Raw genomic sequence first — 43188 nt, 5'->3', positions numbered from 1 at the left:
TGCCGATGCGGCGCCGCCTGCGAACGGGACAACACCTCCAACGCCTCACGCTGACCAGCCGACATCTGCAACGGGGACGCGGGTGAGCTCATAAACGCCAGTCTACCAACGCACCACCCAGTTATTTGCGAGACGCACCACTAGCTGCGGCGACAACGGCCTCTCGAGGGGCCGTTGGCGCCGCCTTTGTCGGAGCCCAGTCGGGAAACCCGGTTGCGCTGGGCCCCGGGGTGACGGTTCATTGGTCGGATGGCAGATGTGCGTGTGGTCCCGGCCGATGATGCCCAGCGATACCTCGACACCGACGAGCTCGTGTGGTTTGCCGAGCCCTCGGCAGAACCAGCCGCTCGGGCGCTGTCCGGGCTGCGGGAGGACCAGCGGTTCGGGGCCGAGGTCGCGGGTGGCGACCCGGCCTACTACGCCGGCGTCTACGGCGTCTACGCGCTGACCGTCACGGTGCCCGGGCCGCACGAGAGCCTGCGGCAGGTGCCCGTCAGCGGGCTCACCTTCGTGGGCGTGCACCCCGACGAACGACGCCGGGGGGTCCTGACGGCGATGTTGCAGGACCACTTCGGGCGGGTCCGTGAGGGCGACTGGTCGGGCCTGTCGGCGCTGCACGCGAGCGAGCCGTCGATCTACGGCCGACACGGCTACGGCGTCGCCTCGTGGGAGACGCGGTTGACGCTGGCGCGGGGAGCGACGCTCACCGCACCCGGGCTGGAGGAGGAGGTCCAGCAGCTCCGGACCCGGCTCGCCACGACCGGACACGCTGGTGTCGCCGCGCGGATGCGGGCGGCGGCGCTGCACGCCGGGCGGACCCGGCTCGGCTCCGTGGTGCGCGAAGAGATGACCTACGAGATGTTCGGGCGGGACACCCCGCAGACGACACGCGACAAGGAACCACAGCGCGCACTGTTCGCCGTGCGGGACGGCGTCGACGTCGGCTACGCGTGGTTCCGCCGCGCGGAGAAGTGGGAGGAAGGGCGACCCGAGGGCACCGTCAAGGTCGGCGAGCTCGTGGGTGACCCGGCGGCGGAGCTCGCGCTCGTCCGCCGCCTGGTCGACCTCGACCTCACCAGCTCGGTCGTCCTGCACGGCCGCGGCGTCGACGACCCCGTCGTCCACTGGGCCGGTGGTCCGCGCACCATCCACGGGCCGACGGCGGACAGCCTCTGGCTCCGGCTGGTCGACCTGCCCCGAGCGCTCGAGGAACGGGGCTATGCCGAGTCCGTCGACCTGGTCCTGGACGTCGAGGACGCCGCGTGCGAGTGGAACCACGGCCGGTGGCGGCTCACGGTCGGCGACGACGGCACCGCCCGGGTCGCGCGGACCGACGACGAACCGGACCTGCGGCTGACCACCCAGGTGCTCGCCTCGGTCTACCTCGGTTCACAGAGCCTCGTCGTCCGGCACACCGCGGGACTCGTGGAGGAGCTGCGCGACGGCGCGGTGCGCCGGCTGGACAAGGCGCTGCGGATGCCGCAGCCGGCGGCTGGAGCAGTGGGCTTCTGACCCCACTTTCGGGGGTGGTCGGGTGGTCAGCCCGTCGGGGCCGCGCCCGCGTGGTGGTCTGCGATCAGCCGCCGGTACCAGTGGTAGCTCGCCTTGGGGGTGCGCACCTGCGAGTCGAAGTCGACGTGCACGATGCCGAACCGCATCCGGTATCCCTCGGCCCACTCGAAGTTGTCGAGCAGCGACCAGCAGTAGTAGCCACGCACGTCGACTCCCTCGTCGATGGCCTGTGCGACGGCGCCGAGGTGGTCGGACAGGTAGCGCACCCGGAGCCGATCGTCGACGGTGCCGTCGTCCGCCACGGTGTCCAGCCCCGCCGTGCCGTTCTCGGTGATGTAGATCGGCGGCAGGCCGGGGTAGGTGTCGTGGAGCCAGACGAGCAGCCGGCGCAGCCCGTCCGCCTCCACCGGCCAGCCCATCACGGTCGTCGGCTCGTCGTCGCGCACGACCTGGGCGTAGCCGAGGTCGTCGGCCGTCCGGCGGGCGGGGTCCGGCTCGTCGTGGGGAGCCTGCTCGACGTTCAGGGGGAAGTAGTAGTTGATGCCCAGGAAGTCGATCGGGGCGCCGATGGTGGCCAGGTCTCCCTCCCGGATGAAGGACAGGTCGCTGACTCCCTCGTATGCCGTGCGCGCCAGCTCCGGGTAGCGCCCGGCAAGGACGGGGTCGCTGAACAGCAGGTTGGAGGCCAGGAGCGCGCGGTCGGCGGCGGCGCGATCCTCGGGGCGGTCCGACGCAGGGGCGACCGGCTCCAGGTTGAGGGTGATCCCGACCCGGTGGTCGGCGGCGGCGCGGTCGCGGAACTGCTGGACCACCAGGCCGTGCCCCAGCAGCAGGTGGTGCGCCGCGGCCAGGGCCCCGTCGCCTTCCCTCGCTCCGGGAGCGTGCCGCCCGGTCGCGTAGCCGAGCATCGACGAGCAGTAGGGCTCGTTGAGGGTGATCCAGCGCGTCACCCGGTCGCCGAGGTGGTCGGTGACCAGCGCGGCATACTCCGCGAAGCGCTCCGCGGTGTCCCGCAGCCGCCAGCCGCCGGCGTCCTCGAGGGCCTGCGGCAGGTCCCAGTGGTACAGAGTCGCGGTCGGTGTGATGCCACGCTCCAGCAGGGCGTCGGTCAGCCGGTCATAGAAGGCCAGACCGGCTGCGTTGGCGGGTCCCTTGCCATCCGGCTGGATCCGCGGCCACGCCACCGAGAACCGGTAGCTGTCCACGCCGAGGTCCGCCATCAGGGCGACGTCCTCGGGATAGCGGTGGTAGTGCTCGCACGCCACGTCGCCCGTGTCCCCGCCCACGACCTTGCCCGGCGTGTGGCTGAAGGTGTCCCAGATCGAGGGACTGCGTCCGTCCTCGTCGACCGCGCCCTCGATCTGGTAGGACGCCATCGCGACGCCGAACTCGAATCCCGGTGGTAGTGCGATGTCTTGGCTGCTCATCTGAATTTCCTCAGCTGGTGCGGATGGTGGGTGTGGTCTCGGCCTCGGGCGCAGGCGTGCGGATCAGCTCGAGGACCCGGACGCCGTAGGGTGGCAGGGTCACCTCGTCGACCCCGACGGCCTGCCCGATCTCGCACAGCTGGTGGCCCTGCTCGACCTCGGGTCGGACGGTGAGCTGGTGGGGTGCCTCGCTGACCAGCCAGGCAAAGCGCCGCCCGTCCTCGTGAGTCAGTCCGTCGACGAGGACGGCGGGATCGTCCACGCCCACCGGCGGGCTGAGGTCGGCGGCAGAGGCCAAAGCCCGGTAGAGCCGCCAGGTGTCCTCGGGGTTGACCCGCGCGGTCGCGGCAGCGAGGTATTCGATCGGATAGGTGCACAGGACCACCTGACCCGCGCCGATCTCGTGGCGCAGCAGGGCGGCCCGGCCGTGGGAGTCGCGGGCCAGCACTTCCGCCCCAGCGGGCTCGACCGGCAGGTGGGCCCGGCCGTGCGCGCCGCCGCCCGCTCTGAACCGCAGGGTGGCGCCGGCCGGCAGGTGCCCCCACGGGCGCTCCATCACCAGCTCGACGGTCTCGTCCTCGATCGGGTCGTTCAGCCCGTAGGTCAGCAGGGTCCGGACGCCGAAGAGCCGCTCGGTGGTCGGCCACCACGGCCCGCGCTGGAACGGGCTGTCTCCCGTGCCGTAGGACACGAACACCGTCGCACCCGACCTGGCCAGCTCATCGAGCCGGTGCCACGCCGGGGCGGTCAGCGCCTTGCACGAGGGGACGAGGTAGAGGTTGTATCCACCCGCGATGCCGTCCGTCTCGCGCTCGAAGCCGGGTCGCAGGTCTGCCTCACGCGCCGCGATGTGGGCCTGTTCCGTGGCTGAGAACACGTGCTGGCGTTCGTGCTCGTCGTGGGTGAACGGCGCGCCGATCTCGAGGTAGCTCGGCACGACCAGCGCCGTCTGCGTGGGCCACCGCTCGCAGCGGGTCGGCTCGACGGCGTCGAGAACCGTCCGGAAGGCGGCGAGCTCCCGCAGGGGCGGCTTGGGCTCGCCCGTGTTCGTGGTGATGCCGAAGTGCATCTCGAACGCGTGGTGCCGATAGGGGTCCTGGTCGACCAGGTGGTCGTAGTCGGTGTTGTTCCAGGCGATCCAGCCGGTGGCGCCACCGAGCAGGGAAAGGTGCAGGACCTGCCGGTAGTAGTGCGCCGCGTGCTCCTGTGAGACGAAGTCGCTGCTGAGCCCGAACTCCTCGAGCACGACCGGCCGGTCCGCCACCGCCGACAGCTCGCACGTCAGCGCAGCCTTGAGGTGCTGGCGCACCACGTCGTCCTCCATCGGGTAGACGTGCGGCCCGACGAAGTCGCTCATGGCGCCGAGGTCGCGCACCGAGAAGCCGTTGTCCCGGCCGGTGACCTCGATCCCCCAGGCGCCGTCACCGATGGAGACCGGCTGGGTTCCTCCCCCTGCGCGAATCGCCTGCACCATCAGCTCGGCCCAGCTCGAGACCGCTTCGCGCTCGGCCGGCTCGCCGTAGATGGGCATCTCGTTGGAGACGAGCCAGCCCGCGACCGCGGGATGGGCGGCGAATCGGGAGGTGAGCTCCCGCGCATACCAGGCTTGCCGGGCCACCATCCAGGTGTCGCGGTAGAGATCGCGACCCTGCCGCCACACCGGGTCCCAGTTCTCCCCCGACATGTGCCCGACGATGAAGGTCGGGATCGTCGTCATGCCGACCTCGCCATGGGCTTCGAGGAAGTCGGCGAACCGCTCGCACAGGGTCTCGTCGAGGCGGTGCGGCTCCGGGTGGAAGTCGGGCCAGTAGAAGAACGACCGCGTGAGACCGAGGCCGTGCTCGCGCAGCACGCGCAGCTCGGCCCTGACCACGGCACCGTCGTAGTTGCGCCACATCAGCGGCCCCCCGGTGCGGGACCAGAAGTTCACGCCCAGCCAGGTGACCGGCCGGCCGGCGACGGAGACACTGCTCCCCGGCCGCTGCATGCCGCGGCCCTGGGTGGCGGCCACTACTTGACCGCGCCGGAGGTGAGGCCCGCGACCAGGTACTTCTGCAGCAGCAGGAAGCCGATGACGACCGGCACGCTGACCACGAGTGACGCGGCCATGACCTGGTTCCAGTAGACGTTGATCTGGGTGGAGTAGGACTGCAGCCCGATGGACAGCGTCTTGGTGCTGTCGTTGGTCATCTGCGAGGCGAAGAGGATCTCGCCCCAGGAGGTCATGAACGAGTAGACCGCCACGGCGATGACGCCGGGCCGGGCCGCCGGCAGCACGATCCGGAACAGCGCCCCCATCGCACTGGTCCCGTCGACCCGCGCGGCCTCGTCGAGATCACGCGGGATCCCGTCCAGGTAGCTGGCCAGCATCCAGATCGAGAACGGCAGGGAGAAGGTCATGTAGGTGATCGTCAGGCCCACGCGGGTCTGGTAGAGCAGGGTGAACCCGAGCGTCTTGTCGATGTTGACGAAGATCAGGAACAGCGGCAGCAGGAACAGGATGCCCGGGAACATTTGTGTGGACAGCACGGTGCCGGTGAACAACCGGCGGCCGCGGAACCGGTAGCGCGACACGGCATACGCGGCAAAGATCGCGATGACGACGCTGAGGACCGTGGAGACAGTGCACACGATCAGGCTGTTGACGAAGTACCTCGCCAGCGGCACCGTGCTCCAGATGTCCACGAAGGGCCGCAGCGTCGGGTGCGTCGGCCACCAGTGGAACGCACCCTGGACGTCACCGAGCGGTTTGAGCGCCGAGGTGACCATCACATAGAGCGGGACCAGGGTGAAGGCGCCGAGGAAGATGATGGTGACCCACCGGAAGACCTTGAAGGAGCGTTGTTCATGCACGGCGCGACCTCCGGCTGGTGACGAGGAGGTAGATCCCCGTGACGACGAGGAGCAGCAGCAACAACAGCACCGACATGGCGGCGCCCAGGCCGAAGTTCCAGTTGACGAACGAGTTGCTGAAGATGTGGATCGAGATGATGTCGGCGGACGGGGGCGGGGTCGGTCCGAACAGGACGAACGGGGTGTTGAAGTCGTTGAAGGTCCACAGGAAGAGCATCAGGACGAGCACGACGTTGACCGGCTTCAGCACCCCGAGGGTGATGTACCGGACCTGCTTCCAGGTGCCGGCTCCGTCCACGGCTGCGGCCTGGTAGAGCTCGTCGGGAACACTCTGCATCCCGGCCATGAGCATGAGGAAGGCGAAGGTCCAGGCGCGCCAGATGTTGACGACCGCCATCGACGTGAAGGCGTTGTTACCGATCAACCAGAAGGTCGGGGTGTCGATGACGTGCAGGTTGTCGAGCAGCACGTGGTTCACCAGGCCGTTGTCGCGCTGGAGCATGAAGCTCCAGGTGATGATGCCGGCGTAGATCGGCAGGGAGTAGGGCACGAGAAACAGCGTCCGGAGCGTGCCCTGTCCCCGGAACCTGCGCTGCAGCGCCAGGGCTCCAGCCATGCCGAAGGCCCACGCGACGGCGACGACGATCACCGTGTAGAGACAGGTGATGAGGAAGGAGTGCACCAGGCTCTTGCCGATGGAGCCCGAGAAGTCGAGCGCGATGCCGTAGTTGCCGAACCCGACGAAGGGCGCCGCCGACCAGTTCGCGATGAAGAACTGGGTCAGCTCCACGAAGCTCATCCAGACCCCCACGAGCATGGGGATGATGTGGATGATCAGCTCCAACAGCACCGCCGGCACGACCAGCAGGAACGGCGTGGCGCGCCCCCAGGACAGGGAGCGACGCCGCGCCGGTCTGCCGGTGCCGGGCTTCTGGGAAGCCTCGGCACGCGTGGTGAGGGTCATCTGCGGGTTCTCGTCAGCTCGCCGAGGCCATCTTGTCCTGGGCCTGCTGCAGCGCGGCCTTGATGTCCGCGTCGGTGACGGTCTTGCCGGTGGCGGCCTGGGCCAGCAGCCCGTTGACCGCGTTGCCGACGTTGGTCTCGAACGCCGACTCCGCGGGGACCAGCGGCAGCGGCTCGGACTTGTTGGCCAGCACCTCGGCGAAGGCCTTGGCCTCGTCCTTCTTGCTGGTGAAGTTGACCGTGCCGTTCTTGACCACCGGCAGCGCCGTGTAGGGCTTGTCGAGGATGGCCTGCTCCTCCGGACTCGTCATGAACTTCACGAACTTCAGCGCGGCATCCTTGTTCTTGGTGTTCTTGAAGATCGACAGGTTGATGCCGGCCACGAAGCTCGCGACGTCCTTGCCGCCCGGGGGCAGCGGGTTCGGGGCGGGGATCGAGACGACGCCGTACTCGCTCGGCTTCATCCCGCCGTTGGCCTGGAGGACGTTGTCGGCGTTGTTCTGGCTCATCAGCATCGCGGCCTTGCCCTTGGCGAAGTCCGTCGGCGCCTCCGGCCCGTTCTTGTACTGCACGCTGCTCGGGTTGACGACCTTCTGGCTCATCAGGTCGACATACTGCTTCACCCCCGCGACCATCCCGGGGGTCGTGAACGTCGGCTTGCCGCTGTCGTCGAACGGCTGACCACCGTTCTGCCGGCCGAAGATGAAGGCGAAGTGGACGCTCTCGGTGTAGCTGCCGCCCTCCATCGCCATGCCGTAGACGCCCTTGCTCGGGTTGGTGAGCTTCTTGGCGTCGGTCATCAGCTCCTGCCACGTCGTGGGCGGCTGGAGCCCGGCGTCGGCGAACATCTTCTTGTTGTAGTAGAGGCCGTAGACCAGACCGTAGAGCGGCACCGAGGTCGGGTCCTTGCCCGGCGCACCGCTGGTCGCGAACGAGGCCTCGACGAACTTGTCCTTGCCGCCGATCGCGTCCAACGCCTTGCTGTCGAACGGCATGAAGGCACCGGTCGCCTGCAACGAGGCCGCCCACGTGTTGCCGATGTTGAGCACGTCCGGGCCCTGGCCGCTCGTGGTGGCCGCCAGGATCTTGTTGAGCAGGTCCGGCCAGCCGATGACCTGGAGGTCGACGTGGACCCCGGTCTGCTTCTCGAACTTCTTCAGCTCCGGGCCGAGCACCTCCTTGTCGTTCTGGATGCTCGTGCCCTGGTTGCTGGCCCAGTAGGTGATGGTGGTGCTGCCACCGGCGGTGGATCCGCTGCCACCTCCGCTCGAGGCGTTTTCTGTCGACCCGCCGCAGGCGGCCGTGGTGGCGACCGCCAGCAGGACGACGGTTGAGGCAATGGTTCGAGACTTCACGGGGACTCCCTGTGCTTCTGCGGGACCGGTCGCGTGTCCGTGTCCGGGATGATCTCTCCATTGGAGCACTTACCCGGTTCAGTTGTCAGTAGCCCGGGAGACTTCCGTTACCAAATCTTGACCTTTGTCGGCAGCCGACCCGGCCGGCCCTCAGGCGGTGGCTGGAGCCGGTCCGGTGCTCTCCCGGGCGCGCAGCGTGGACGGCGGCACCTGGATCAAACCGTCCCGACCGACGTGGATGTGGTCGAGCAGCACGGTCGCCGCGAGGGCGCCGAAGCCGGGGGTGTCGCGCTCGAGGGCGGTCAGTGGGGGGTGCACCACCGTCGTGAGGTTGGTGTCGTCCCAGCTGATGACCGACAGGTCCCGTGGGATGCGCACGCGTCGCTGGGACGCTGCCGCCAGACCGCCGAGGGCCATGACGTCGCTGCCGTAGATGATCGCGGTGGGCGGCTGCGGAGAGTCGAGCAGTTCGCCGGTGATCTCTCCCGCCTGGGGCCCCATGTAGGACGAGGTGACGGTCGTGACCTCGAGCCCGAGGGCTGTGGCTGCCCGGCGCACCCCGCGCCGTCGCCCCCGTTCGTGGGCGAACTCCAAGGGGCCGCTGATGTGCGCGATGTGCCGATGCCCCAGCTCCGCGAGATGCATGACCGCAGAACGGGAATCAGCCGCCTGGTCGGTCCACAGGCACGGGATGGAAGTGCCCTTGATCGGGCCTCCGCAGAGCACCGCCGGCACCCCGATCCGCTCCACCGCGGCGATCCGGGAGTCGTGGTAGCGCTCGTCCAGGAGGATCACCCCGTCGATGCGTCGCTCACCCCACCACCGCTCGTAGGTGCGCAGTTCCTCCTCCGGCCGGTCGCCGACCACGCGCAGCAACAGGCTGCTGCCCCGCTCCGACAGGACCCGCTCCAGACCGGCGAGGAAGCGCATGAAGAACGTCTCGACGGTGAGCAGCTCGGCGGGCCGCGAGAGCACCAGGCCGACGACCCCGGTCTGGTTGGCCGACAGTGCGCGCGCGCTGCTGCTGGGGTGCCAGCCGAGCTCGGCCGCCAGCCGGGTCACCCGATCCCGGGTCTCGGCGGCGACACCGGGCTGACCGTTGAGCGCATACGACACGGCGGCCTTGGAGATGCCGAGCCGACGCGCGAGATCGCTCATCGTCACCCGCTGCCCGCCGTTGCCCGGACTCGGTCCGGTTCTCCCCGCCTGCACGTCCATGGCCGTAGAATCTCACTGAACCAGTTCAGTAGTCCAGTCCGGCTGCGGCCGGGATCAGGCGTTGACGACCAGTCCCAGCTCGCTGGCGTGGGCCAGACCGGCGTGCCGGGGCACGACCCGCACCGTGTAGCCGAAGGGACCGGTGCGGCTCAGCGCCAGATCGCCCTCGAACCGGTGCCGTCCCGCCTCGTAGGCCTCGCGGTGCGCCAGCGGGACGCACTCGACGTCGCTCAGCTGGTCGAGCTCGTTGGCCCGCCCGTGCACGAACTGCACCTCGACGTCGTCCGGGGAGAGGTCACCGAGCGAGACGTAGGCCAGCACGTGCAGCCGGTCGCCGATCTGGGGCGAGTCGGACAGGCCCTGCGACTCGACGTGGTCCACGTGCACGGCGGACCAGCCGTCACGCACCCGCGTGGTGTAGGCGGCGAGCTCCTTGGCGCCCGTCCAGCCCGGCCGCTCCATCGCCCAGCCGGCCCTGGCCGCGGGCACGTAGAGACGCTCGGTGTATTCGCGCACCATCCGTGAGGCCAGGACCTTGGGCCCCAGCGTGTTGAGGGTGTGCCTGATCATGGACAGCCAGCGCGCCGGCAGCTTGCCGTCGGCGACGTCGTAGAAGCGGGGCACGACCTGTCCTTCGATCAGGTCGTAGAGGGCCGCGGCCTCGATGTCGTCGCGCCGGTCGGCGTCCTCGACGCCGTCCGCTGTGGGGATCGCCCAGCCGTTCTCGCCGTCGTACCACTCGTCCCACCAGCCATCCAGGATGGACAGGTTGAGCGCGCCGTTGAGGGCCGCCTTCATCCCCGAGGTGCCGCACGCCTCGAACGGCCGCAGGGGGTTGTTCAGCCACACGTCGCACCCCGGGTAGAGGTACTGCGCCATGGCGATGTCGTAGTTGGGCAGGAAGACGATGCGGTGCCTGATCTCGGGGTCGTCGGCGAACTGCACCATCTGCTGGATCAGCTTCTTGCCGGTCTCGTCCGCCGGGTGCGCCTTGCCGGCGATCACGAGCTGGATCGGCCGCTCCGGGTCGAGCAGCAGCTTCTTCAGCCGGTCCGGGTCGCGCAGCATCAGCGTGAGCCGCTTGTACGTCGGCACCCGACGGGCGAACCCGATGGTGAGCACGTCCGGGTCGAGCACCTCGTCCACCCAGCTGAGCTCAGCGGCCGTCGAGCCACGCTTGAGCCACGAGGACCGCACCCGCCTCCGGGCCTCGGTCACGAGCTGGTTGCGCAGCTCGCGTTTGGTCGCCCAGAGGTCTTCGGCGGGGATCCGGTCGATCGACTCCCACGCGTCGTCGCGCTCCAGGTCGGTGGAGCCGAGGTGACGCTCGGCCAGGTCGTAGACCAGCCGGTCGACCCACGTCGGCGCGTGCACCCCGTTGGTGATGCTGGTGATCGGCACCTCGACGTCGTCGAAGCCGGGCCACAGGCCGTCGAACATCTCCCGGCTGACGACCCCGTGCAGCTTCGACACGCCGTTTGCCCGCTGGGCCAGCCGCAACCCCATGACGGCCATGTTGAACACGTCGAGCTGGCCACCGGGGTAGGTCTCGGCGCCGAGCGCCACGAGCTGGTCCACCGGGACGCCCGGCAGCGCGTTGTGGCCGCCGAAGTAGAGCTCGATCTGGTCCTTCCCGAACCGGTCGATGCCGGCCGGCACGGGGGTGTGGGTGGTGAAGACCGTGGCCGCCCGCACCGCCTGCACGGCCTCGTCGAAGGTGAGCCCGTGGCCGGTGACGAGCTCACTGATCCGCTCGATGCCGAGGAAGCCCGCGTGGCCCTCGTTGGTGTGGTAGACGTCCGGGTCCGGCGCACCGGTCAACCGCGACCACAGCCGCAGGGCCCGCACGCCGCCGATGCCGAGCAGCAGCTCCTGCTGGAGGCGCTGCTCCCCGCCACCGCCGTAGAGGCGGTGGGTGAGGTCTCGGGCCGCGTCGTCGTTCTGCGGCACGTCCGAGTCGAGCAGCAGCAGCGGGACCCGACCGACCTCCGCCTTCCACACGTGGGCGTGCAGCACCCGTCCGGCAGGCAGCTCCACCGTGACCGCGCAGGGGCTGCCGTCCTGCTCGCGCAGCAACGACAGGGGCAGGTCGTCGGGGTCCAGCACGGGATAGGTCTCCTGCTGCCACCCGGCCGCGTCCAGGGACTGCTTGAAGTAGCCGGTCTTGTAGAACAGGCCCACGCCGACGATCGGCACGCCGAGGTCGGACGCGGTCTTCAGGTGGTCACCGGCGAGGATGCCGAGGCCACCGGAGTACTGCGGCAGGGCCGCGGTGATGCCGTACTCCGGGCTGAAGTAGGCGATGCTGCGCGGGTGCGCGTCCGCGCCGCCCTCCTGCTGCTGCGACCACTGCTGGTACCACCGGGGACGTTCGAGGTACCGACGCAGCCCGGCCGCGGCCTGGTCCACCCGATCCACGAAGGCGTCGTCGGCGGCGAGTCCCTGCAGCTCGTCGGCCGAGAGCGCCGACAACAAACCGGAGGGCTCGCGGCGCACTGCCTCCCAGCGCTGCGGGTCGATGCTCTGGAAGAGGTCGCGGGTCTGGGGGTGCCACGACCACCGCAGGTTCATCGCCAGGTCACCGAGAGCGGAGATGCGCTCGGGCAGGACGGTGCGCACGTTGAAACGTCGGATTGCCTTCACGGGCCAAGAGCATAGGCGGCGAGGTGCCCGGCCGGGCAGCCAGCCACGGACCCGTCCGCGATCTGGAAGGCACCGTCTCACGGCCGGGCCGAGCCTGCGCCCCGCACGCTCCCCCACCCTCGTGGGCGCGGGCCGCTCGCGTTTGGCCGCGGAACGAGTAGCGTCTGCTTCGTGACAGCCCGCGCCACGACTGCCAGCCCTCTGACCGCCGCTGCCCAGATCCCCGTGGGCCGCATTCCCGTGCAGGACGTCCGACCCTGCGTCGACTGCGGCGACAGACCCGCCAAGTCGGTGGTCGGCGAGCAGTTCGACGTCACCGCCACCGTCTTCCGGGAGGGCCACGACGCGGTGAACGCCACCGTGGTGCTCACCGGTCCGGACGGCAGCGAGCAGCACGTGCCGATGACCCTCGTCTCCGCCGGCCTCGACCACTGGTCCGCGGTCGTCGGCGCCGACCGGGTCGGGATGTGGTCCTACCGGGTGGAGGGCTGGTCGGACCCCTATCGCACCTGGGAGCACGACGCCTCCATCAAGGTCGCAGCCGAGGTCGACACCGAGCTCATGCTCGAGGAGGGCGCCCGGGTCCTCGAGCGGGCCGTCACGGAGGTCACCCGCACGCCCGAGCAGGCCCAGCCGCTGCGCGACGCCGTGGTCGCGCTGCGCGACGTGAGCAGGCCTGCCATGGTCCGGCTCGAGGCCGGCACCTCGCCCCAGGTGGAGCGCGAGATCGCGGCGCGCCCCTTGCGTGACCTGGTCAGCCCCAGCAAGGAGCACCCCTGGCTCGTGGAGCGGGAACGAGCGTTGTATGGCGCGTGGTACGAGATCTTCCCCCGCTCCGAGGGCGCGTGGCAGGACGAGGAGACGGGGCGGTGGACGTCCGGGACGCTCGAGACCGCGGCGCAGCGGCTGCCCGCCATCGCCGACATGGGCTTCGACGTGGTCTACCTCACACCGGTCCACCCGATCGGGATGGTGGGCCGCAAGGGTCCCAACAACACCCTGTCCGCGGACGAGCACGATCCCGGCTCCCCCTATGCCATCGGTTCGGCCGAGGGTGGGCACGACGCCATCCACGCCGACCTGGGCGACTTCGACGACTTCGACGACTTCGTGGGCAGGGCCGAGAGCCTGGGGCTGGAGGTCGCGCTCGACCTGGCCCTGCAGTGCGCACCGGACCACCCATGGGTCACGTCCCACCCGGAGTGGTTCACCACGCGGGCCGACGGCACCATCGCCTACGCGGAGAACCCGCCCAAGAAGTACCAGGACATCTACCCGCTGAACTTCGACAACGACCCGGAGGGCATCTACGCCGAGGTGCGCCGGGTGGTCCAGGTCTGGATCGACCACGGCGTCAAGATCTTCCGGGTCGACAACCCCCACACCAAACCGTTGGAGTTCTGGCAGTGGCTGATCAGCGATGTCGCCGTCGACACACCGGACGTCATCTGGCTGGCCGAGGCGTTCACCCGCCCGGCGATGATGCACGCGCTGGCCAAGGTGGGTTTCCAGCAGTCCTACACCTACTACGCCTGGCGCAACACGACGTGGGAGCTGGAGGAATACGTCCGGGAGCTCGCGGGTGAGTCCGCGACCTACATGCGCCCGTCCTTCTGGCCGACGACCCACGACATCCTCACGCCCTACATGCAGTACGGCGGCCCAACCGCCTGGAAGGTGCGCGCCGCGCTCGCCGCAACCATGGTGCCGACCTACGGGATCTATGCCGGCTACGAGCACGTCGAGCACGTGGCCCGGCCGGGCGCCGAGGAGCAGATCGACAACGAGAAGTACGAGTACAAGGACCGCAAGTGGTTCGAGCGCGAGCCGGGCGGCGCCCGCGCCGGCCAGACGCTGGCGCCCTATCTCAAGCGGCTCAACGAGATCCGCGCCGCGCACCCGTCCCTGCACTGGTTGCGCAACATCTCCTTCCACCACGTCGACGACGAGAACCTCCTCGCCTTCTCCAAGCGAAGGACCGTCGACGGCCGCGACGACGTGGTCATCGTCGTCGCCAACGTCGACCCCCATGCGACCCGCGAGTCATGGCTGCACCTCGACATGCACGCCCTGAGCATGGAGCACGACGAGTCCTTCCTCGCCCACGACCTGGTCACCGGGGACTCCTGGCACTGGGGGGAGCACAACTTCGTCAGACTCGGCCCGGACGGCGAACCGGCGCACATCATCCACGTGAGGAGGTTCTGATGCAGGGTCTCAACCTGGCCCAGCCGGGCCTCAAGCACGACCCCGACTGGTTCCGCAAGGCTGTCTTCTACGAGGTCCTCGTCCGCGCCTTCGACGACTCCAACGGTTCGGGCGCCGGCGACTTCAGCGGCCTGGTGGGCAGGCTGGACTACCTGCAGTGGCTCGGCATCGACGCCCTCTGGCTGCCCCCGTTCTACGCCTCGCCGTTGCGCGACGGTGGTTACGACATCGCCGACTACACGGCCGTGCTGCCCGAGTTCGGCACCCTGCCGGAGTTCACCGAGCTGGTCTCGCAGGCGCACGCGCGCGGAATCCGGATCGTCACCGACCTGGTCATGAACCACACCTCCGACCAGCACCCGTGGTTTCAGGCCTCGCGCGCCGACCCGGAGGGTCCCTTCGGCGACTTCTACGTCTGGTCCGACACCGACGACAAGTACTCCGACGCCCGGATCATCTTCGTGGACACCGAGGTCTCCAACTGGACCTTCGACCCGGTCCGCAGACAGTTCTTCTGGCACCGGTTCTTCTCCCACCAGCCCGACCTCAACTTCGAGAACCCCGCAGTCCAGGAGGCGATGTTCGACGTCGTGCGTTTCTGGATGGACATGGGGATCGACGGGTTCCGCCTCGACGCCGTCCCCTACCTGTTCGAGGAGGAGGGCACCAACTGCGAGAACCTCCCGCGGACGCACGAGTTCCTCGCGTCGCTGCGGGCCATGGTCGACGAGGAGTACCCCGGCCGGATCCTGTTGGCCGAGGCCAACCAGCTCCCCTCCGAGGTGGTCGACTACTTCGGCACACCGGAAGCACCGGAGTGCCAGATGTGCTTCCACTTCCCCGTCATGCCTCGGCTCTACTACTCGCTGCGCGAGGAGAAGGCCGCGCCGATCATTGACGTGCTGGCACAGACACCACCCATCCCACCGGGCACGCAGTGGGGGACCTTCCTGCGCAACCACGACGAGCTCACCCTCGAGATGGTCTCGCCGGAGGAGCGCGTCGCCATGTACGGCTGGTACGCGCCCGACCCGCGGATGCGCGCCAACGTCGGCATCCGCCGCCGACTCGCGCCGTTGCTCGACAACAGCCGGGCCGAGATCGAGCTGATCAACGCCCTCCTGCTGTCCCTGCCCGGTTCGCCCTGCCTCTACTACGGCGACGAGATCGGCATGGGCGACAACATCTGGCTCACCGACCGCGACGCCGTCCGCACCCCGATGCAGTGGACGCCCGACCGCAACGCCGGCTTCTCCTCCGTGGACCCGGGCAAGCTCTACCTCCCGGTCATCTCGAGCCTGATCTACCACTACAACAATGTCAACGTCGAGGCCAACATGGCCTCTGGCGCCTCACTGTTGCACTGGATGCGCGGCATGCTGCAGGTCAGGTCGCGGCACCCGGTCTTCGGGATGGGGGTCTTCGAGTCATGCACCGCAGACAACGAGGCGGTGCTGGCGTTCACCCGCGCGATGGACCCCCAGGAGAGCTCGGAGGTCGAGGGCTTCGCCAGCGTGCTGTGCGTCAACAACATGTCCAGCCGGCCGCAGGCCACGACGATCCGTCTCCCGGACGTGTTCAAGGGCCGCCAGCTGGTCGACCTCTTCGGCGGCACCGGCTTTCCCCCCGTCTCCGACGACGGTTCGGTCATGCTGACCCTCGGGTCACGCGACTTCTTCTGGCTGGGCCTGCAGGCTCCGGGAGGCCTCGTCCATGGCTGAGGTCCACCACCACGCGACGCTGACGCCGACCAAGCTCGAGCTCCTGCCGGACTGGATGGCACGTCAACGCTGGTATGCCGCGAAGGGTCACCAGCCACGGTTGCGCTCGCTCTGGTCGTGGCGGCTCGACGACCCGAGCGGTGCGGTCGGCATCGAGATCCTCGTGGTGGCTGACGACTCGGGCACCCGTCCGGTCGTCTACCAGGTGCCGTTGACCTATCGCGGTGCGCCCCTGGAGGGTGCCGACCATGCCCTGGTCGGCACGCTGCAACACAGCGTCCTCGGACGACGCTGGGTCTATGACGCGCCGCACGACCCCGTGTTCACCACCCAGCTGCTCGAGCTCGTGCTGGGACGAGTGACCGCCCAGGCCGGCAGCGTCTCGGACACGCCCGAGCCTGCCGTGGTCGCCCGCTGTGCCGCCGTGGCCCCGGACCTTCGGGTCCTGGACTACCGCGTGCTCTCGGGCGAGCAGTCGAACACCTCGGTCATCTACGACGCCGTCGACACTGCCGGGGCGCCACGACCGGTGATCGGCAAGCTGTTTCGCGTGCTGCACTGCGGCGAGAACCCCGACGTCGTCCTGCAGACGGCTCTGGCCGAGGCAGGGTGCGACCGTGTGCCGACCCCCGTCGGCGACGTGAGCGCCGCATGGCCCGACGAGTCCGTCGCAGGAGGCACCGCGCGTGGGCACGTCGCCTTCGTGCAGGAGTTCCTCCCAGGGGTGCAGGACGCCTGGCGTGAGGCGCTGGCGGCGGCACACGAGGACCGCGACTTCAGCGCCGGCGCCCGGGCGCTCGGACGCGCCACGGCCGAGGTGCACCAGGTCCTCGCCACCGTGCTGCCCACCGAGGCGCCGACTCCCCAGCAGAAGTCGGAGCTGGTGGAACGCATGCGTGCCCGGCTGCGTGACGCGATCGCGAGTGTGCCGTCGCTGGCGGGTGCGGCGGACGCCGTCGACGACCTCTACGTCGCCGCTGAGCGTGCGGACTGGCCCGTCCTGCAACGGATCCACGGCGACTACCACCTGGGGCAGGTGCTCGACGCCCCGGGGCGGGGATGGGTGCTGCTCGACTTCGAGGGCGAGCCGATGCGCCCCCTCGCCGAGCGCTCCGAGCCGGACGTGGCACTGCGCGACGTAGCGGGCATGCTGCGGTCGCTCGACTACGCTGCCGGGTCGGTCGCCAAGGACAACGGTCTCGACCGGGCCCGTTGGGCCACGGCGGCACGAACGGCGTTCCTCGAGGGTTACGGCGAGTCGGCAGGACGTGATCCGCGCGCCGACGCCCCTGTGCTGGACGCCCTCGAGCTCGACAAGGCGCTCTACGAGGTGGTCTACGAGGCCCACAACCGACCGAGCTGGATCTCCATCCCCACGACCGCGATCGCCCGCCTCGTCGCGGGCTCGAGGAGCTGACCCGTGTCCGAGACACCGCCCCCCACTGCCCTGGCCGTCGACCGCCACGAGCTTGCCGCCGTGATCAGCGGTCAGCACCGCGACCCGCACTCGGTCCTCGGCGCGCACGGGCGCGACGGCGCGGTCACCATCAGGGCGCTGCGGCCTCTGGCCCAGAGCGTGACCGCGGTGCTCCCCGACGGGACGCGCGTCCCGCTCGCCCACGAGTTCGAGGGCATCTGGGCGGGCGCCGTTGCCCTGGACGAGGTGCCCGACTACCGGTTGCTCGTGGCCTACGGCGACGGCTACGAGCACCACCAGGACGACCCCTACCGCTTCCTACCCACCCTCGGCGACGTCGACCTGCACCTGATCGGTGAGGGCCGGCACGAACAGCTGTGGACCGTGCTCGGTGCCCACGTCCACCGGTATGACGGGCCGCTGGGCGAGGTGCGCGGCACCTCCTTCGCCGTGTGGGCACCCCACGCCCGGGCGGTGCGCGTCATCGGCGAGTTCAACCAGTGGAACGGGCTGACCCACCCGATGCGCTCACTGGGACCGACCGGGGTGTGGGAGCTGTTCGTCCCCGGCGTCCAGGAGGGGCAGCGCTACAAGTACGAGATCCTCAGCGCCCGCGGGGTGTGGCACGCGAAGGCAGACCCACTGGCACGCGCCTCGGAGGCACCGCCTGCGACGGCCTCGGTGGTGACCAGCTCGTCATACGCGTGGCAGGACGACCCCTGGCTGGAGCAGCGTCGCCGGGAGGACGCGCACACCGGGCCGATGAGCGTCTACGAGGTGCATCTCGGTTCGTGGCGGCAGGGTGAGTCCTACCGCGAGATCGCCGACCATTTGAGCGCCTACGTCAAGGACCTGGGCTTCACGCACGTCGAGCTGCTGCCGGTGATGGAGCACCCCTACGGGCCCTCCTGGGGCTACCAGGTCACCGGCTACTACTCCCCCACGGCGCGCTACGGCACGCCCGACGACTTCCGCTACTTCGTGGACACCATGCACCGGGCCGGGATCGGCGTCATCCTCGACTGGGTGCCCGCGCACTTCCCGCGCGACGCGTTCGCGCTGGCCCGCTTCGACGGGCAGGCCCTCTACGAGCACCCGGACCCGCGCCGCGGCGACCAGCCCGACTGGGGCACCCACATCTTCAACTTCGGGCAGCCGCAGGTGCGCAACTTCCTCGTGGCCAACGCGCTCTACTGGCTGGAGGAGTTCCACGTCGACGGTCTGCGGGTGGACGCCGTCGCCTCGATGATCTACCTCGACTACTCACGCAAGCCCGGCGAGTGGGTGCCCAACGTCCGGGGCGGCCGCGAGCACCTCGAGGCGGTGGCGCTGCTGCAGGAGACGAATGCCACGGCGTACAAGCGCACCCCGGGCATCGTCACCATCGCGGAGGAGTCGACCTCCTGGGCCGGTGTCACTGCTCCGACGGACCGAGGCGGGCTGGGCTTCGGGCTGAAGTGGAACATGGGCTGGATGCACGACTCGCTCGACTACATGGCCGAGAAACCGATCAACCGGCAGTACCACCACACCATGCTCACGTTCCCGCTGATGTACGCTTGGAGCGAGAACTACGTCCTCCCGATCAGCCATGACGAGGTCGTCCACGGCAAGGGTTCGCTGCTGCGCAAGATGCCGGGAGACCGGTGGCAGCAGCTGGCCAACCTGCGGGCCTACCTCGCCTACATGTGGACCCAGCCCGGCAAGCAGCTGCTCTTCATGGGCTGCGAGTTCGGCCAGGAGTCGGAGTGGGCCGAGTCGCGCAGCCTCGACTGGTGGTTGCTCCAGCAGCCCGCGCACTCGGGTGTGCACTCGCTCGTGCGCGACCTCAACGCGGTCTACAGATCGCGACCGGCACTGTGGGAGCTCGACGCGGACCCGGCCGGCTTCCGCTGGCTGGACGCCGATGACCACCGCGGAAACACCTTGTCCTACCTACGATTCGGTCGACCGGACGAGTTAGGGGAGCGCCCCGTCGTGGCCTGCCTGATGAACTTCAGTGGTCAGCCTCGTGGAGAGATGCGCGTCGGCCTGCCGCGCGGCGGCCGCTGGAACGAAGTGGTCAACACCGACGCCGAGGCCTACGGGGGATCCGGGGTCGGCAACCTCGGCTCGGTCATGGCGGAGGAGACGCCCTGGCACGACCAGCCGTTCTCCGCCGTCGTCACGCTCCCGCCCCTCGGCGGCCTCTGGCTCGAGCCGGCCGCCGAGGAGGCCGAACTCGACTGACCACGGCCTGAGCCAGCCCGCCAGCCCGCACCCTGATGGAGGAACCGCGATGAACGACTCCCGCGCCGGCACGCCGGCCCAGCCCGCAGACCTGGTCGACGTCGCGCACCTGGTCACCGCCTACTACACGCAGGTGCCCGACCCGGGCCAGGTGGAGCAACGCGTGGCGTTCGGGACCTCGGGGCACCGCGGCAGCAGCCTGGACACCGCGTTCAACGAGACGCACATCCTCGCGACCACCCAGGCCATCTGCGACTACCGGCGTGAGAAGGGCTATGACGGACCGCTGTTCGTCGGACGCGACACCCACGGCCTCAGCGAGCCGGCGTGGGCGTCGGCGCTGGAGGTCCTCGCCGCCAACGACGTCACGGTGCTGGTCGACGACCGGGACGGCTACACACCGACTCCCGCGGTGTCGCACGCGATCCTGCGGGCCAACCGCGGCAAGGGTGGCGGGAGCTCAGGGCTTGCGGACGGCATCGTCGTGACCCCGTCGCACAACCCGCCACGAGACGGCGGCTTCAAGTACAACCCGCCCAGCGGTGGTCCGGCGGACACCGACGCGACCCGCACCATCGCCGACCGGGCCAACGCGCTCATCGAGGCCGGGCTGGAAGGGGTGCAGCGCATCCCCTTCGCCCGCGCGCGGGCTGCCGCCACGGCATACGACTTCATGGGGACCTATGTCGACGACCTGCCGAACGTGGTCGACCTCGAGCAGATCCGGTCGGCCGGTGTCCGCATCGGCGCCGACCCCCTCGGTGGCGCGAGCGTCGCCTACTGGGGCGAGATCGCGGAGCGGCACGGACTCGACCTCACCGTGGTCAATCCCCTCGTCGACCCCACGTGGCGCTTCATGACCCTCGACTGGGACGGCAAGATCCGGATGGACTGCTCGTCGCCGTCGGCCATGGCCTCGCTGATCGAGCGCAAGGACGACTTCGACATCTCGACCGGCAACGACGCCGACTCCGACCGCCACGGCATCGTCACCCCCGACGCCGGCCTGATGAACCCCAACCACTACCTGGCCGTGGCGATCCGCTACCTCTACGGCGGTGCTCGCCCGGGCTGGGCGCCCGACGCGGCAGTCGGCAAGACGCTCGTGTCGTCCTCGATGATCGACCGGGTCGTCGCCGACCTGGGTCGAACCCTGACCGAGGTGCCGGTCGGCTTCAAGTGGTTCGTGCCGGGGCTGCTCGACGGCTCGATCGCGTTCGGTGGCGAGGAGTCCGCCGGCGCCTCGTTCCTGCGCCGCGACGGCAGCGTGTGGACCACCGACAAGGACGGCATCATCCTCGCGCTGCTCGCCTCCGAGATCCAGGCCGTGACGGGCGAGTCACCCAGCCAGCACTACGCCGGGCTGGTCGAGAAGTTCGGTGACCCGGCCTACGCACGGGTCGACGCGCCAGCCTCCCGCGACCAGAAGGCAAAGCTGGCGGCGCTCTCCCCCGATGACGTGACCGCGGACTCCCTGGCGGGGGAACCGATCACCGGCAAGCTCACCAAGGCACCGGGCAACGACGCGAAGATCGGCGGGCTCAAGGTCACCACGGAGAGCGCCTGGTTTGCCGCCCGCCCGTCGGGCACGGAGGACGTCTACAAGATCTACGCGGAGTCCTTCCGCGGGCCCGAGCACCTCGAGCAGGTGCAGGCCGAGGCCCGCGAGGTGGTCGAGGCCGCCCTCACCTCCTGACGCGTCCTCCCGCTCAGGCCGCCAGCCGCGCGCTCTCGTCCTTGACCCACAGGCCGACCAACCCACGGAAGTGGCCGAGGAACCGGTCGAGTTCGTGCGGCGGGTAGGTGGACCGCACGGTGTCCACCAGCAGGGTGTCGAACTCCGGTGACTGCACCCACTCCAGGACCATCTCGTCGAGGTGCGGGAACGCCTGGGCGCAGAACTCCTCGTAGCGCGCCTTGTCGAAGTGCTGGTCGGCCAGCTTCTGGTAGCCCGCGAGCTTGTCGCGGTAGCCCAGCGCCTCCTGGTCGGCGACCGCGAACCACGGGTCGGGGTCGACCTGCGTCCTGGCCTTGCGACCGGTGGCGAGGCAGAAGGTGCTCCACTTCAGCAGCGCCTTCATCGCCCAGGGAAAGTAGTAGTGCAACGAGGTGACGGCCACGTCCGGGCAGGCATTGGCGTAGTCGATCGGGTAGACCACCCCGTCCTTGACGAGCATCTCGCAGGAGTTGAACTCCCACCGGAAGAAGGCGTTGACGGTCTGCGCGATGGTGACCGCCTCGGCACCGACCTGCGGCGTGAGGAAGTCGTAGGCGACGGCATACCGGTCGTGCATGGGCAGGTCCGGGCGGAACTTCATGATCATGCTCTCAGGACCGATGGTCAGGGCCCGGGCGAACACCTCGTAGCCGTCGACTGCGGCCTGCAGGTGCATGAGCATCTCGCCCGAATCGTCATACGCGCGGTGCAGATCGGCCTGGTTCTTGATCATGGAGACCCCGCGCCACGCACCTCCGTCGAACGGCTTCATGAACATCGGGTAGCCGATGCCGTTCGCGATCGCGTCCAGGTCGAACGGCTGGTTGTACTTGGACGACGTGTAGGCCCAGCGGACGTTGTCGACCGGGTTCTTGTAGGGGACGAGCACGGTGTCGGGCACGTTCATCCCGAGGCGCATGAGCGCGCAGTAGGCCGAGTGCTTCTCCATCGACTGGAAGGTGAAGGGGCTGTTGAGCAGGTAGACGTCGTCCATCAACGCGACCTTCTTCAGCCATTCGCGCGGGTGGTAGTACCAGTGCGCGAGGCGGTCGATGACCAGGTCGTCGTGGGGCTTGTCGCGGAGGTTGAACGGCTCGATGGTCAGCCGTTCGGTGGTGAACGAGTGCCGGGCCCCCGAGGAGTCGCTGATCACCCCCAGCCGCCGCACGAGGGCCTCGAACGCCCTTGGCCAGTCCTCCTCGGCGCCGAGGAGGAGACCGATCTGGTGCGTGCGCGAGGAGGCCATGCTCATTCCTAACAGAATCGGGGCAGGTGGTGGGCGAGTTGACGTTGCCACCACGGCCAGTCGTGCGCCACGTCCTCTCCCCAGACGTCCAGCTGGTGGGTGATCTGCTTCTCCGCCAGCAGGGCCGCAAAGCTGCGGGTGGACGGCAGCGCCCCGGTCGGGTGCGTCTCGAAGGCCCCCTGCCCGACGACCAGCAGGACCGACAGCCGGGCGCGCAGCCAGTCGAGCTGGTCACCGTGCAGACCGCCGACGTAGTCGGTGGGGTTGGCGAAGTAGGTCTCGTCACCACGCTCGCCCCAGGCGTGCCAGCTGCCGACGTCGTAGTTGCCGGACAGCCCGATGACCAGCGGAGCCACGTCGGCGCGTTGGAAGGCGAAGTGCACCGCGTGGTAGGCGCCCATCGAGACCCCGAGGGCGATCATCTCGTGGCGGCCGCCGGTCTGCTCCTCGATCCACGGAAGGACCGCCCGGTCCAGCCAGCCCTGGTAGGTCCGGTGTCGGCGCGCGCGCTCCTCGATCGACACGGACCGGTCCGACCAGGACCAGGCGTCGATGGAGTCCACGCAGAAGAAGCTCACCCGGCCGTCCTGGACCAGCCCGGACACGGCTTCCACCATGCCGTTGCTCGCGAAGTCCTCGGCACGACCCGCCTCACTGGGAAAGACCAGGACGGGGCGCCCATAGTGCCCGTAGCGGAGCACGCCGAGCCGGTGATCGGTCCCCGGCACCTCCAGGTCGACCCGTTGCCCGTCCATGCGGTCATCCTTGCGCACGAGCGACGTGCGGCGCCACACCGGCGCGACCTCGGCCGGGACGGTCGGCGATCCTCAGAAGAGGGCGTTGGTGAGGGCCGAGCGGGCCTTCCTGACCCGCTCGTCGGTGCTCCCCACGACCTCGAAGAGCCCCAGCAGGTGCTCGCGGGCGGCGTTGCGCTCCTCGTCGCTGGTCGCCCGCACCAGGTCGATCAGCCGCACGAAGGCGTCCTCGACGTGTCCGCCGAGCACGTCGAGGTCGGCCACCATGGTCTGGGCCGCCACGTCGGTGGGTGCGTCGGCAGCCTTGGCCCGCGCGGCGGCCAGGTCGACGCCGGCGGTGCGCTGCATCAGCGTGACCTGACCCAGCCCGAGCTTGGCGTCGGCGTCGGTGGGGTCCGCCTCGACGGCGCGGGTGAAGGCGTCCGCGGCCGCCTGCAGGTCACCGCGCTCGATCGCGTCGTAGGCCTCCTGGTGCAGCGGCGGCAGCTCCGCCTCGACGTCGCCGTCGGACCCATCGGCCGGTCCCTCGTCGGCGTCGGCGTCGTGGTCCCCGGGCACGCGGCCGGCCACCCCGTTGCTGACCGCGATCTTGACGACCTCCTCGAGCAGCTGCGTGGCCGCCTCGTCGGACGGGATGGGGGGCAGCGGCATCGGCTGCCCCTGCAGGAACGCCACGGTGGTCATCGGGGTGCCCGCCGGCAGCTGGGCGCTCTGGCCGAGCTGCTGGAAGGCCTGGGCGATCTCGGGCGCCTGGTCGATGTCGACGACGCCGAGCTGGACCCGCCCGGCCTGGGCGCGAACCGCCTTGGCCAGCTGGTCCACGGGGCCGCGGGACGCCGGTTGCGAGGCGGCCCAGAGGGTGATGACGACCGGGTACCGGGAGGAGGCGTTGACGAGGGTGCCGAAGCCCTGGGCGTCGATGTCGACGACGAGGCCGTCGGTCGAGCCGCCAGCACCTGTCGCCCCGCCTCCCGGCGCGCCTTGGCCCGCGGGGGGCTGGGCGAGGGCGGACAGGTCGACGGCGCCCCGGAGGGCCGCGGCATTGAACGGCTGCGAAGTCATGTCGTCATTGTCCCTGATCCACGCGCGAGGACGTCAGTGGCCCTTGCCGCCCACGAGATGTTCCGAGGCCCCGACCAGGGTGGCCCGGCCGGTCCCTTCCGGCACCTCGAACACCAGGAACTCGATCGTGGTCACCCGTGCCGAGATCTCGATCTTCTGCTGGTCGGGGGCGAACACCTGGAAGGCCTTGGTGGGCTTGACCGTCTGGCCCGGCTTGATGTGGAAGTTGTCGTGCCGTTCCAGTGCGGCGAAGACGAGCGCACCACCGCCCTGCTGCTGCACGGTGACGACGGAACCAGGCAGGACGCGGTGTGACTGGCCGAAGTCGGCCTGCGTCCGCACGGCGTCGGCCTGCTGCGCCGCCCCGGCCCGCACGGACGCGGCGAAGTGGTCGGCGGCGAACGGGCGGTGGTCGACCTTCTTGCGCGGATAGCTCAGGTAGCGGGAGTAGTCGGAGAGCAGGGCCTCCGGCTTGACGGCCAGCTGCCGAAGTGCCGACCGCGCGGCCTTGCCGGGGTGACGGCCGGTCGCCACGACCGAACCGTTCTCCCGGGGGTCGAACGTCGCGATCGAGGTGCCCGGCAGCATGAGCGCCGACTCCTGGATGCGGAACGGGGCGCTTGCCCGGTCGGCACGCATCAGGTGCAGCACCGGCGTCTCCCGGTCAGGCGGCTCGGTCTGGACGACCAGGTATGCCGGGTGGCCGGCTCCGCGGCTGATCGCCAGCACGTTGGGGCGCACCGGGGCGAAGACCGGGTTGTCGGGAGAACCTCTGCGAACCTTCGCGACGCGCGCGTCCCCCGTGGCCGCGCGCAACCCCGCGCCCGTCCAGGCGGACCGGCGTGCCTGCTGCGCCGCCTTGCCGCTCCTGCTCACCGACTGGTTCTGGGCGGTCAGGGCCCGGGCCGCTTGCTGCTCGGCACGCTCCGGGCTGATGACGCCCTCGGGCGCAGGAGGGGTGGGACTGGAGGTGGACGTCGGCAAGTCGCTGGGCGTGGACGAGGACGGCCCGCTGGTCGCCTCGCCGCTCGCACTCGGGGCGACCATGCTGGTCGCCCCGCCGCTCGGCGAGGCGGAGCCACCGGCGTCCGCGTCGGAGCCGCTGCACCCGGCGACGGCCAAGAGGGCAGCGGTCGTGAGGACGACGGCAAAACGGGCTCTCATGCCTGCACGATAAGCAGAGTGCCGCCGATCGGAGAATTCCCGGCTCCGTCGAGCAGCTCGTGGGACGCGCTCAGAACCGTGCCGGCTCGCGGTAGACGCCCCACACGTCACGCAATGTGTTGCAGATCTCGCCCATGGTCGCCTCGACGCGGACGGCGTCGAGCATGGCCGGGATCATGTTGTCCTCCGTGGCCGCGACGTCGACCATGTGCTCCAGCGCCGCGCGCACCGCTGCGTCGTCGCGACCCGCCTTGCGCTCACCGAGCACGCGTACCTGGTCGCGCTCCACCTCGTGGCTGACCCGCAGGATCTCCAGCTCGCTGCTGATCGACTCGGTGTGGCAGTTGACGCCGACGACCTTCTTGTCACCCTTCTCGAGCGCGACCTGGTACTGGAAGGCAGCCTCGGCGATCTCGGACATGAACCAGCCGTCCTCGATGCCCCTCAGGATCCCGGAGGTCATCGGACCGATCTGGTGCTCTCGCTCCCCGTCCTCGTCTGCCGCCCGGTCCTTCTCGCCCATCGACCGGATCTTCTCGAAGATCGCCTCGGCCTCCGCCTCGATCTTGTCGGTGAGGGCCTCGACATACCAGGAACCGCCGAGCGGATCGGCGACGTTGACCACGCCGGTCTCCTCCATGATCACCTGCTGGGTGCGCAGGGCGACCTCGGCGGACTGCTCCGTCGGCAGAGCGAGCGTCTCGTCAAGAGCGTTGGTGTGCAACGAGTTCGTGCCACCGAGCACCGCGGCGAGCGCCTCGACGGAGGTGCGCACCACGTTGTTCATCGGTTGCTGTGCGGTCAGCGACACACCGGCGGTCTGGGTGTGGAAGCGCAGCCACTGCGCCTTGTCGGTCTTGGCGCCGTAGACGTCGCGCATCCATCGCGCCCAGATGCGCCGGGCGGCACGGAACTTCGCGATCTCCTCGAAGAAGTCGAGGTGGCTGTCGAAGAAGAAGGACAGTCCGGGGGCGAACGCGTCGACGTCGAGGCCGCGGGACAGCCCGAGCTCGACGTAGCCGAAGCCGTCGGCGAGGGTGAACGCCAGCTCCTGCGCGGCCGTCGACCCTGCCTCGCGGATGTGGTAGCCGGATACCGAGAGCGGTTTGTAGGCGGGGATGTTCGCCGAGCAGTACTCCATCAGGTCACCGATGAGACGCAGGTGCGGCTCGGGCGCGAACAGCCACTCCTTCTGCGCGATGTACTCCTTGAAGATGTCGGTCTGCAGCGTGCCGTTGAGGATGCCGGTGTCGACCCCCTGGCGCTCCGCCGCGACGAGGTACATGCAGAACACGGGCACCGCAGGGCCGCTGATCGTCATCGAGGTCGTCACGTCACCGAGCGGGATGTCCTTGAACAACCGCTCCATGTCGACCGCCGAGTCGATGGCGACGCCGCAGTGCCCGACCTCGCCGAGACTGAGCGGCTCGTCGGAGTCGCGACCCATCAGGGTCGGCATGTCGAACGCCACCGACAGGCCACCGCCACCGCTGCGCAGGATCATCTTGTAGCGCTCGTTGGTCTGCTCGGCGTTGCCGAACCCCGCGAACTGCCGGATCGTCCACGCGCGCCCGCGGTAGCCGGTCGGGTAGAGGCCACGGGTGAAGGGGTACTCCCCCGGCCAGCCGATCCGCTCCATCCGCTCGTCGGCCGCCTCGGCAGCGGCGTCCGGCCCGTAGACCGGGTCGACCTCGACGCCGGACAGCGTGGTGAAGTCGGCGTCGCGCACGCGCCCCTTGGCCAGCGCATCGTCATACCGCTCCTGCCACCGCGACCGGCCGCTGGTGGGGACGGAGGGCTCGGGTTGCTGCGCAGTGGTGGTCATACCCCCAATTTACTAGGACGTCCTAGTAATGTCACATCCCCGGCTCAGGCGTCGAAGTCGCCGCTCCCTCTGGCGCTTCTCCGCCATCGCTCCGGGCCTCGCTTCGCTCGGGTCCTCACTCAGGCGTCGAAGTCGCCGGCACCGAGGCGGACCTTGCGCAACAACGCGAAAAGCTGGGCCAGCTCGGCCGTGCTGAGCGTGCCGAGGTTGAAGTCCGACACCACCAGGTCGCGGGTCGCCGCCTCCATCACGTCCTCGCCGGCCGGAGTGATCCGGGCGAGCGCACCACGACCGTCCCTCGGGTTGGGCACCCGGTCGACGAAGCCCTGCGCCGCCAGCCGCTGCACGATGTTGGTCGCACTCGTGGGGTGCACCATGAGCCGCTCCCCCACCTTGCTCATCGGCAGCTCCCCTCGGCTGCTGAACGCCAGCAGCACCAACGCCTCGTAGCGCGCGAAGGTGAGCCCGTGCGGTGCGAGCCGGGAGTCGAAGTCGCCGAGCAGGATCTGCTGCACGCGCATGATCGAGGTGGCCGCCGCCATCTCCGCCGGTGCCGCCTGCGCACCCCACCGGGCCCGCCAGAGGTCGCGGGCACGCAGGATCGGGTCGAAAGGCAACCGGAATCGGGCGGGCACGGGGCCAACCTAGTCTGGATGCCATGGAACACCTCGACATCCCCGGCGCCGGGCGGGTCAGCCGCATCGGCCTGGGCACGTGGCAGTTCGGCACCAAGGAGTGGTGCTACGGGGAGGAGTACGCCGACCACACCGCCGGCCAGATCGTCCGGCGGGCACGTGAGCTCGGGGTCACCCTCTTCGACACCGCCGAGCTCTACGGGTTCGGCCGCAGCGAGCGGATCCTGGGTGAGGCGCTCGGGCCGGGTCGTGACGAGGTCGTCGTGGCCAGCAAGCTGTTCCCCCTCCTGCCGGTTCCCCCGATGGTGCGCCGTCGCGAACGGGCCAGCGCGCGGCGACTTCAGCTGGATCGGATCCCCCTCTACCAGATCCACCAGGCACACCCGCTGGTCCCGGACGCGGTGACCATGCGTGGCATGCGGGACCTGTTGCGGGAGAGGCGGATCGGCGCGGTCGGCGTCTCGAACTACTCCCTCGCCCGCTGGCACAGGGCCGACGCCGCACTCGGGCGTCCGGTGGTCAGCAACCAGGTCCAGTTCTCGCTCGCCCACGCGGGGCCGCTCGCCGACCTCGTGCCCTTCGCGGAGCAGGAGGAGCGGGTGGTCATCGCCTACAGCCCGCTCGCGCAGGGCCTGTTCGGGGGCCGCTATGACGCGACGCACCGGCCGTCGGGGATCCGGTCCCACAACCCCGTCTTCAGCGAGGAGAACCTCACCCGGGCCGCCCTGCTGCTGGACCAGGTGCGGGACGTGGCCGCCGCCCACGACGTCCGCCCCGCCCAGGCGGCGCTCGCGTGGCTGCTGCACCAGCCCCGGGTCGTGGTGATTCCGGGCGCCTCCAGCGTCGAGCAGCTCGAGCTCAACGTCGCGGCGGCGGATGTGGTGCTCGCCCAAGACGAGCTCAGCGCGCTCACCGCGGCGGCGCGTGCCTTCAGGCCGGCGTCGGCCGCGGGGATCGCCCTGGGCGACGCACGGAAGCGGGTGCGGTCACTGCGCTCCTGACCCGGAGCGACGCACCATCCGGATCTCGCGGGTCGGGGTCACCTCGTGCACCGACGTTCCCCCGTCCACGCCGAAGCCGTGCCGCCGGTAGAAGGCCTGGGCGCGCAGGTTCTGCTCCACGACCCACAGGTATGCCGGCCGGTCACCCACCGTGGCCGCCATCAGCTGGTCGGCCACCCCCGAGCCGTGGTGCGCGGCAAGGATGTTGATCGCCCAGAGTTCACCCGGCGTGGGCGGGTCCTCGTCTCGGGCCGGAGCGAACGTCGCAAAACCGATGACGTCCCCGGTGGCGATGTGCTCGGCGATCCGGGTGACCTTGACGACCGGGTCGGATCGTTTCCGCGTGGCGGCAGCGGATTCGTCGGCGATGATCAGCCGCCACTTGGCCACCGACTTCTCGACGTCCATGCCGTCGAGGTAGTCCTGCGGCATCACGCCGGCGTACGCCTCGCGCCACACCCGGACGTGCGTGGCCGCGATGGCCGGCGCATCTTCCGCCACCGGTGGGCGGACGACATACTCGCCCGTCACGAAGTTTCTGAAGCGTCGCCGTCCAGCACGGCGTCGATGCGCCGCACCTTCTCCTGGATCTGACCGGTGTAGCCGGCGCGAAGGTCGGCCTTGAGCACCAGCGAGACCCGTGGGCTGCTGGCCTGGACCGCCTCGCAGGCCCGCTTGACCACGTCCATGCACTCGTCCCACTCACCTTCGATCGTGGTGAACATGGAGGTGGTCTCGTGCGGCAGCCCGGAGTCGCGCACGACACGTATGGCCTCGGCCACGGCCTTGCTGACCGAGCCGTCGGCGGAGTCGGAACCAGAGGGTGCGATGGAGAAGGCGAAGAGCATGTCTCGACCTTATGCCTCTCCACTCGTCCTCTCCTCGGCCACCCGCTTCCACGTCATGACGCCCTGGTCGAGCACGATCTCCGCGTCGGCTTCGGCCGCGGACTCGGGGTCGTGGGTGGCCATCAGCACCACCGCCCCCGCGTCGGCCTCGGCGCGCAGCAGCGCCACGACGCGCTCCCGGTTGCCCGAGTCGAGGTCGCTCGTCGGCTCATCCGCGAGCAGGACGGTCGACCGTGCGGCGAGCCCGCGGGCCACCGCCACCCGCTGCTGCTGGCCGCCGGAGAGCTCCTCGATGAGGTGGTCACCGGAGTCGACCAGGCCCACAGCGGTCAGGGCCTCACTCGCCCTCCTTCGTGCGTCGACAGCGCTCACCCCGAGGGCCAGCAGGGCGGCCGTGATGTTCTCGGTCGCAGTCAACATGTCGGCAAGTCCGTTTCCTTGCGGCACCAAGGCGATCCCGAGTCCCGCGGCGCGCTCGCGCTCGGCGACCAACCGGTCGCCGAAGCGCACCTCCCCCTGACTCGGGGCCACCGCGCCCGCGAGCGCCCACAGCATCGAGGTCTTGCCCGCGCCGGACGGGCCGGTGACCGCGACGAGGCTGCCGGGGCTCAGGTGGAGGGTGACATCGTGCAGGGCGACAACCGTTCCGTAGGCCACCTCGAGGCCCTCGGCTCGCAGCGCGTCCGTCGTCCGGGGCGGTACCTCCACCATGCCGGTCACGGGCGCTTCCCCCGCAGGAGCGCGCTGGTCCCGCTCATCGGGGTGCCCCCTCACTGTCGCTCGTCGGATCGGTGTCGTCGGTGCGGGGCTCCGGAACGAGCCGGTAGGTGCCGTCCTCGGCGTGGACCCGCACGAGCGTGCCCGGTGGCAGGACCTCGAGGGCGTGCGCGGGCAGCGGCAGGAAGCCGTCGGCGGACACGACGGCATACTCCTCTCCCAGCCTGCCCTCACCGCCGATCCGGCCGTCCCTGATGGTGATCGTGCGCGGCATCGCCCGTGCGACCTCGGGGTCGTGGGTGACGAGGACCACCGTGGTGCCGGTCTCCGCGTTGACCCGGGCGATGGTCTGCAGCACCGCGTCGCGGGCCTCGTGGTCGAGCTGGCTGGTGGGTTCGTCGGCGAGCAGCACCCCGGCGCGACCGGCGACCGCGACCGCCAGGGCGGCCAGCTGCAGGTGACCGGGGGTAAGCTCGGACAGCGGGGAGCTCGCCTGGTCGCGCAGACCCACCAGCTCGAGGACTTCCTCGACCTCGGGAAGTACGTCGGCGCCCGCGGAGCGCGCTGCGACCTGGGCAAACTCGACGTTTTCCCATGGGGTGTAGTAGGGCAGCAAGTTGCGGGAGGCACCCTGCAGCATCAGGCTCACCCGACTCGCCCGCATCCGGTCGAGCGCCCGCCCGGACAGCCCCGAGAGCTCCACGTCCCCCACGAAGATCTTGCCGGCACTCGGGCGGAAGAGGCCGCCCAGCAGGGTGAGCAACGTGGATTTGCCCGCTCCGGAAGGGCCCAGCAGCCCGATCATCTCGCCGGGCGCGACCCGCAGGTCGACTCCCGACAGCGCCGCGACGTCATTGCCCTCCGACCGGTAGATGTGCACCAGGCCGTGGGTGGCGATGGCCAGTCCCCGCCGCCCGGTGCTCACGGCATCTCCCTGACGCGCAGCAGGTGGGAACGCGCCGACAGCCAACGACCGCAGAGCGTCCCGACTCCCACCAGCAGCACGAACGCCCCTGCGGCTGAGACCAGCACGGCCGGCCAGTCGGTCACCAGGTCGAGCACCGACACTGCGGGCGGCGTGGAGAAGAGCGGCACGCTCGGCATGGCCAGGTGCGCGCCATAGACCCCGCAGCCCGCGCCGACCACGACGGCGAGGCCGACCACGGGCAGCTGCTCGCCCAGCGCCAGGGCGGTGATGCGTCCGCGCGGCACGCCGGCCAGCCGCAGCGCGGCATAGTCACGGGTGCGCAGCCGCCAGGACGTGGCGACGAGCACCAGCAGCACCAGGGCAGCGATCAGCAGCGCCCCGATGCCCACGACCAGGGCCAGGCCCAGGCCGATCGCGGCGGCCGACTCGTCGTAGGTGCGTCGTTGGTCGCTGGGCGTGGTGGACTCGGTGGCCGAGATGCCGTGCTTGCCCAGGTCCGTGGTTAGCCGCGCCAGCAGGGCCGGGTCGTCGTGGGCGAACCACACCTGCAGGGAGTCCAGCGTCGCGGGCTCCTGCCCGCCGCGCTGCAGCATGTCCAGGTCCACCAGGAGGGTGTCCTTGGGCGCCCCCGGCACGAACGCGACGTGCCCGACGCGGTGCATGGACCGGTCGATCCCGTCGAGCCCGGCGGCCTGGAACCGGCCGTGCTGGGCGTCCGGCGGGCCGGCCCCGGCCAGTAGCGCCGGGAGGTCACTCGGAACCCACCGGTGGGTCATGGTCAGCTCGGGCCCGGCGACCGCGACGTAGTCCACGGCCAGCACCCCGGCCGGCGCGGCCGAGGCGGCGGCCATCCGCCCGTCGCCGTCCGATCCGTCCACGGGGTACCACTCGGACGCCGAACCCAGCCAGACGTGCGGTTGGTCGGAGGTGCGGACCTTCGAGAGGACGAACCGCCCACCCAGGTCGGACGCGCCGATGCCCATGTCCAGGGTCAGCCCGGTGACCGTGCAGCCGGTGCGGCAGGGGAGCAGTGCGTGCAGCACCGTCGCGCGTGACCCCCGGTACGGCAGGTTGCCGAGGATGACGGTCCTCATTTCGTTGTCCGCAGTCAGGAGCTGGAGCCGCAGCTCGACCGGGCTCCCGGGAGACGGCACCATCCCGCTCGTCGACACCTTCGCGGAGATGCTGGTGCCTCGGACCCGTCGCGGTGGCGCGGTCTTCGGGACCAGGCGCGGCAACGCCGCAGCGGCCTCGGGTGCGCCCGGGAACAGGGCGATCCGGCGGAACTGGTCGGGCACCACGGCCTCCACGGTGCTCGCCTCCGGCCCTGGCGGCTGGACCTGCACGACCGGCGTGAGCTCACGCCCGCTCGGGTCGAGCCGGTCCAGCACGCGGCGCACCTCCGACAGGGCGGGGCGGTCGACGGTCACCACGCGCGCGGCGCCGACGACCTGCTGGGCGCTGTCGCTGCGGTTGCGGGCCCCGATCACCAGGGCGTTGGCGGCGAAGACGAGCAGTGCGGTGGAGACGGTGAGGACAGCGACGGCCCGTCGGGTCGCGGGACGACGCGCGATCTGGAGTGCGGACAGGCCCGTGCCCAGGTGTCCGTGGGCCAGCATCGAACGGCCCAGGACGGTGGCCACCGGCACGACCAGGTGGGCCAGGACCAGTCCCACGGCGACGGCCAGAAGGGTGGGGGTCGCCAGGGCCAGCGGTCCCTGCGCGCTGCCCGAGGTGACGTTGACGACTGCGACGATCGCCACCGCGACGACCACCGCATCGGCCGCACCGACCCGCCATCCGACCCGTCGCGCCGGCACCCGCCGCAACAGCGAGGCGACCGGTTCGCGCGAAACGCGCAGTACGGCCATGAAGGCCGTGCCCAGCAGCACGACCGCCGCGAGGAGCAGGGCCACCCACGCGGGCAGGCGCCACTCGAAGGGCGCCGGGACAGGCAGCCAGTAGCGCCGGGCCAGCCACGACAGCACTAGGGTCAGCACGGCACCGGCCGGGACGCCGACGAGCACCATCGCCCCGACTTCGCGCAGCACCAGCCGGCGCGCCCCGCTGGTGCCTCGGCCGCGCAACCGGGCCAGCGCCACCTCGGGTCGCCGCTGCTCCACGACCGCCCCGAGCACCAGCCACAGCACGACCAGAGCGAGCAGCGCCAGCTGCACCATCAGCATGGGCACGATCTGCGCGGCCTGGTCGCGCTCGTGACGCATCTCCTGGGCCAGCGCGGACAGCCCCGAGTAGACGGTGACGGTCGGCAGCCCCGGGCTGGAGACCTCGGGCGCGATCCGGGCCGTCAGCGCGTCCACCTGCGGCCCCAGGTCCATCAGCCGGTCGATGCCGACGACGTCCTTGCGTAGCGGGAAGTCCATCTGGCTGCTGAGGTCCAGCGTCGGGTTCTGGTGCGCCCAGTCGGTGACGGTCGTGGCCCGCGCCGTGAGGATCCGGTCGGTTCGGACACTTCCTGAGTCGGGGTCCTGCGCCCCGGACCACCCGGTCAATGATGTGCCGTACCAGTAGTCACCGCGCCGCTGTTGGTAGACCCCAGTGATCCGGACCGACGTGTTCGTGGGCGGTTGCGTCGTCGGAGTCGTGGACCGGGGCGGGGTGAGCGGGATCTGCTCGCCCACCCGCCAGTGCCAGCTCTTCGCGTCCACGGAACTCACCGCCACCTGACCGGCCGAGGTGGGACACCGGCCCGAGGTGAACCTCACGTGCTCGCACATCCCCCGCCGCCACAGCACCTCCGCCGACAGGGCCACGCCCTTCGGCGACCGCGCGTCGGCGGAGAGGGTCACACTCGGCTGTGGCGGGAGGAAGGCGGTGCGCAGGCGACCGCGCACCTGCGCCCCGAGCTGTTCCGGCGAGGACGCCATGGGCGCGTCCGTCGAAGGTGAGGAGGTCAGCCGCAACCCGCTGGCCTGCACCGGGTCGTGCGCCAGCCGGGCGCCGACCAGTGACTGTTGGAGTGCCCGGTCGTAGAGGGGTGCGAAGACGGCGCAGGCGGTGATCAGCGCCGAGAGCGCCGCGATCACCAGGGCCTGCGCTCGTCGGTACCGGATCGCCTTCCACATGAGCGTGGCAAGTATCAACCCGAACATCGTGTCTGTCAGGGAGATATCCACACGACGTGTCGTGCACTCAGCCGTCCGGCGAGAGCACCCGCTTGAACTCGGCGCAGAGCTCGACCACCCGGAACCCCAGCCGTTCGTTGATCGACACCATGTAGCGGTTGACCTCCGAGTTGCCCGTCTGCACGCGGTAGCTGCCGGGGAAGCGCCGCTGGAACTCGATCAGGTTGCGCACCTTGACCGCGGTGCCGGGTGACGATCTCGGGCGTGGCCTTCTCCTCCTCCAGGTCGAAGTCGCCCATCGGCGCGTCCACCGCGAGCCGGTTCTGCGCCGCGCAGTAGGACGGGAGCAGCTCGTCCGGCAGCCCGTCGGCAAAGGTCTGCAGTGCGTATGCCGCGTGGTGCGGCGCGCTCTCAGCCGCCAGTTCGTCCAGCAGGCCTGTCGAAACAGGCAACTCGAGCTCACGCACGATCTCGGTGATGGCCAACGCGAAGCCGTGGCGCTCGGCGAAGCGGCGGTAGGGATGGGCCTCCCGGTCCGCCACGGGATAACGCGTCGCTCATCAGGCTGTGCCGCCCGAGCTCGCGCGCACGGTCCACACAGTGCTCGACCAAGAGCGACCCGATGCCGGCCCGCCGCCGCTCCGGCTCGACGAACGCCATGAACCACATCAGGTCGGTGTTGTCGAGCAACGGAAGAAAGGTCATCGCGGCGCCGACCATCTCGTCCCCCTCGAACGCGCCGAAGGCCTCGTTCCGCTGCCCCGGGTCGTCCTTGCGCAGGTCGATCCGGCATTCGAGCAGGCTGTCGAGCTGGGCGTGCGGGCGCTCGAACGCCTCTGCCGCCTGCGCCCTCCCGACCACCCGCTGCCGGACGTCCTGCACGGTGGCCGACCGGGCGACCACCTCGCAGGACGTCCTGGGGCGACGGCGCGCGACCTCGGTCAGGTGAGGGCGTCGACGACCTGGTCGGCCGCGGTGTAGGGATCGGTCTGCCCGTCGACCACGTCGGCGGCGAGCGCCTCGACCCCCTCGCCGTGCCGCAGGTCGCCCATCCTGGAACGCAGCGACCGGATCGCGATCGCCTCGATCTCGTCGCCGGCGCGACGCACCCGGCGCTCCCGCAGCGTGCCGTTGGACTCCATCCAGGCAACGTGCTTGTCGATGGCCTCCATCACCTCGTCGAAACCGTCGGACTGCGAGGCCACGGTCTTGACGACCGGGGGACGCCAGAGCCCGGGCTCGGTGCGGTCGCCGAGGCTGATCATGTGGCGGATGTCGCGGACCGTCGCGTCGGCGCCGTCGCGGTCGGCCTTGTTGACCACGAAGACGTCCCCGATCTCCAGGATGCCTGCCTTGGCGGCCTGGATGCCGTCACCCATGCCGGGAGCGAGGAGCACCACCGTCGTGTCGGCCAGCCCCGCAACCTCGACCTCGCTCTGACCCACGCCCACCGTCTCCACGAGCACGACGTCGCAACCGGCGGCGTCGAGCACCCGCAGCGCCTGCGGGGTCGTCCACGAGAGCCCGCCCAGGTGGCCGCGGCTGGCCATCGACCGGATGTAGACCTCCGGGTCGAGGGCGTGGTCCTGCATCCGGATCCGGTCGCCGAGCAGCGCGCCCCCCGAGAAGGGCGAGGACGGGTCGACCGCCAGGATCCCGACCCGCTGCTCCCTGGCCCGGAATGCGGCCACGAGCGCGTTGGTCGAGGTGGACTTGCCGACCCCGGGACTGCCGGTGATGCCGATGATGTGCGCCCGGCCGGAGTGGGGGGCGAGGGCGGACATCACCTCGCGCAGCGCCGGGTGCGCGTCCTCGACCAGCGAGATCAGCCGGGCCACGGCTCGGGGTGAGCCGGCCCGCGCGGCCTCGACGAGCGCCGAGACGTCGACGGGTCGCGCCATCCCTGCCTCAGGCCTTCGGGACGCGGACCACGAGGGCGTCGCCCTGTCCGCCGCCACCGCACAGACCGGCGGCGCCGACTCCTCCGCCTCGGCGCTTCAGCTCGAGGGCGAGGTGCAGGACCAGGCGGGCACCCGACATACCGATGGGATGTCCGAGGGCGATCGCGCCACCGTTGACGTTGACCTTGTCGGCGTCGAGGCCGAGCTCCTTGATCGAGGCCAGTCCCACCGCGGCGAACGCCTCGTTGATCTCGACCACGTCGAGGTCGGTCGGCGAGATGCCTTCTCGCTCACAGGCCTTGGCGATCGCGTGGGCCGGCTGGCTCTGCAGGCTCGAGTCGGGACCGGCCACGACTCCGTGCGCTCCGATCTCGGCGAGCCAGGTCAGGCCGAGCTCCTGCGCCTTGGCCTTGCTCATCACCACCACCGCGGCCGCCCCGTCGGAGATCTGCGACGCCGAGCCGGCCGTGATCGTGCCGTCCTTGCGGAAGGCCGGGCGCAGCCGGGAGAGCGACTCCGTGGTCGTGTCGGCCCGGATGCCCTCGTCGGTCTTGAAGTCGATCGGGTCGCCCTTGCGCTGCGGGATCGAGACCGAGACGACCTCGTCGTCGAAGAGCCCGTCCTTCCAGCCCTTGGCCGCCAGCTGGTGGCTGCGTGCCGAGAAGGCGTCCTGCTCCTCGCGGGAGAACTCCTGGTCGGCCTTGTTGGCGTCCTCGGTCAGGCCACCCATGGCCTGGTCGGTGAACACGTCCCACAACCCGTCGTAGGCCATGTGGTCGTGCATCGTGACGTCTCCGTACCTGAAGCCGGACCGGCTCTTCTCCAGCAGGTGCGGCGCATTCGTCATCGACTCCTGCCCACCGGCGACCACCACATCGAACTCGCCGGCGCGGATGAGCTGGTCGGCGAGCGCGATCGCGTCGAGACCGGACAGGCAGACCTTGTTGATGGTGAGCGCCGGCACGGTCATCGGGATGCCGGCCTTGACCGCGGCCTGCCGGGCCGGGATCTGACCGGCGCCCGCCGTGAGCACCTGGCCCATGATGACGTAGTCGACCTGGTCACCGGTGACACCGGCCTTCTCGAGCGCGCCCTTGATGGCGAAGCCGCCGAGGTCGGTGCCGGAGAAGTCCTTGAGTGAGCCGAGCAACCTCCCCATGGGGGTGCGTGCTCCGGCGACGATGACGGAAGACGGGGCGGTGTCGCTCATGATCGAAGGCCTCCAACGGGTAAGGATCTCTGCTCACCTCCACTGTATCCACGCCGGGCCCTGCCACCGGACGTGACCATCGGCACAGCCGAGCCGGGGGCGCCGCGCCTACTCTTCGACCATGACCTCCGACCTGTTCACCGCCATCGACCACGTGGGCGTCGCCGTGGCCGACCTCGATGCCGCGATCGCGTTCTACCGCGACACCTACGGCATGACCCTCACCCACGAGGAGACCAACGAGGAGCAGGGCGTGCGCGAGGCGATGATGGCCGTCGGGGGTTCCGGCTCCTGCGTGCAGCTGCTCGCACCCCTCTCCCCCGAGTCCACGATCGCGAAGTTCCTGGACCGCTCCGGGCCGGGCGTGCAACAGGTCGCCTACCGGGTCGAGGACATCGAGGCGGTCGGCGCCACGCTGCGCGAGCGCGGCCTGCGGCTGCTGTATGACGCGCCGCGCCGTGGCACGGCCGGGAGCCGGGTCAACTTCATCCACCCCAAGGACGCCGGGGGCGTGCTCGTCGAGCTGGTGCAGCCGGCCTCCGCGCCCTGACCGCGCGGTGTGGCGGTCGTCTCAAACCGCCCCCCAGGCCGCTACCGGCCAGTAGTTTGTCCGGCACCGCAAGCCCACCCGCCGCCTCCAGCCAAGGAGCACGACGATGAAGGACATCCGCGACGCCATCCTCTCCGGGGACCGCCACCAGCAGACGTATGCCGGGCTCCCGCTGCCCGACTCCTACCGCGCCGTCACGGTCCACAAGGACGAGACCGAGATGTTCGCCGGACGGGAGAGCAAGGACAAGGACCCGCGCGAGAGCCTGCACGTCGAGCAGGTGCCCGTGCCGGAGCTCGGGCCGGGCGAGGCGGTGGTCGCGGTGATGGCCAGCGCGATCAACTACAACACCGTCTGGTCCTCGATCTTCGAGCCGATGCCCACCTTCGGCTTCCTCGAGCGCTACGGCAAGCTGTCGGAGCTGTCCGCCCGGCACGACCTGCCCTACCACGTGCTGGGCTCCGACCTGGCCGGGATCGTGCTGCGCACGGGGCCCGGCGTGAACGCCTGGAAGCCCGGCGACGAGGTCGTCGCCCACTGCCTGTCGGTCGAGCTCGAGCACGCCGACGGGCACAACGACACGATGCTCGACCCCGAGCAGCGGATCTGGGGCTTCGAGACCAACTTCGGCGGCCTGGCCGAGCTGGCCGTGGTCAAGACGAACCAGCTGATGCCCAAGGCGGCGCACCTGACCTGGGAGGAGGCGGCCTCGCCCGGGCTGGTCAACAGCACGGCATACCGGCAGCTGGTCTCGCGCAACGGCGCCGGCATGAAGCTCGGTGACGTGGTGCTCGTCTGGGGCGCCAGCGGCGGCCTCGGCTCCTACGCCACGCAGATGGCGCTTGCCTCGGGCGCGACCCCGGTGTGCATCGTCTCCAGCCCCGACAAGGCCGCGATCTGCCACGCGATGGGCGCCGAGCTGGTCATCGACCGCAACGCCGGGGGATACCGCTTCTGGAAGGACGAGCAGACCCAGGACCCCCGGGAGTGGAAGCGCTTCGGCCACGACATCCGCGAGCTCACCGGCGGCCGCGACCCGGACATCGTCTTCGAGCACCCGGGGCGCGAGACCTTCGGCGCCAGTGTGTATGTCGCACGCAAGGGCGGCACGATCGTCACCTGCGCCTCGACGTCCGGGTTCGTGCACGAGTACGACAACCGCTACCTGTGGATGAACCTCAAGCGGATCATCGGCTCGCACTTCGCCAACTACCGCGAGGCGTGGGAGGCCAACGACCTGATCCGGCGCGGGTTGATCCACCCGACGTTGAGCAAGACCTACCCGCTCGACGAGACCGGCCGGGCCGCCCACGACGTGCACCGCAACCTGCACCAGGGCAAGGTCGGCGTCCTGGCCCTCGCCCCGGAGGCGGGCCTCGGGGTCACCGATCCGGAGCTGCGGGCGCGACACGAGGCTGCGATCAACCGGTTCCACGACGCCTGAGACAGAATGCGGGCGTGACGAAGCGACGTTCCACCGGCCGGACGGTGTCAGGAGCACGAGGCGACCTGGTGCGGCGCTGGCGAGCGTGGCGCCACGAGCAGCGCGACCGCTGGCAGGCGAGCAACCGGATCCAGCGGCCGGAGCCGACCGCGACGGCGGGCGAGGTCGGCGCGTCCGCTGCCCCGCCCGCGCCCCACGCTCCCGTCCACCCGGCTGCTGCCCCCGCCCCGCAGGCCGGCGCGGCTGCCGGCCGGGGGCAGGCGTCCGGCGACGACTCCGACTTCGGCCGCGCAGGGCGGCCGCTGAACCGGCAGTCGCCGTTCTACATGGGGTTCGTCGGCGCCATCGGGGTCCTGGTCGCCTACGGGCTGGTGCACGCGGTCACCATGCTGACCACCACGCTCACCCTGCTGGTCGTCGCGATCTTCCTGGCCCTGGCGCTCAACCCCATCGTGGAGTGGCTGACCCGGCGGGGGGTCCGTCGGTGGGGCTCGGTCGGCCTGGTGTTCCTCGGGCTGCTCGTGGTCTTTGCCGCGATCGGCATGCTCGTCGTGCCGCCCGTCGTGCAGCAGGGCACCGAGCTGGCCACGAACGCGCCGGACTACGTCGAGCACGTGCTGCAGAGCCACTGGGTGCAGGAGCTCGACCGCGACTACAACCTCACGGACAAGATCCAGGCGGAGTTCCAGAAGCGAATCACCAGCGGGGACACGGTGGGACAGGTCTTCGGCGGTGTCCTCGGTGCCGGCAAGGCGGTCGTCTCCGGGGTGTTCCAGACGCTCACCGTCTTCGTCCTGACGCTCTACTTCCTGGCCTCGCTGCCCCGCGTGAAGCAGGCGGCCTACCAGATGGTGCCGAGCAGCCGCCGCGAGCGGGTCAGCTCCCTGTCCGAGGAGATCCTGCGGCGGGTCGGCAGCTATGCGATCGGACAGGTCGCCGTCGCGTCGATCAACGCCGTGTGCAGCTGGATCATGATGACGATCCTGGGCATCCCGTATGCCGCGGTGCTGGCCGTGGTGGTCGGCTTCCTGGGCATCATCCCGATGGTCGGCGCGACCCTCGGCGCGGTCCTCGTGGTGATCGTGGCGTTCTTCACCGAGCCACGCCTCGCGATCATCGCCGGGGTCTACTACGTCGTCTACCAGCAGCTCGAGAACTACGTGATCGCACCGCGGGTCATGCAGCGGACCGTCTCGGTCCCCGGGGCGGTCACCGTCGTGGCGGCGCTGGCGGGCGGGACGCTCCTCGGTGTCCTCGGTGCCCTCATCGCCATCCCGATCGCGGCCGGGCTGCTGCTGCTCTACGAAGAGGTCCTGGTGCCTCGGCAGAGCCACGTCTGACCGTGCCGTCCCGCCCGCACCGCGGCCGACGAGCGCCCGGACACGGGAAATGACATCGGCACGGAGGCCCCGCACCGGAAATACTGGAAGCGTGACCCACCCGAGCGCCGTGTCCCGGACCGGCCGGTCCCGATGACCGCTCCGCACCGTCTGGTGCTGGACCGGCTGCGCGACGTCGTGGGCGGCCCGGCCCGGTTCCGGGTGATCTGGCTGCTGTCGGGCGTGCTCGGAATGGCCGCCGCCGACCAGACGGTCGCGGGCGCGGTCGCCCCCGACATGAAGGTTGCGCTGGGGGTCGACAACACCGGGATCGGCCTCCTGGTCACCGCCGCGAGTCTGATGTCCGGTGTGACGACGTTGCCCTTCGGGTTGCTGGCCGACCGGGTGACCAGGGTCCGGCTGCTGGCGGGATGCGTGTTCGCGTGGTCGGCGGCCCTCGCCATCGAAGGTGCGGCGACGTCATACTCCATGCTCTTGTTCGGCCAGCTCGTCCTGGGCGCCGGGGTGGGGGCGGCGACGCCGGTGGTCGCCTCGCTGGCCGGGGACCTGTTCCCCAACGCGGATCGCGGCCGTGCCCTCGGCTTCATCCTCACCGGTGAGTTCGCCGGGGCCGCGACGGGTCTCGTCCTGGCCGGCGAGATCTCGGCCCTGTGGTCCTGGCGCGGGTCGTTCTGGGTCGTCGCCGCGGTCGGGCCACCCCTGGCGGTGGTGCTCCTGCGCCTGCTGCCCGAACCGGCACGGGGCGGAGGCAGCGTCGTGCACGTCGGCGACGCCCTCCTCGGCGTGGGCGACGGGGTGGCCGCCTCGCCACCGGAGGATGCCGACCGCGACGCAGCGGTGGTGCCCGGAGCCGCCCGCAGCGGTCTCGCAGAGGCGATCGAGGACGCCGGCATCGTGCCGCACGAAGGCCTCGTCCTGGACAGCGACCCGGCGGGGCGGTCCTTGGCGTGGGCGGTCCGCTACGTGCTGTCGATCCGCACCAACGTCGTGATCATCCTGGCCTCGGCCCTGGGGTACTTCTACGTCGCGGGCATGCAGACCTTCGCGATCGTCTTCGTGCGGGGTCGGTTCGACGTCAGCCAGAGCCTGGCGACGCTCATGCTGGTCGGGGTGGGGGCGGCGGTGATCGCCGGCACACTGGCCAGCGGCCAGGTGTCGGACCGGCTGATCGGGCGTGGCCACGTCACGAGCCGGCCGCTGGTCGGCGGGGTGTCCCTGCTGTTGGCGGTGGCCTTCCTGCTACCCGGTTTCGGGCTCTCGTCGGTGGTGGTGGCCATCCCGCTGCTGCTGCTCGGTGCGGCCGCCCTGGGCGCGATCAACCCGCCACTGGACGCGGCCCGGCTCGACATCATGCACTCCCGGTTGTGGGGCCGGGCCGAGAGCGTGCGCAACTTCTTCCAGACCCTGCTCAAGTCCGGCTCTCCGCTGGCCTTCGGCTGGCTGTCGACCGTGCTGGCGCCCCCCGGGCCCGCCGACAACCTCGCCCAGGGCGGCGGTGCCGTCGGCCTGACGCGGGCCTTCCTCGTCCTGCTCTCGGTGCTCGTCGTCGGAGGGCTGGTGCTGCTGGTGGCGCGCCGAACCTATCCGCGGGACGTGGCCACCGCGATGGCCTCCGAGGCAGCCACCTCTCGCTAGCCCGCTGTGCACCCTCGAAGTTGCTGGCGATCGGCGTCACCGATGACGCCGAGCCCCAGCAACAAGCGGGGCCGGCGGGTGCCGCTCACTTCCAGGAACCGCGCGGTGTGCGCCGGTGGCGGGCCCGCCAGCAGGGCGTGTGCCAGTGCCGGCGTTCGGCCAGGCCTCCGAGTCCGTCGGCGGGCCAGGCGACCACGTGCGGCGCGGAGGCGGGGACCTCCTGCTGGCAGCCGGGGCAGCGGTAGGCCTTGCCCGAGTCGTTGCCCCGGACGGTGCGCACCAGCCAGTCGCCGTCGGCGTGGCTCTCGGTGCGGACCATGCCCTGCATCGATCGGCCGAGGTCACCACGGGGCCCCTGCGGACGACGACGGTTGGCACGGGGCATACCACCGATTCTGCCAGCCCCCGTGAGGAATCTTTGCGAGGTTCGGGGCGGCGGATTCAAGCGGTGGGTGCAACACCGTGTGGATCTGACTGTTCCGACAGTAGTTGGTCGAGGGCTTCGGCGGGGGTGCGCCAGCCGAGGCGTTTGCGGGGCCGGTCGTTGAGCTCGGCGGCGACCATGTCCAGGTAGCCCG

Annotated in this window: 34 protein-coding genes and 1 pseudogene; 11 read left to right on the top strand and 24 right to left on the bottom strand. The window is 70.3% G+C overall.

The features are described from left to right. Positions 1 to 249 precede the first annotated feature (249 nt). Positions 250 to 1512, top strand: a complete 1263-nt coding sequence (locus FCN22_RS17605) for a GNAT family N-acetyltransferase (protein ID WP_137122868.1) — start codon at positions 250 to 252, stop codon at positions 1510 to 1512. A gap of 26 nt (positions 1513 to 1538) precedes the next feature. On the opposite strand, the gene FCN22_RS17600 is transcribed toward FCN22_RS17605, so the two are convergent. From FCN22_RS17600 to glgP, 7 genes are all read right to left on the bottom strand, one after another. Continuing rightward, complete coding sequence (locus FCN22_RS17600) at positions 1539 to 2939, bottom strand: GH1 family beta-glucosidase (protein ID WP_137122867.1); 1401 nt, start codon at positions 2937 to 2939, stop codon at positions 1539 to 1541. Positions 2940 to 2949: 10 nt separating this feature from the next. Further along, positions 2950 to 4950 carry a cellulase family glycosylhydrolase gene (locus tag FCN22_RS17595; protein ID WP_238384811.1) on the bottom strand — a complete coding sequence of 667 codons (2001 nt, stop codon included), beginning with the start codon at positions 4948 to 4950 and terminating at the stop codon, positions 2950 to 2952. Continuing rightward, positions 4950 to 5792 carry a carbohydrate ABC transporter permease gene (locus FCN22_RS17590; RefSeq protein WP_202911656.1) on the bottom strand — a complete coding sequence of 281 codons (843 nt, stop codon included), beginning with the start codon at positions 5790 to 5792 and terminating at the stop codon, positions 4950 to 4952. The genes FCN22_RS17595 and FCN22_RS17590 overlap by 1 nt, the downstream gene beginning before the upstream one ends. Beyond that, positions 5785 to 6756, bottom strand: a complete 972-nt coding sequence (locus tag FCN22_RS17585) for a carbohydrate ABC transporter permease (protein ID WP_137122866.1) — start codon at positions 6754 to 6756, stop codon at positions 5785 to 5787. Before FCN22_RS17585 ends, FCN22_RS17590 begins: the two co-directional genes overlap by 8 nt. A 13-nt stretch (positions 6757 to 6769) precedes the next feature. Continuing rightward, positions 6770 to 8110 carry an ABC transporter substrate-binding protein gene (locus FCN22_RS17580; protein WP_137122865.1) on the bottom strand — a complete coding sequence of 447 codons (1341 nt, stop codon included), beginning with the start codon at positions 8108 to 8110 and terminating at the stop codon, positions 6770 to 6772. A gap of 150 nt (positions 8111 to 8260) precedes the next feature. Beyond that, positions 8261 to 9328: a LacI family DNA-binding transcriptional regulator gene (locus FCN22_RS17575; RefSeq protein WP_137122864.1), complete on the bottom strand. Its 1068-nt coding sequence runs from the start codon at positions 9326 to 9328 to the stop codon at positions 8261 to 8263. Between the two features lie 54 nt (positions 9329 to 9382). After that, positions 9383 to 11971, bottom strand: coding sequence for an alpha-glucan family phosphorylase (gene glgP, locus FCN22_RS17570; RefSeq protein ID WP_137122863.1), 2589 nt, complete (start codon positions 11969 to 11971; stop codon positions 9383 to 9385). A 171-nt stretch (positions 11972 to 12142) separates the two neighbouring features. Between glgP and FCN22_RS17565 the strand changes: the two genes are divergently transcribed. The 5 genes from FCN22_RS17565 to pgm are packed head-to-tail and all read left to right on the top strand — an operon-like array spanning position 12143 to position 21242. Next, positions 12143 to 14179: a maltotransferase domain-containing protein gene (locus FCN22_RS17565; protein WP_274381623.1), complete on the top strand. Its 2037-nt coding sequence runs from the start codon at positions 12143 to 12145 to the stop codon at positions 14177 to 14179. Then, positions 14179 to 15900, top strand: a complete 1722-nt coding sequence (gene treS / locus FCN22_RS17560; RefSeq protein WP_137122862.1) for a maltose alpha-D-glucosyltransferase — start codon at positions 14179 to 14181, stop codon at positions 15898 to 15900. The genes FCN22_RS17565 and treS overlap by 1 nt, the downstream gene beginning before the upstream one ends. After that, positions 15893 to 17317 carry a maltokinase N-terminal cap-like domain-containing protein gene (locus tag FCN22_RS22735; protein WP_338016662.1) on the top strand — a complete coding sequence of 475 codons (1425 nt, stop codon included), beginning with the start codon at positions 15893 to 15895 and terminating at the stop codon, positions 17315 to 17317. The genes treS and FCN22_RS22735 overlap by 8 nt, the downstream gene beginning before the upstream one ends. 3 nt (positions 17318 to 17320) lie before the next feature. Next, complete coding sequence (glgB, locus tag FCN22_RS22730; protein WP_338016661.1) at positions 17321 to 19546, top strand: 1,4-alpha-glucan branching protein GlgB; 2226 nt, start codon at positions 17321 to 17323, stop codon at positions 19544 to 19546. Positions 19547 to 19595: 49 nt separating this feature from the next. Further along, positions 19596 to 21242, top strand: a complete 1647-nt coding sequence (gene pgm / locus FCN22_RS17550; RefSeq protein WP_137122861.1) for a phosphoglucomutase (alpha-D-glucose-1,6-bisphosphate-dependent) — start codon at positions 19596 to 19598, stop codon at positions 21240 to 21242. Between the two features lie 13 nt (positions 21243 to 21255). Here pgm and FCN22_RS17545 read toward each other — a convergent pair whose 3' ends face one another. From FCN22_RS17545 to FCN22_RS17520, 6 genes are all read right to left on the bottom strand, one after another. After that, on the bottom strand, positions 21256 to 22509 hold the full coding sequence (locus FCN22_RS17545) for an ATP-grasp domain-containing protein (RefSeq protein ID WP_137122860.1): 1254 nt from the start codon (positions 22507 to 22509) through the stop codon (positions 21256 to 21258). An 8-nt stretch (positions 22510 to 22517) separates the two neighbouring features. Continuing rightward, the gene (locus FCN22_RS17540) at positions 22518 to 23264 is read right to left on the bottom strand and encodes an esterase family protein (protein WP_137122859.1); all 747 of its coding nucleotides are present in this window, start codon (positions 23262 to 23264) and stop codon (positions 22518 to 22520) included. A gap of 72 nt (positions 23265 to 23336) precedes the next feature. Next, on the bottom strand, positions 23337 to 24326 hold the full coding sequence (locus FCN22_RS17535) for a co-chaperone YbbN (RefSeq protein WP_137122858.1): 990 nt from the start codon (positions 24324 to 24326) through the stop codon (positions 23337 to 23339). 33 nt (positions 24327 to 24359) lie between these two features. Continuing rightward, the gene (locus FCN22_RS17530) at positions 24360 to 25490 is read right to left on the bottom strand and encodes a hypothetical protein (protein WP_137122857.1); all 1131 of its coding nucleotides are present in this window, start codon (positions 25488 to 25490) and stop codon (positions 24360 to 24362) included. Between the two features lie 70 nt (positions 25491 to 25560). Then, complete coding sequence (gene icmA / locus FCN22_RS17525) at positions 25561 to 27315, bottom strand: coenzyme B12-dependent isobutyryl-CoA mutase large subunit (protein ID WP_137122856.1); 1755 nt, start codon at positions 27313 to 27315, stop codon at positions 25561 to 25563. 119 nt (positions 27316 to 27434) lie between these two features. After that, on the bottom strand, positions 27435 to 27950 hold the full coding sequence (locus tag FCN22_RS17520) for a MarR family winged helix-turn-helix transcriptional regulator (protein WP_238384810.1): 516 nt from the start codon (positions 27948 to 27950) through the stop codon (positions 27435 to 27437). Between the two features lie 23 nt (positions 27951 to 27973). Here FCN22_RS17520 and FCN22_RS17515 point away from each other — a divergent pair, with 23 nt between their 5' ends. Further along, positions 27974 to 28951 carry an aldo/keto reductase gene (locus tag FCN22_RS17515; protein ID WP_137122855.1) on the top strand — a complete coding sequence of 326 codons (978 nt, stop codon included), beginning with the start codon at positions 27974 to 27976 and terminating at the stop codon, positions 28949 to 28951. On the opposite strand, the gene FCN22_RS17510 is transcribed toward FCN22_RS17515, so the two are convergent. The 9 genes from FCN22_RS17510 to FCN22_RS17475 all read right to left on the bottom strand — a co-directional run bounded on the left by FCN22_RS17510 (position 28937) and on the right by FCN22_RS17475 (position 37641). Further along, positions 28937 to 29482 carry a GNAT family N-acetyltransferase gene (locus FCN22_RS17510; RefSeq protein ID WP_238384809.1) on the bottom strand — a complete coding sequence of 182 codons (546 nt, stop codon included), beginning with the start codon at positions 29480 to 29482 and terminating at the stop codon, positions 28937 to 28939. The genes FCN22_RS17515 and FCN22_RS17510 overlap by 15 nt on opposite strands. Then, positions 29479 to 29799, bottom strand: a complete 321-nt coding sequence (locus FCN22_RS17505; RefSeq protein WP_137122854.1) for an MTH1187 family thiamine-binding protein — start codon at positions 29797 to 29799, stop codon at positions 29479 to 29481. The genes FCN22_RS17510 and FCN22_RS17505 overlap by 4 nt, the downstream gene beginning before the upstream one ends. Positions 29800 to 29808: 9 nt before the next feature. Continuing rightward, on the bottom strand, positions 29809 to 30510 hold the full coding sequence (locus FCN22_RS17500; protein ID WP_137122870.1) for an ABC transporter ATP-binding protein: 702 nt from the start codon (positions 30508 to 30510) through the stop codon (positions 29809 to 29811). A 43-nt stretch (positions 30511 to 30553) separates the two neighbouring features. Beyond that, positions 30554 to 31441 carry an ABC transporter ATP-binding protein gene (locus tag FCN22_RS17495; RefSeq protein ID WP_137122853.1) on the bottom strand — a complete coding sequence of 296 codons (888 nt, stop codon included), beginning with the start codon at positions 31439 to 31441 and terminating at the stop codon, positions 30554 to 30556. Beyond that, positions 31438 to 34530: an FtsX-like permease family protein gene (locus FCN22_RS17490; RefSeq protein ID WP_162308251.1), complete on the bottom strand. Its 3093-nt coding sequence runs from the start codon at positions 34528 to 34530 to the stop codon at positions 31438 to 31440. The genes FCN22_RS17495 and FCN22_RS17490 overlap by 4 nt, the downstream gene beginning before the upstream one ends. Before the next feature lie 67 nt (positions 34531 to 34597). Continuing rightward, positions 34598 to 34762 (bottom strand): hypothetical protein, encoded by a 165-nt coding sequence (locus tag FCN22_RS21685; RefSeq protein WP_162308250.1) that lies wholly within the window; start codon positions 34760 to 34762, stop codon positions 34598 to 34600. Between the two features lie 227 nt (positions 34763 to 34989). Next, entirely contained in the window at positions 34990 to 35433 is a 444-nt protein-coding gene (locus tag FCN22_RS17485; RefSeq protein ID WP_162308249.1) for a GNAT family N-acetyltransferase, read from the bottom strand. Positions 35434 to 35471: 38 nt separating this feature from the next. After that, positions 35472 to 36431, bottom strand: a complete 960-nt coding sequence (gene meaB / locus FCN22_RS17480; RefSeq protein ID WP_137122850.1) for a methylmalonyl Co-A mutase-associated GTPase MeaB — start codon at positions 36429 to 36431, stop codon at positions 35472 to 35474. Positions 36432 to 36438: 7 nt separating this feature from the next. Next, on the bottom strand, positions 36439 to 37641 hold the full coding sequence (locus tag FCN22_RS17475; protein ID WP_137122849.1) for an acetyl-CoA C-acetyltransferase: 1203 nt from the start codon (positions 37639 to 37641) through the stop codon (positions 36439 to 36441). 121 nt (positions 37642 to 37762) lie between these two features. On the opposite strand from FCN22_RS17475, the gene mce reads away from it, so the two are divergent. The 4 genes from mce to FCN22_RS17455 all read left to right on the top strand — a co-directional run bounded on the left by mce (position 37763) and on the right by FCN22_RS17455 (position 42610). Continuing rightward, positions 37763 to 38191 (top strand): methylmalonyl-CoA epimerase, encoded by a 429-nt coding sequence (gene mce, locus FCN22_RS17470; protein WP_137122848.1) that lies wholly within the window; start codon positions 37763 to 37765, stop codon positions 38189 to 38191. Between the two features lie 106 nt (positions 38192 to 38297). Continuing rightward, positions 38298 to 39635, top strand: a complete 1338-nt coding sequence (gene ccrA / locus FCN22_RS17465; RefSeq protein WP_137122847.1) for a crotonyl-CoA carboxylase/reductase — start codon at positions 38298 to 38300, stop codon at positions 39633 to 39635. Between the two features lie 14 nt (positions 39636 to 39649). After that, positions 39650 to 40975 carry an AI-2E family transporter gene (locus tag FCN22_RS17460; RefSeq protein WP_238384808.1) on the top strand — a complete coding sequence of 442 codons (1326 nt, stop codon included), beginning with the start codon at positions 39650 to 39652 and terminating at the stop codon, positions 40973 to 40975. Positions 40976 to 41107: 132 nt separating this feature from the next. Then, positions 41108 to 42610 carry an MFS transporter gene (locus tag FCN22_RS17455; protein WP_137122846.1) on the top strand — a complete coding sequence of 501 codons (1503 nt, stop codon included), beginning with the start codon at positions 41108 to 41110 and terminating at the stop codon, positions 42608 to 42610. 85 nt (positions 42611 to 42695) lie between these two features. Here the strand turns inward: FCN22_RS17455 and FCN22_RS17450 are convergent, their stop codons facing one another. Together FCN22_RS17450 and FCN22_RS22975 are read right to left on the bottom strand one after the other, a co-directional pair. Then, positions 42696 to 42995, bottom strand: a complete 300-nt coding sequence (locus tag FCN22_RS17450) for an Rv1322 family protein (protein WP_137122845.1) — start codon at positions 42993 to 42995, stop codon at positions 42696 to 42698. Positions 42996 to 43051: 56 nt separating this feature from the next. Next, positions 43052 to 43188: pseudogene (locus FCN22_RS22975) on the bottom strand (IS30 family transposase); the annotation flags it as partial.

This window comes from Segeticoccus rhizosphaerae (assembly GCF_005222685.1).
Taxonomy (GTDB): Bacteria; Actinomycetota; Actinomycetes; order Actinomycetales; family Dermatophilaceae; genus Segeticoccus; species Segeticoccus rhizosphaerae.
This window is presented reverse-complemented; position numbering and strand designations above follow the sequence as displayed.

Excerpts from the sequence above, each read along its gene's own strand:
- mce (WP_137122848.1), top strand. The coding sequence starts at position 37,763 with ATGACCTCCGACCTGTTCACCGCCATCGACCACGTGGGCGTCGCCGTG.
- FCN22_RS17450 (WP_137122845.1), bottom strand. The coding sequence starts at position 42,995 with ATGCCCCGTGCCAACCGTCGTCGTCCGCAGGGGCCCCGTGGTGACCTC.
- FCN22_RS17600 (WP_137122867.1), bottom strand. The coding sequence starts at position 2,939 with ATGAGCAGCCAAGACATCGCACTACCACCGGGATTCGAGTTCGGCGTC.
- meaB (WP_137122850.1), bottom strand. The coding sequence starts at position 36,431 with ATGGCGCGACCCGTCGACGTCTCGGCGCTCGTCGAGGCCGCGCGGGCC.
- FCN22_RS17575 (WP_137122864.1), bottom strand. The coding sequence starts at position 9,328 with ATGGACGTGCAGGCGGGGAGAACCGGACCGAGTCCGGGCAACGGCGGG.
- FCN22_RS17500 (WP_137122870.1), bottom strand. The coding sequence starts at position 30,510 with ATGGTGGAGGTACCGCCCCGGACGACGGACGCGCTGCGAGCCGAGGGC.
- FCN22_RS17475 (WP_137122849.1), bottom strand. The coding sequence starts at position 37,641 with ATGAGCGACACCGCCCCGTCTTCCGTCATCGTCGCCGGAGCACGCACC.
- FCN22_RS17545 (WP_137122860.1), bottom strand. The coding sequence starts at position 22,509 with ATGGCCTCCTCGCGCACGCACCAGATCGGTCTCCTCCTCGGCGCCGAG.
- FCN22_RS17605 (WP_137122868.1), top strand. The coding sequence starts at position 250 with ATGGCAGATGTGCGTGTGGTCCCGGCCGATGATGCCCAGCGATACCTC.
- ccrA (WP_137122847.1), top strand. The coding sequence starts at position 38,298 with ATGAAGGACATCCGCGACGCCATCCTCTCCGGGGACCGCCACCAGCAG.
- FCN22_RS22735 (WP_338016662.1), top strand. The coding sequence starts at position 15,893 with ATGGCTGAGGTCCACCACCACGCGACGCTGACGCCGACCAAGCTCGAG.
- pgm (WP_137122861.1), top strand. The coding sequence starts at position 19,596 with ATGAACGACTCCCGCGCCGGCACGCCGGCCCAGCCCGCAGACCTGGTC.
- FCN22_RS17585 (WP_137122866.1), bottom strand. The coding sequence starts at position 6,756 with ATGACCCTCACCACGCGTGCCGAGGCTTCCCAGAAGCCCGGCACCGGC.
- icmA (WP_137122856.1), bottom strand. The coding sequence starts at position 27,315 with ATGACCACCACTGCGCAGCAACCCGAGCCCTCCGTCCCCACCAGCGGC.
- FCN22_RS17540 (WP_137122859.1), bottom strand. The coding sequence starts at position 23,264 with ATGGACGGGCAACGGGTCGACCTGGAGGTGCCGGGGACCGATCACCGG.
- FCN22_RS17455 (WP_137122846.1), top strand. The coding sequence starts at position 41,108 with ATGACCGCTCCGCACCGTCTGGTGCTGGACCGGCTGCGCGACGTCGTG.
- FCN22_RS17530 (WP_137122857.1), bottom strand. The coding sequence starts at position 25,490 with ATGAGAGCCCGTTTTGCCGTCGTCCTCACGACCGCTGCCCTCTTGGCC.
- treS (WP_137122862.1), top strand. The coding sequence starts at position 14,179 with ATGCAGGGTCTCAACCTGGCCCAGCCGGGCCTCAAGCACGACCCCGAC.
- FCN22_RS17505 (WP_137122854.1), bottom strand. The coding sequence starts at position 29,799 with ATGCTCTTCGCCTTCTCCATCGCACCCTCTGGTTCCGACTCCGCCGAC.
- FCN22_RS17535 (WP_137122858.1), bottom strand. The coding sequence starts at position 24,326 with ATGACTTCGCAGCCGTTCAATGCCGCGGCCCTCCGGGGCGCCGTCGAC.
- FCN22_RS17515 (WP_137122855.1), top strand. The coding sequence starts at position 27,974 with ATGGAACACCTCGACATCCCCGGCGCCGGGCGGGTCAGCCGCATCGGC.
- FCN22_RS17490 (WP_162308251.1), bottom strand. The coding sequence starts at position 34,530 with ATGTGGAAGGCGATCCGGTACCGACGAGCGCAGGCCCTGGTGATCGCG.